Below are 54,645 nucleotides of genomic sequence, written 5' to 3' on the forward strand. Positions count from 1 at the left end.
TCGAGGCTCGCTCCGCTCGCGCCTCAACCAGCGGCTCGCGCACGGCTCCGACAGCGTCGCCGAGGCGCTACTTGGCCGGCAGCAGCCTCGCGAAGGCGGCGCCGCGCTCGACCCACTCGGCGAGCGTGGCGTCGTCGTCCAGCTGATCGGTGTCGACCCGCAGCCAGCCGCTCATCGGGCGCCCGCGCATCTCCACCGGGACCGCGGGCGTGGACCCGAGCAGTGCGGGCGCGGCGTCGCCGACCCGCACCATGAGTCCGCCCTGGCCGCTCGCGACCACGGCCATGTTGCCGTCCAGCAGGAACGCCAGCCCGCCGAACATCCTCTTCTCCGTCAGCCCGGGCGAGCCCTCCAGCATCTCGCGGATCCGGGTGGCCAGTGCCTCGTCGTACGCCATGGGTCGACGGTAGGTCCACGCACCGACAGGCCCGTCAGCGGAGCCGGTCGGGCAGCCAGCCCGGGTCGCGCCCGATGAAGCCGATCAGCCGGTCCACCGGTGCCGCGTCCTCGGGCACGGGAACCCGCGGGCCGTACTGGCCGCTCTGGCGCAGCATCTCGTCCAACGGCTCCATCCCGGCGAGCATCCCGCGGCACCGCTCGGGGTCGAGCCCGGGGTCCTGCCTCGTCGCCCGGGCGAGGTCCCAGGTGTGCAGGAAGACGTCGGAGGTGTAGAACTGCGCGATCGCTGCCGGCAGCGGCATCTCCGGGAGTCGTGGGTGTGCGAAGCCCAGTGCGGCCGAGTCCGGGTCGTCGAGCAGGTGCTGGACCGAGGTGGTGTGCTGCTCCCAGGCGCCGACCGGGTCGTCGTCGACGGCGGGCCCCGGAGCGAGCCGGATGCCGGCGCCGTCAGCCAGGAAGGCGGGGAACCACGCGACCAGGTGGCGCACCACGTCCCGCACCACCCACTCCTTCACCGGGGTGGGTGCGTCCCACCACGAGTCCGGGACACCGCGCACCCGCCGGGTGAACGTTCCCGCGACGACGCGGTGCTCCTCGGCCGGATCGGACGGGATCACGACGCGTCGCTCCCCAGCAGGGCGAGCAGGGCGTCGAGCTTCTCGTACCCGTCGTTGATGCCCGTCTCCATCCCGCTGGCGAGCATGCTCGCGCGGGACTCGAAGTCGTAGACGACCGAGAGGATCTCCAGCCGGGTCCGGCCCCCGGGGAGGTCGCTGAGCGCCAGCGTGTCCAGGCTGACCGCGTCGGGCATCTCGTCGAAGCCGAAGGTCTGGACGACCCTCTCGTTCTCGGTGACCCGGTGCACCGAGCCGTAGAAGTGCGCGATCTCCTCGCCGCCGCGCACCGCGGTGTAGCGGTACTCGCCGCCGGTGCGCATCTCCCATGTCTCGATCCGCATCTCGGTGTCCCGCGGCCCGAGCCACCGGGCGATCAGGTCGGGGTCGACGTGGGCCCGGTAGACGAGCTCGCGCGGTGCGTCGAACTCCCGCACGATCCTGACCGTGGGGACGGAGGGATCCGCCTCGATCCTGGTGCCTCGGGTGATGGTCATCCTGCTGCTCCTTCGCTGGGGTGCGCTGCCTCCGCGTCGTCGGCCCTGAGATCGGCCAGCACGTCGTCCAGGCGGCGGTAGCGTTCCTCGGCCTGCTGCCGGTAGCGCTCGATCCACTTCGTCATCAGGTCGAAGACCTCGGCGTCCAGGTGCACCGGCCGCCGCTGGGCGTCCCGGCTGCGCCGGACCACCCCGGCCTCCTCGAGCACCTTGACGTGCTTGGAGACCGCCTGCGTGGAGACGGCGTACGGCGCCGCGAGCTCTCCGACGGTGGCGTCCGCGGCCGTCAGCCGGGCGACGATGTCGCGCCGGGTCGGGTCCGCGAGCGCGGCGAAGACGCGGGTCAGCCGGTCCTCATCATCAACCATGCGGTTGATTACACGCCGCCGCCGGCCCCTTGTCAACCATGCGGTTGACGCCGTTCAGCCGCGGACCATCGGCGGCTGGATCAGCGAGGCGGGCCCGCGCTTGTAGAGCAGCGCCCGGCGGCCGCCGGAGCCGGACGACTCCCCGCGCGCGTCGGTCGGGACGACGAACCCCTCGGTCCCCAGCACCTTGCGGCGGAAGTTGCCCAGGTCCGGCGGCGTGCCCCAGACGGCCGCGTAGACCCGACGGAGCTCGGGCAACGTGAACGGCTCGGAGACGAACTCCGTGGCCAGTGTCGTGTACTCCAGCTTCGCGCGGACCCGCTCCAGCGCGTCCACGAGGATCTGGCCGTGGTCGAAGGCAAGCGTCGGCGCGTCGGTGCCCTCGCCCAGCAGGTCGTCGACGGCCCACCAGCGGGCGTTGGCGGCGTCGGATCCGGCGGTCGGGTCGGGCAGGTCCGGCGCGAGGGCCACGTGGGCCACCGACACCACCCGCATCCGCGGGTCCCGGTCGGGCGCGGAGTAGGTGCGCAGCTGCTCCAGGTGGCCGTCGAAGCGCTCGACGCCGGTCTCCTCGGCGAGCTCGCGCCAGGCTGCCTGCTCGGCGTCCTCGTCCGGCTCGACGAAGCCGCCGGGCAGTGCCCACGAGCCGGCGTACGGCTCGCCGCCGCGCTCCACCAGGAGCACCGCCAGCGCGCCCTCCCGGATCGTGAAGACCGCCAGGTCGACGGCGAGCGCGAACGGCGGGTGGTCGCTCATCCCAGCGTCACGCCCGCCGCGGCCATCTCCTCGAGCGCGGCGGCCGAGGAGTCGGGTGCGACGCCCGCGTGCAGGCCGTCGAGGAGGCGGACAGCGAAGCCGGCGCCGCGCGCGTCCAGCGCGGTCGCCCGGACGCAGTAGTCGGTGGCGATGCCGGTGATCTCGACCGAGGTGACACCGGCGGTGCGTAGCACGTCGGCGAGCCGTTCGCCGGTGTCGGTGACGCCCTCGAAGGCGGAGTACGCCGGCACCCCCATGCCCTTGACGACGTGGTGCGTCACGGCGTCGGTGACCAGCTCGGGCGCGTAGTCCGAGCCCGGTGCGCCGGAGACGCAGTGCACCGGCCAGGTGGTGACGAAGTCCGGCTGCTCGCCGGGCTCGGCGAAGTGCCCGCCGTTGGTGTCGCCGCCGTGGTGCCAGTCGCGGGACGCGGCGATCACCGCGTAGTCGCCGGCGTGGTCGGCGAGGTGCTTGCTGATCCGCGTGGCCACGGCGCGACCGCCGTCCACGCCGAGGGAGCCGCCCTCCACGAAGTCGTTCTGCACGTCGACCACGATCAGCGCGGTGCTGGCGGTGCCGTCGGTACTGCTGCTCATCTGCTGCTCCTCTCGAACGGTGAGGTACGGATCGCCGGCCGCGACGCCCCGGGCGCCGTGGGGGAGCGACGCGACCGCGGCGGCCGCGTGGGCCCGCGCCTGCTCGAGCGTTGGCGCCCCGACGGTGGCGCCGCCGCGGACCATCGGCACCTGGGCCGGGACCGCGCCGGCCGGGACGGCGTCCACCGACGCCGACGGGCCGGTGGTGAACCACTCCGCGGTGAGCGTGCCGCCGTCGTACCGGCGCCAGGCGCGCTTCGCGCCCCCGGCGGACGCCTTCGCCGCGGACCGCTTCGCCACCGGCCGCAGCGGCCCGCCCGGCTCGTCGCCGACGGCGACCAGCTTGTAGACCATGCCCGCGGTCGGGTGCCCCGAGCCGGTGACGACGCGGGTGCCGACGCCGTACCCGTCGATCGGGGCGTCGGCCAGGGCCGCCATCACGAACTCATCGAGATCGCTGGTCGCCACGATCCGGGTGTCCGTGGCGCCGAGGTCGTCGAGCAGCGCGCGGGCCCTGGCGGCCTCCTCGGCGAGGTCCCCGGAGTCGATCCGGACGGCGCCGAGGCCGGTGCCGGCGACGCGGATCGCGGTGCGGATGCCCTCGGCGGTGTCGTAGGTGTCGACCAGCAGCGTCGTGCCGGTGCCCATCGCGGCCACCTGGCTGCGGAACGCGGCCTCCTCGCTCTCGTGCGCGAGCGTGAACGCGTGGGCGGCGGTGCCGACGGTGGGGATCCCGAAGCGGCGTCCGGCGGCGAGGTTGCTGGTGGAGGCGAACCCGGCCAGGTACGCCGCCCGAGCGCTGGCCACCGCGGCCTCCTCGTGCGTACGCCGCCCGCCCATCTCGATGATCGGTCGGCCGCCCGCGGCGTCGACCATCCGGGCGGCCGCGCTGGCCACCGCTGAGTCGTGGTTGAGGACGCTGAGGAGCAGGGTCTCCAGCACGACGCACTCGCCGAGCGTGCCGGACACGGTGAGGACGGGGGAGCCGGGGAAGTAGAGGTCGCCCTCGGGGTAGCCGTCGATGTCACCGCGGAAGCGGAAGTCGCGCAGGTAGGCGGCGGTCTCGGGGCCGACCACGCCGTCGGCCCGGAGCCACTCGACCTCGTCGGCGTCGAAGGTGAACGCCTCGACGAGCGGCAGCAGTCGGCCCTGGCCGGCGACGATCCCGTAGCGCCTGCCTTCGGGCAGCCGACGGGCGAAGACCTCGAAGACGGCCGGGTGGTCGACGCTGCCGTCGCGGACCCAGGAGTCGAGCATCGTCAGCTCGTAGCGGTCCGTGAGCAGGCCGGTGCGCTCCATCCGCGTCCACCTCCGTGTTGTAGTCACTGTGACTCTAACAGGGTCGGTGCGACGCGCAAGCAAAGCGCCGGCCGGACCGGGGGACGATCGGTCCGGCCGGCTGGGCGGGCGGCTGGCGAGCCGAGGACCGGGACCCGGGTCGCGTGCCTGCCCTCCTGGTGGGGTACCTGCCATCGAACCTCCGTCGTCACGGCCAGCGCCACCGTTGCGGCGTGTTGCATCAGGGCGGGCTCGCGCATTTTCGGCAGTGACGGCGGTCACTCGCGGGCCTATGCTCGTGCTCTCACCTAGGAGTGCGATGAGCGGGAACCCGAGCCCTCGCCTCGGCGGCCACGCCGCGGTCGACCCCGGCACGGACCTGTCGGTCCGGGCGCGGGAGCTGCGGATCGTCCACGACGCGGTCCTCTCCGGTGTCCGCCCCGCCTCGCAGCCCCGCGCCCTGGTGGCGCGGTCCTGGCGACGGGTGATGGAGATGGGGCTGGACGCCGATGCCGCCGGTCCCCGCGACCCGCTGCCGGCCGCCGAGGTCGAGCGCCGCCGGGCCGGGTCCGCGCTGCACCTGGTGATCGACGAGCTGCGCCACGTCCTCACCTCCGTCGCCGAGGCCTCGGCGTTCCTGATGGTGGTCACCGACGCGGACGGCGTCGTGCTGTGGCGCGAGGGCTCGAGTCGGGTACGGCGACAGGCGGACGTCCTCGGGTTCGCCGAGGGCGCCACCTGGACCGAGAGCGCCGTCGGCACGAACGCGATCGGCACCGCCCTCGCCGAGTCCGCGCCGGTCGAGCTCTTCTCCGCCGAGCACTACGAGAACGCCCAGCACCCGTGGTACTGCAGCGCCTGGCCCATCCACGACCCCCGCACCGGCCGGCTGATCGGCGTCGTCGACGTCAGCGGTCCCGCCCTGACGCTGCACCCCGCGATCCGGATGCTGGTGGAGAGCGCCGTCCGGCTGGCCGAGGCGAAGCTGCTGCGGCTGCACGCCGACCACCTGGAGCTGCTGCGCCGCCATGCGGAGCCGCTGCTCGCCGGATCCAGCGGGCCCGCGCTGGTGGTCGACGACCTGGGCTGGGTGGCGCACCGCCGGGGTGTCGGTGGGCACGAGCGGACGGCGGCCCCGGTGCCGGGCCAGCCGTTGGCGATCCCGGGCATCGGGCTGTGCCTGCCCGAGCGGTTCGCCGACCGCGGCTGGCTGCTGAGGCCGGGGCACTCCGCGCGCCTGCTGCACGCCCGGCTCGACCTCGCCACCGGCATGCTGACCGTCGACGCCGACGCCGACGGCTGGCGCCGCCAGCTGACCCGGCGCCACGCCGAGCTGCTCCGGCTGGTGGCGGCTGCCGGGCCCGACGGGGTGACCGCCCGAACGCTCAGCACCGCTCTCTACGGCGACGCCGACCACGAGGTGACCATCCGCGCCGAGCTGTCGCGGCTGCGCAAGGCGGTCGGTGCGCTGGTGGACACCCAGCCGTACCGGGTCGCGGCGTCGGTCGAGCTCACGGTGTCAGCCGCACCTCCGGCTGGCTAGGCCCGTGCCGCCCGCCGACGTGCTCGACCGGCTCGCCGCGTCGGGGACGGAGCCCGGCGCGGCGGTGGCCGTCGTACGCGACGGGGTGGTGGAGGTCGACCACGCCGCCGGCACGCGGGACGGGACAGCGCCGTGGACCTCGGACACCCTGGTGATGACCTTCTCGGTCGCCAAGCCGTTCGCCGCGCTCGCCGTCCTCGACGCCGTGCGCGAGGGCACCCTCGGCCTGGACCAGCCGGTGGCGTCGGTGTGGCCGGCCTACGGTGCGGCCGGGAAGGCGGCGACCACCGTGCGCCACCTCCTCTCCCACCAGGCCGGGCTGCCGGCCTTCCCGGAGGCGGCGGCGGACGCCGAGTACGACGACCGCGAGATGCTGGTCGGCCTGCTCGCCGCTGCGTCGCCCGTCCACCGGCCGGGCGCCGCCGTGGCCGAGCACGCCCTCACGTACGGCCACCTGCTCGACGAGCTCCTGCGCCGCGCCACCGGGGAGGCGCTGGACGAGCGGTTCGCCCGGATCGCGCGAGCGGCGGGCTGGGACCTCCACCTGCGGGTGGGGCCGGCAGACCTCGGTCGCGTCGCGACGCTGGTCGAGGCGGAGCCGGGGTGGGCGTCGGCGTACCTCGCCGATCCGCGCTGGGGCCCTGCTCTGGGCCGCCCGCCCGGTCTGCTCGACGCGGACGTGCTCAACTCCGAGCGTTTCCGCCGCACGCCGTTCCCCGCCGTGGCGCTGCACGCCACGGCGCTCGCTCTCGCCACGTTCTACGACGACCTGGCCCGCCCCGACGGCGTCGTGGGCGAGCGCCTGGGCCCCGCGCTGTGGCGGGCGTACACGGAGCCCGCCGCCTCGGGGCACGACCTGGTGCTCGACCGGCCGGTGACCTGGACCCTCGGCCTCCAGGTCGACGAGGAGGACGGGCGCCCCGAGATCGGCATGGGTGGCGCCGGCGGCTGCTCCGCCTGGGCGGAGCCGGCGGCGAGGTACGGCGCCGCGTACGTGACGCGGGGGCTCGGCGGCCACGACCGCGGCGAGGCGGTGTGGGAGGCGGTTCGGCGCCGGTTCCGGCCGTGAGCGGTGCCGAGCGACGGAGGGCTCGACGGTGGAGCAGTCGGGGAGGGGGGTGACGGCGTGACGGGGTGGATCGATCTCTACTGGCTGCCGCTGGGCGCGGGCGGGCACTTCGTGCGGCTCAACGGTCGGATCTACGAGGGTTGGTCGGCCCGGCGCGAGCGCCGGGCGCCCCTCGACCTCTACCACGCGGGCCTGATGGTGCGGCTCGGCGAGGAGACCTACGCCGTCGAGATGGGTCCGGTGTGGAACGTCGCGGACGCCGACCGGGGGGTGGTGCGGGAGGGGCCGGTCGGGGCGGCCTGGCTGGGCCGCTTCCGGGCGTTCCGGTACGAGGTGCGCTGCTGGCCCGGTGGCCGGATCCCCGACCTCGCCGAGGCCGTCGACAGCCCCGTCCGCACCACGACGGACCCCCGCCGGGCGGCGGCCGTGCTCGCGGTGCTGCGCCAGGTTCCGGGGCTCGTGTGGGGGCGGGACCAGCTGGGCGCGGGGGAGATGTGGAACTCGAACTCCGTGGTGGCGTGGGCGCTCGCCCGTACCGGCCACGAGATGGGGGCCATCACCCCGCCGCGCGGCGGCCGCGCGCCGGGCTGGAGCGCCGGCCTGGACCTGGCGGCGCGCCAGGGTGGTGGCTGACGGGGCCGGACCCGCCCCGCGCGCTCGGGGGTTGCCTGATCGTCTCGGGCGGACCAGCATCGCCGGATGGCCGGACGCGTCGACGCGAAGGAGCACCGCTGACATGGCAGAGGTACTGCTCTACCACCACATCCAGGGCCTGACCGACGGCGTGCGGGCGTTCGCCGACGACCTCCGCCGGGCCGGCCACACGGTGCACACGCCCGACCTGTTCGGAGGGCGCACGTTCGACACCATCGAGGCCGGCTTCGGGGCCGCGCGGGACCTCGGGTTCGACACGCTCCGGGAGCGGGGTGCGGCCGCGGCGGACGAGCTCGGCCCGGACCTCGTCTATGCGGGGCTCTCGTTCGGGGTGACGATCGCTCAGCGGCTGGCGCAGACGCGTCCGGGCGCTCGCGGGGCGTTGCTCCTGTACTCCTGCCTCCCCGTGACCGAGTTCGGGCCGGCCTGGCCGGAGGGGGTGCCGGTGCAGATCCACGGCAAGGAGGGCGACGAGTTCTTCGACGAGGACCTGCCGGCCGCCCGCGAGCTCGCCGACGCCACGGCCTCCGCGGAGCTGTTCGTCTACCCCGGGGACGGGCACCTGTTCGCCGACTCCTCCCTGGCGGCGTACGACGCGGAGGCGACCGCGCTGCTGATGGAACGGGTGCGGTCGTTCCTCGACGCGGTGTGAAGGCCGCGCCGGGCGGGTCGGAGGTGGTCGCGCGCTCCCGGCAACTACGCTGCCGAGCCGTGGCGGTCGAGGGGGAGCAGGCACGAGAACGCGCGGAGGCCGCCGCGGCCGCCTACGAGGCGGCGTTGGGCGACGCCCGCGGCGACCGGCGCGCCCGGGGCGCGTTCTACACCCCGCCCGAGCTGGTCGATTGGATCCTCGACCGGGCCCTGACCTCGCCGTCCCACCGCGTGCTCGACCCGGCCTGCGGCACCGGTCACTTCCTGGTCGCGGCCGCGCGGCGCCTCGGCGACGTCCGCGCCGTCCACGGCTCCGACCTGGACGCCGAGGCGGTCCGGCTCGCCCGGGCCCGCCTGGCCGCGCTCGACCCGACCGTGCCCGCCGAGGAGATCGCCGCCCGGGTGCGGGTCGCCGACGGCCTGGAGGCCTGGTCGGGGGAGCGGTTCGACGCCGTGGTCGGCAACCCGCCGTTCCTCGGCCAGTTGCGGCGGCGTACGGCGGGCCGGACCGGCGGGCTCGGCGCCTACACCGACACCAGCGCCGCCTTCCTGCACCGCAGCCTGTCCCTGGTGGAGGCGGGTGGGGTGGTCGCCCTGGTGCAGCCGTTGTCCGTGCTGGCCGCCCGCGACGCCGGCCCGGTCCGCGCCGAGGTCGCCGAGCGCGGCGCGGTCGTCGACTTCTGGTGCCACGACCGGCCGGTCTTCGAGGGCACCCCGGTGCTCACCTGCGTGCCGGTGGTCCGGATCGGGGCGACCGGGGGCGTGGCGCCCGAGGGCTGGGGAGCGCTCGCCGCGCCAGCCTTCGGGATCCCTCCGGTCCAGCTGCCGGCCGACACCGGGGTGCTGGGCGACGTGGCCACCTGCACGGCGGACTTCCGCGACCAGTACTACGGGCTGCGGCCCTACGTCCGCGACGCGGGCCCCGGCGAGGTCGCCGTGCCGCCGGCCGGGCACGCCCCGCTGGTCACCAGCGGCCTGATCGACCCCGCCGAGTCCCGCTGGGGGAGCGTCCCGACCCGCTTCGCCCGCACCCCGTACGACGCCCCGCTGGTCGACCTCGACGCGCTCCGGGCGGGGGCGGACGAGACGGGTGCGGACGGGGCGTTGGCCCGCTGGGCGGACGCCCGACTCGTTCCGAAGGTGCTGGTCGCCGCCCAGGGCCGAGTGGTCGAGGCGGTCGCGGACGTCGAGGGCTGCTGGCTGCCGTCGGTGCCGGTGCTGACCGCCGTGCCGCGCGAACGGGACGCGGACGCGCTGTGGCGGCTGCTCGCCCTCACCCTGGCGCCGCCGGTGGTCGCCGACGCCGCGGCCCGCTACCTCGGCACGGGGCTCACCCCGGGGTCGATCAAGGTCAGCGCCCGCCAGCTCACGGCCTTCCCGCTGCCGTCCGACCGGCGGGCCTGGTCCGAGGCGGCGGGGCTGGCCCGCGCGGCCCAGGCCGCCGGGCCCGAGGAGCGTCCTGGCGCGCTCGCGGCCGTCGGCGCCGCGATGACCCGGGCCTACGGGCTCGACCCGCGCGGCGACGGCGAGGAGGTGCTGTCCTGGTGGCTCGGCCGGCTGGCCCGGGCGGACCGTCGGTCCACGGTTCGCGGGGACGGGTGATCGGGGTCCTTCGTGTCGGCGGCTGCTCCTAGGATCGATCGGGTGCAGCAACCCCGTCCCGCCTCGACCGCCGCCGCGCTGCCGGAGCCTGCTCCAGCGGGCTCGATGATCACTGCGCGCGGCCTGCGCAAGTCGTTCGGCGACTTCGAGGCGGTGCGCGGGATCGACCTCGACGTGCGGCGCGGCGAGGTCTTCGCCTTCCTCGGGCCGAACGGCGCCGGCAAGTCCTCCACGATGCGGATGATCGCCGCGGTCTCACCGGTCAGCGGCGGGCAGCTGCGGATCCTGGGTATGGACCCGGCCGTCGACGGGCCCGCGATCCGCGGCCGCCTGGGCGTCTGCCCGCAGGAGGACAACCTCGACATCGAGATCGACGTGGCCGACAACCTCTACGTGTACGGCCGGTACTTCGGTCTGCCCAAGGCGGTGATCCGGGAGCGGGTGGGGGAGCTGCTGGAGTTCGCGAAGCTGACCGACCGCGCGCACGCGATGGTCGAGGAGCTCTCCGGGGGCATGAAGCGGCGGCTCACCATCGCGCGGTCGCTGGTCAACCGCCCGGAGCTGCTGCTGCTCGACGAGCCGACCACCGGGCTGGACCCGCAGGCGCGACACCTGCTGTGGGACCAGCTCTACCGGCTGAAGCAGTCGGGGGTGACGCTGGTGCTCACCACCCACTACATGGACGAGGCCGAGCAGCTGGCCGATCGCCTGGTGGTGATGGACAAGGGCCTGATCGTCGCCCAGGGCGCCCCGCGGGACCTGATCCGCGAGCACTCCACCCGTGAGGTCGCCGAGCTCCGGTTCGGCGTCGGCGAGCACGAGGCGCACGCCCCCGTGGTGGAGGACCTGGGCGAGCGGGTCGAGGTGCTGCCTGACCGGCTGCTCGTCTACGCCCACGACGGCGAGGAGGTCGTCACGCGGGTCCACGAGCGGGGACTGCAGCCGCTCGCCACCCTGGTCCGGCGCTCCACGCTGGAGGACGTCTTCCTCCGGCTCACCGGCCGCACCCTGGTCGACTGAGGGGGCCGGACCGATGGACGGCACGCTCGAGCACCCGGTCACCGCGCCGCCGAGCGCTCTCGGCCTGTGGCAGGGGATCGGCCGGCAGGTCGACTACTGGGCGACGCTGTGGCGACGGACCTGGCGCGGGGTGCTGGTCTCCTCGTTCCTCTCGCCGTTCCTCTACGTGATCGCGATGGGTGTCCTGCTCGGGGGCTTCATCGAGGCCGACCCCGCCGAGCTGGAGGGCGCCACGTCGTACCTGGCGTTCGTGGTGCCCGGCCTGATCGCCGCCCACGCGATGCAGACCGCGGTCTTCGAGACGACCTACCCGGTGATGGGCATGATCAAGTGGCAGCGGGTCTACGAGTCGATGCTGGCGACGCCGCTCGAGCCGCGGCACGTGGTCGGCGCCCACCTGTCGTCGGTGGTGGTGCACCTCGTCGCCACCTGTGGCGTCTACACGCTCGTGATGGTGCCGTTCGGGGTGTTCGCGACCTGGTGGGGTCCGGTCCTGGCGTTCGGCGCGCAGGTGCTGTGCGGCACCGCGTTCGCCACGCTCGTCTACGGCTTCTCCACCCGGGTCACCAGCGACCAGGCGTTCGGTGTCCTGTTCCGGCTCGGGGTGTTCCCGATGTTCCTCTTCTCCGGCGCCTTCTTCCCGGTCTCCAACCTCGGTGAGGCCGGGGCGTGGGCGGCGCGCCTCACGCCGTTGTGGCACGGGGTCAACCTGTCCCGCATGTTCGCCCTCGACCACGTCACCTGGTGGGTGGCTGCGGTCAACGCCGGCGTGCTGGTCGCGCTCGCCGCCGTCGGCTGGCGGTGGTCGGTCACGGGCCTGACGAAGCGGATGATCACGTGAGCGCCGCGCTGGGGACGGGCGCCGGCGCGGGGGCCGCCGAGGCGCCGGGTCAGGTGGGCCCGTGGGCCGCGGTCCGGCTGCTCGTGCTGCGCAACCTCATCTCGTACCGCCGCGCGTGGAAGCTGTTCCTGTCCGGCTTCCTGGAGCCGGTCTTCTACCTGTTCTCGATCGGCATCGGCGTCGGAGCGCTGGTCGACGGCTTCACCGTCGGCGGCCGGGAGGTCTCCTACGCCGCGTTCGTCGCGCCCGGCATGCTCGCCGCCTCCGCGTTCAACGGGGCGCTGCTCGACTCGACGTACAACGTCTTCTTCAAGCTGAAGTACCTCAAGCTCTACGACCAGATCCTGGCGACGCCGATGACGACGCGCGACGTGGCGCGGGGCGAGATCGCCTGGGGACAGCTGCGGGGCAGCCTGTACGCCGTGGCGTTCCTGCTGGTGATGCTCGCGATGGGCCTGGTCGAGTCGTGGTGGGCGCTGCTGGCGCTGCCGGCCGCCGTGCTGATCGGGTTCGCGTTCAGCGCGGTCTGCATGGCCGCCACCACCTGGATGCGCAACTTCCAGGACTTCGACAAGATCACGCTGGTCCAGCTGCCGCTGTTCCTCTTCTCAGCGACCTTCTTCCCGGTGGACACCTTCGCCGCGCCGGTCCGCTGGCTCGTCGAGTGCACGCCGCTCTACCGCGGGGTCGTCCTGTGTCGTGAGCTCACCCTCGGCGCTCCGTCGGTCGCCTCGTTGGTCTCGGTGGTCTACCTGCTGGCGATGGGTGCGGTCGGCATGGTCGTCGTCCGCCGCCGGCTGGATCGTCTCCTCCTGACCTGAGCCTCAACCCGTGGTTGAGGGTTGAGGCGGGTGACGGGTCAGCCGTCGGCGATCGTCGTCCTGATCGGAGCGAGCAGTACGTCCTCGTCCACGCCTGTCACCACCTCCGACACCCCGGGTCCGCGGCGGCTGAGACGGCCCCGGTCCTCCGACACGTCGACCGACCAGGAGCCGCGGACGGTGCTCGCGGCCTTCGGGTCGGTCACCAGAGCTGCGGTGACGACGTCCCAGTGCACGGTTCCGGCAGCGTCGACGAGCGGAGCGAGCATGCCCATCCGGTCGGCCAGCGGCTCGAGGAGGTCGCGGGGGATCGCCTCGTCGGGCACCGCCGTCACCGGCACCGGGCCGGCCAGGATCCCGGCGAGGGCGTCGGGGTCGGCGGCGGCGTTCCACTCGGCGGCTCCCGGCGACTGGGACGGTCCCTCGTAGGCGCCGGTCATCGCCACGATCCGCGCGATCCTGCCGTAGCCGACCGGATCGCGCCGGAGAGCCGTGGCCAGCTCGGTGGCCGGTCCGAGTGCGACCACCTGGAGGCCTTCGTGCGCGCGGGCCAGGCGGAGCATGAGCGTCGCCGGGTCCGTCCCGGCGGCCCACACCGGTGGCCGAACGCCGGCGGGGACGGCAGCCAGGGGCGGGTTCTCCGCGGCCCGCACCCACTCGGCCGGCCACTCCAGGCCGTGTGGCACTCGGCTGCGTCGCCCGCAGGCGATCTGGACCGGGTCGGCGATCTCCACTGCCACCGCCAGCCTGGCGAGCAGGTCGCCCGCCCGTGGGCACGTGACCATCCCGGTGGCCGGCACGGTGACGGCGACCACCCGGACGCCGGGATGCCGCAGCAGGTAGGCGAGCGCGAGCAGGTCGTCGGGAGCGAAGTCGCTGTCCACCACGATCGGGAGCGCATCGGGGCGGCGTGCGGGTGCGGCGGCCAGCGCGCCCAGCTCACCGTCGTCGTCGGTGGCCGCGGTGCAGCCGGTGGTGGCGGCCGCGACCGCCAGTCCGAGCGCCGCCAGCCAGCGCACACCCCGGGTGGCGTTCACGGGTACACCGCGAGCTGGGCGACGTACCCGGCGACCGCGATCGCGGCTCCCGCGGCGAGGAGCAACCGGCGGTCCCGTCCCCGAGGGGCGGCGACCGCCAGCAGCAGCGCGGCGAGCCCGATCAGGTACACGTCGTGGCCCGCCGCCAGCGCGGGCGAGACCACCAGGCGCGCCCAGTGGTCCTGGTACTCGCCGGGACCTTCGAGGAGCCAGCCGGCCGGGAAGGACGCCGGGTCCGCGGCGGGCCCGCCGACCTCGACCGAGACGGGTTGGCTCTGCAGCAGGGCGAACGGAGCCGTGGCCGCCGCCTGGAACACCCAGTAGGCCCCGACCGCGGAGCTCCAGATCAGGATCAGGACGAGGGTCGCGGTGATCCGGTGCCGGAACCTGCGGCCGACCGCGGCCCCGATCCCGATCGCCACCACCGCAGCCAGCACGCCTTGGAGGTACTCCGGCGGTGTCGGTACCGCGGCGGCGGTGCGCCCGGGCTCGTAGCCCAACGACAGCCCGCCCTGCGCGGCGACCACGAGCGTCATGACCGCGGTGCCCGCGAGGACCGGGAGGATCAGGCCGGTGGCGGCCAGCAGCCGGGCGCGGAACCTCACCTGCTCGCCGGCGGGCGCCGCGGCCGCGACCTCGACGCGCTCGCGATGGAAGGCGCCGGCCGTGATCGCGCTGGTCGCGAGCAGCAGGCCACCCAGGGGAATGAACCAGGAGCCGTAACGCTCGCCGGACCACGACTCGGGCTGGGCCCACTCCCGGTAGGTGAGGGCGCTGATGACGGTGCCCACCACGAGCCACGGGTTGAGCAGCATCCGTCGGACCTCGGAGCGAGCCAGCGAGGTCACGACGTGGCGCGGCACCGCGCCCCGCTCCGAGGGGCGGGTCTGCGGTCCGGCGACGAGACTCATCGGTCCCTCCCCGCTGCGACCGCGCCGAGACCGACGGCGAGCACGATCCAGGGGTGCCGCAGAGCGACCTCGCCGGCCGACCAGCCGAGGGTGGTCGCCGCCCAGAGGGTCGTCGGCGGCAGCAGTACGGCGGCGGCGATGCCGAGCCGGCCGGGGAGCCAGGTCGCCGCGGCCCACCCCGCCCCCACGAGCGCCAGGACGGTCGGCCACACGGGATCGGCGGTGGTGGCGATCGACTCGACCGCGACGAGGAACGGTGCCGTCGCAGCGGCGGCCAGCGCGATCCGGAGGGCGCGTCTACGCCCCGGCCCGACCGGCAGCGGAGCGAGCAGCTCGCGGGCGGGGTCGTGCAGCGAGGCGAGCACGGCTGAGGCGAGGACGGAGGCGCCCGTCAGCGGAACGGTGGTGGGGCGGTCGGCCCCGAGCTCCGCCAGGGCCACGACTGCGACCACGACCGCACCGATCGCCAGGAGAGTGCGCCAGGCGAGCGTGGATGCCGTCGGCGATGCCGCCTGCCACCAGGCGGTGGCGAGGTCGCTCCCTGCCGCCGCGGTCATCGGATGCCCCGGACGGCCAGTAGGTAGCCGTCGTCGAGCGTCGGCGTCGCCGCCTCGGTCCCGACCGGGAGGGTGCCGAGGTGGCGGTAGGTGCCGGACGCGGTCATCCAGGAGCGCGCCGCCACGTGCTCCTGGACCTCGGACTCCCACACCCGTCCCTCGGCCAGCGCGGTCAGCTCGGCCGGCGTACCGGCGAAGACGACCGCGCCCTGGGTCATCACCACCACCGTGGTGCACAGTGCAGCCACCTCCGCGGTGTTGTGGGTCGAGAGGACCACGGTGCCGTGCGAAGCGGTCTCGGCGAGCAGGGAGCGGAGACCGAGCCGCTGCTCGGGGTCGAGCCCGGTGGCGGGCTCGTCAAGGACGAGCAGATCCGGCGTGCCCAGCAAGGACGCGGCCAGTGCGACCCTCTGCTGCATGCCGCCCGACAGCGTCCGGACCCTGCGGTGCATCAGGTCGGCGAGTCCGACGAGCTCCAGCACGCGCCGGCACTCGGCCGCCCGTCGGCGGCGGTCCGTGTGCTCCTTGAGGATGGCGACGTACTCGACGACCTCGAAGGCGGTGAAGGAGCGGTAGAGCTCGGGTCGCTGCGGCAGGTAGCCCAGGCGGCGTCTGATCTCCAGCCGCTCGGTGGGGCGCGCCGGGTCGAGGCCGAGCAGTCGGACCTGGCCCGCGTCCGGGGCGAGCACCGTGGCGAACGTCCGCAGCAACGTGGTCTTGCCGGCGCCGTTGGGGCCGAGCAGCCCGATCACGCCGCGCCCCAGTGCGAGGTCGAGGTGGTCGACGGCCACGGTCCGGCCGAACCGCTTGGTCACGCCTTCGGCGACGACGGCGGGGTGGTCGGCCTGTCCCGCTGCGGCGGGTCCGGTGGCGGTGGTGTGCGAGGTGTTCACAGGTGCCTCCGATAGGTGACGAGGTCGCGACGGCCGTAGGCCAGTAGGAGGGCCCCGACGGTCAGGGCCGTCGCAGCGAGCTGGAGCGGTGCGCCGGTCGCGAGGTCCTCCAGCCCCGCCACCCCGCCCCACCGAGCCACGGCGGCGACGGCGAGCGCCCATCCGCCGCCGGTGACGGCGGCAGCGGTCGCCGGATCCACCGGCAGCGTGCCGGCGGCCAGGACGACGGAGGAGAGGGCCAGCCCGGGCACCACCCAGGCGAGAGCGAGTGCGATCGGCACGCCGAGCAGCAGCGCGGTCACCACCCCGGCGGGCAGGGCCAGCGCGGAGACGAGCACGGCCCGCCGCAGCACCAGCCGCAGTCCGCCGACCGGTGCCGCGAGGCCCAGCTCGCGCACCGGGTCGGTCTCCGGTCGGAACCCGAGCAGCACGGCCAGCATGGGTGCGAGCGGCGCGGCCATCAGCAGCGCGGCGGGCAGCCGTGGGGGAGCGGACAGCAGGTCCACCAGGACGGGGAGGGCCACGACCAGGGCAAGGGCGAACCCGAGCGAGGCCAGCAGTGGTCCGGTCGCTGCGCCCAGTCGCAGCAGGGGGGACGTCGAGCCGGCATCCACCTCGGCGAGGAGCGCTGCCCATCGGCGCTCGGAGGCGTCGGCCGCTCCGCTGGCCGGCTCGACGGCGAGGGCTTCGCGGCAGGCGGCACACCGCAGCAGGTGTGTCTCGATCGAGTCCGCCAGCAGTGGCCCGGCGGTGCCGGACCGGTAGTCCCCGAGGTCCTCGGGGCGGACGTGCCAGGCGCTCACAGCAGCGCTCCTCTCAGCTCGGCTCGGGCGCGGCTCATACGGCTCTTCACCGTGCCCGCCGGAATGTTCAGCAGGGTGGCCGCCTCGCGGGTCGAGAGGCCGTCGAGGACCGTCGCCTGTACCACCGCGCGGAGCTCGGGTGACAGGCGTGCCAACGCCGCGCCGACGTCGCTGTGCTCCACACGGGAGAGCACCACCTCCTCGGCCGAGACCTGCGCCTCGGTGCGCAGCGTGACCAGCCGCGCGACGACGTTCTTGCGGGGGCGCAACTGGTGGAGGAGTGCTCGGATGGCGATTCCCCACAGCCAGGCGGCCACCTCGCCGTCCCCGCGCCACCCGTGGGGTCGCCGCCAGACGGCGAGGAAGGTCTCGTTGATCGCCTCGTCGACGACCGCAGGGTCGCCGCAGCGGTAGGCGAGACGCGCGCCGAGCCACGGCTCGTGCCGCAGGAACAGCGCATGCAGCGCGCCACGGTCGTGGTCGGCGATCGCTGCGAGCAACTCCGGGTCGGTGGCGTCGTGCACGCTCGCCCGCGGAGGATCGTGGTGTCTCATCACACCCCCTTGTGCCACCGAGTCGCCGGTTCGGTTCACCACCGTGCACATCGTCGCGCGCCGACCGGGCAGGATGGGTGCCGAACCGCGGAGGAGGCGACATGGCGCGACGTCGGGCGATCGCCTGGACGGTCGGTGCGACCGCCCTGCTGGTCCTGGTGGCGGGGCTCCTCCTGTTCCAGCCCTGGCTGCTGTTCATCGACGAGACGGTGGAGGAGGCCGACGAGGCCGGCGTCGTGGTCAGCACCGCGACGGGTGGGCTCGCCGACACGGCGGTGCCCACGCAGGGGGCGTCGAGCGGCGCGCCGCCGGCGTCCTCGGCGGCGCCGGTCCGCGTCGAGCTGGCCCGGGGCGCGTTCATCGACGCCGAGCACGGCACCTCCGGTACGGCGGTGGTCTACCGGCGCGGCGACGGCACCCGCTACCTGCGCCTGGAGGACCTCGACACGTCCAACGGGCCGGACCTGCACGTGTGGATCACCGACCAGCCCAGCGGCGGTGGCTGCGGCGGATGCCTGGGCTCGTGGGACATCTACGACGACGGCGACTACGTCCGACTCGGCGAGCTGAAGGGCAACCAGGGCTCCCAGAACTACGAGATCCCCGCCGGCGCCGACCTGTCCGGGCTGACGTCGGTGGTGATCTGGTGCGACCAGTTCAACGTGGCGTTCGGCACCGCGGACGTGAGCGGGATGGCCGCCTGAGGCGCGGGACCCGGCCGAGACTCGCTCAGCGAACGCGGGCGATGCCGCGCAACCGTGCCGTGATCGCCCGCGCGGTGCGGGTCACCGCCTCCGCGGTCTGCTCGGGGGGCGCGGCCCGCTCCGACGGCGTGGTGGCGGCGTCGTCGGGGTAGGTGACCGCGATGGCGGCCACCGGGTGCCCGTTGTGGTCGTGCACCGCCACCGCGACCGAGGCGAACCCCGGCGTGACCTCGCCGCTCTCGATCGCGTAGCCGCGGGCCCGGGTGTCGGTGAGCAGGCTGCGGAGCGCCCGCGGTCCGTCCGGGCCGAGCCCGTGCCGGTCGATGAAGGCGGACCGGTCCGGGTAGAGCGCCCGGACCTGGGCCGCGGGCAGGTCGGCCAGGATCGCGCGACCGCTGGCGGTCAGGTGTGCCGGCAGTCGTACGCCGACGTCGGTCACCAGCGGCGGGCGGCCGGGGGCCCGCTCCTCGATCACGTAGAGCACGTCGCGGCCGTGCGGCACCGCCAGGTGCGCGGACTGCCCGACCCGGTCCACCAGAGCGGCCAGCGGCCGCCGGGCGACGCGCTGCAGGGGTTCCTGGCGCACGTAGCCGGAGCCGACCTCGAACGCCGCGACGCCCACGCCGTACCGGCGCTCCTCGGGCAGGTGCACCACGAATCCCTCGTCGGCCATCGCGGTGAGCAGGTGGTACGTCGTCGAGCGGGGGATCCCGAGCTCGCGCGCGATCCGGTCGACCGGCACGGGCTCGGGCTGCGCCGCGAGGAAGCGCAGCACGCGCAGGGCTCGTGTGGCCGCCGGCACGTTGCTCATCGACCCTCCTCCCGGGGCGGCTCCGAATGTCTCGGATCCGAGACACCAGGGTGCCACACATGGCTGGTCGGACCCACCCGGTGGGCGTTTGATGGAGCCATGCAGCAGTTCATCGAGGTCGGCACCGGACCGGTGTCGTTCGCCGACGTGATCGCCGTGGCCCGCAACGGGGCCGGCGTGCGACTCACCGAGGAAGCACAGCAGGCCATCAAGCACGCTCGCGGCGTCGTCGAGGAGCTGGCGTCCGCCCCGACGCCGGCGTACGGCATCTCCACCGGGTTCGGCGCCCTGGCGACCCGGCACATCCCGAACGAGCTGCGGGCCCAGCTCCAGCGTTCGCTGGTCCGGTCCCACGCCGCCGGCTCCGGCCCCGAGGTCGAACGGGAGGTGACCCGCGCGCTGATGCTGCTGCGGCTCTCCACGCTGGCCACCGGTCACACCGGCGTGCGCCTCGAGACCGCCCGGCTGATGGCCGACCTGCTCACGCACGGGATCACCCCGGTGGTGCACGAGTACGGCTCGCTCGGCTGCTCCGGCGACCTCGCCCCGCTCTCGCACTGCGCGCTCGCGCTGCTCGGCGAGGGCGACGTGCGCGACGCCGCCGGCACCCTGATGCCCGCCGCCGACGCGCTCGCCGCCGCCGGCCTGACGCCGGTCGAGCTCGCCGCCAAGGAGGGCCTGGCCCTCATCAACGGCACCGACGGCATGCTCGGCATGCTGGTGATGGCGCTGGACGACCTCGACCGCCTGATGCGCACCGCCGACATCGCCGCCGCGATGAGCGTGGAGGGCCAGCTCGGCACCGACCGCGTCTTCGCCGCCGACCTGCAGGCGATCCGCCCGCACCCGGGCCAGGCCTCCTCGGCCGCCAACCTGGTCGCGCTGCTCGCCGACTCCGGCGTCGTCGCCTCCCACCGCGGTCCCGACTGCAACAGGGTCCAGGACGCCTACTCGCTGCGCTGCACCCCGCAGGTGCACGGCGCCGCCCGCGACACCATGGCGCACGCCGCCAGCGTGGCCCGCGTCGAGCTCTCCAGCGCCGTGGACAACCCGGTGGTGATCGGCGACCGCGTCGAGTCCAACGGCAACTTCCACGGCGCGCCCGTCGCCTACGTGCTGGACTTCCTCGCGATCGCCGCCGCCGACATCGCCAGCATCAGCGAGCGTCGTACCGACCGCTTCCTGGACAAGGCCCGCAACCACGGCCTGCCGCCGTTCCTGGCCGACGACCCCGGCGTCGACTCGGGCCACATGATCGCCCAGTACACCCAGGCGGCGATCGTCTCGGAGCTGAAGCGCCTCGCGGTCCCGGCCTCGGTCGACTCGATCCCCTCCAGCGCGATGCAGGAGGACCACGTGTCGATGGGCTGGTCGGCCGCACGCAAGCTGCGTCGCTCGATCGACGGCCTCACCCGGGTGCTCGCCGTCGAGGTGCTCACCGCCGCCCGCGCGCTCGACCTGCGCGCCCCGCTCGACCCGTCCCCGGCCACCGGCGCCGTCGTCTCCCTGCTCCGGGAGAACGGCATCCAGGGCCCGGGCACGGACCGCTTCCTGGCCCCCGAGATCGCCGCCTGCGTCGACCTCGTCCGCAACGGCGCGGTCCTGACGGCCGCCGAGAACGTGATCGGAGAACTCGCATGACCGACCTGACCGAGCCCAACAACCCGCGGCTGCCCATCCACGCCGCCACCGGCACCGAGCTGACCGCGAAGTCGTGGCAGACCGAGGCGCCGCTGCGGATGCTGATGAACAACCTCGACCCCGACAACGCGGAGAACCCCGCCGACCTCGTGGTCTACGGCGGCACCGGCCGCGCCGCGCGCTCCTGGGAGGCGTACGACGCCATCGTCCGCGCCCTGCGCGACCTCGAGGCCGACGAGACCCTGCTCGTGCAGAGCGGCAAGCCGGTCGGCGTGATGCGGACCAACGAGTGGGCCCCGCGCGTGCTGATCGCCAACTCCAACCTGGTCGGCGACTGGGCCAACTGGGAGGAGTTCCGCCGCCTCGAGGACCTCGGCCTGACCATGTACGGCCAGATGACCGCGGGCTCCTGGATCTACATCGGCACCCAGGGCATCCTCCAGGGCACCTACGAGACCTTCGCCGCCGTCGCCGACAAGCGCTTCGGCGGCACCCTGGCCGGCACCATCACCGTCACCGCCGGACTCGGCGGGATGGGCGGCGCCCAGCCGCTCGCGGTGACCATGAACGACGGCGTCGCGATCTGCATCGAGTGCGACCCGCACCGCATCCAGCGCCGCCTGGAGACCCGCTACCTCGACGTGCAGGCCGACTCGCTCGAGCACGCCCTCGAGCTGGCGGTCCAGGCCCGCGACGAGCGTCGCGGCCTCTCGATCGGCGTCCTCGGCAACGCCGCCGAGATCCTCCCGCAGCTGCTGGAGATGGAGGCGCCGATCGACATCGTCACCGACCAGACCTCCGCGCACGACCCGCTGTTCTACCTCCCGGTCGGCGTGCCGTTCGAGGAGTGGCAGGCCCGGCGCGAGGCCGACCCGGTCGGCTTCACCAAGGAGGCCCAGGCCTCGATGGCCGCGCACGTGGCCGCCATGGTCGGCTTCATGGACAAGGGCGCCGAGGTCTTCGACTACGGCAACTCGATCCGCGACGAGGCGCGCAAGGGCGGCTTCGACCGCGCCTTCGACTTCCCCGGCTTCGTCCCCGCCTACATCCGTCCGCTCTTCTGCGAGGGCAAGGGCCCGTTCCGCTGGGCCGCGCTCTCCGGCGACCCCGCCGACATCGCGGCCACCGACAAGGCGATCCTCGAGCTCTTCCCGGAGAACGAGAAGCTGCGCCGCTGGATCACCATGGCCCAGGAGCGCGTCGAGTTCCAGGGGCTGCCGGCCCGCATCTGCTGGCTCGGGTACGGCGAGCGCCACCTCGCCGGCCTGAGGTTCAACGAGATGGTCGCCAACGGCGAGCTCAAGGCGCCGGTCGTGATCGGTCGCGACCACCTCGACTGCGGCTCGGTCGCCTCGCCGTACCGGGAGACCGAGGCGATGGCCGACGGCTCCGACGCGATCGCCGACTGGCCGCTGCTCAACGCGCTGGTCAACACCGCCTCGGGCGCCACCTGGGTGTCGCTGCACCACGGTGGCGGCGTCGGCATCGGCCGCTCGATCCACGCCGGTCAGGTGATCGTCGCCGACGGCACCGAGCTGGCCGCGCAGAAGATCGAGCGCGTGCTCACCAACGACCCGGGGATGGGCGTGATCCGTCACGTCGACGCCGGTTACGAGCGGGCCGAGGAGGTCGCCGCCGAGCGCGGCGTGCGGGTTCCGCGATGACCTCCTCCGCCAGCAACGGGCCGGATTTCGAGCAGATGTGGTCCGCGCTGCTGCCGATCGGACGGTCGGCGGCCAGCGGGGGCTACTTCCGCCAGCCCTGGCACGGCGCCGAGGTCGAGCTGCGCGCCTGGTTCGTCGAGGAGGCGGACCGGCGCGGGCTCGAGGTCGAGCACGACGCGTTCGGCAACATGGTCGCCTGGTGGCGCCCGGACGGCGCCGCGGGGCCCGCGGTGCTCACCGGCAGCCACCTCGACTCCGTCCTCGACGGCGGCGCGTTCGACGGTCCGCTCGGCGTGGTCTCCGCGCTGGCGGCGTACGACCGGCTGGTCGAGTCCGGTGTGCGGCCGGACCGCCCGCTGGCGATCGGCGTCTTCGCCGAGGAGGAGGGGTCGCGGTTCGGGCGCGCCTGCCTCGGCTCGCGCCTCGCGGTCGGCGCGGCGTCCTGGGAGGACGCGCGCTCCCTGACCGATGCCGACGGCGTGCGGCTCGGCGACGTCGTCGAGGGTGGCGCACCCTCCTCGTGGCTCGCCGGGGTCGGCGCCTACGTCGAGCTCCACGTGGAGCAGGGGCGCGGGCTGGTCGACCTCGATGCCGCTGTGGGGGCGGCGTCGGGGATCTGGCCGCACGGCCGGTGGCGCTTCGACTTCACCGGTCGGGCCGACCACGCCGGCGCGGCGCGGATGGAGGACCGGGCCGACCCGATGCTCTCCTACGCGATGACCGCGCTGGCGGCGAACAAGCAGGCCCGGCTCGCGGGCCAGCGGGCGACGTTCGGCCGGGTCGAGGTCGCGCCCAACGGGACCAACGTCGTCCCCTCGCGGGTCTCGGCCTGGCTCGACGCGCGGGCCGACTCCCCGTCGGGGATGGCCGACCTCGTCGCCGAGATCGAGCGTCAGGCGGCGGCGCGTGCCGAACGTGACGGGACCTCGCTGAGCGTGACCGCGGAGTCGGTCACCGGCGCGGTCTCCTTCGACCCGGTACTGAGGGGGCGGGTCGACGGACTTCTGGGTGGCGCGGTGCCGGTGCTGCCCAGCATCGCCGGCCACGACGCCGGCGTGCTGCAGGAGGCGGGCATCCCGACGGCGATGCTCTTCGTGCGCAACCCCACCGGGGTCTCGCACGCGCCGGCCGAGTCGGCGGGGACGGACGACTGCCTGGCCGGCGTCGAGGCGCTGGCGACGGCGCTGACCGGGCTGCTGACCGGTCCGGGCGAGTGATGGACGAGTGGGGCGATTGATGGACGAGGAGGGCGCGGCGTGACGTCGTACCTGCTGGAGCGCGCGTGGGTCGACGGCGCGATGCGCGACGACGTGCTGGTGACGGTCGAGGACGGGGTGTTCACGTCCGTCACTCCGGCCACCTCCGCGGAGGTTTCCTCCGGCGTGACGGGCAGTGCGATGGCACTCACGCCCGGGAATCCCCGGTCGACCGGGGATTCCGAGGCCCGCATCCCCGGCCTCACCCTGCCCGGCTTCAAGAACACCCACAGCCACGCGTTCCACCGCGCCCTGCGCGGCCGGGTCCAGGTGGGCGAGGGCAGCTTCTGGACCTGGCGCGACCAGATGTACGACGTCGCCAACCGCCTCGACCCGGACTCGTACCACGATCTCGCCCGGGCCACGTACGCCGAGATGGTCGCCGCCGGCTTCACGTCGGTCTCCGAGTTCCACTACGTCCACCACCAGCCCGACGGCACCCCGTACGACGACCCGAACGCCCTGGGCCACGCCCTGGTCGCGGCGGCGGCCGACGCCGGGATCCGGATCCGGCTGATCGACACCTGCTACCTCGCCGGCGGCATCGGCCAGCCCTTGGGGCCCCTCCAGCGGCGCTTCGACGACGGCGACGCCGACCGGTGGGCGGCGCGGATGGCCGAGATCGAGCACGACCAGGTCGGCGGCGCGATCCACTCGGTGCGTGCGGTGCCGCGCGACCAGCTCGCCACGGTGGCCGACGCCACCCACGGCAGGGAGCTGCACGTCCACGTCTCCGAGCAGCCGGCCGAGAACGAGGCCTGCCTGGCGGCGTACGGGATCACGCCGATCGGGCTGCTCGCCGAGGCCGGCGCGCTGGGGCCGCGGACCACCGCGGTCCATGCGACGCACCTGACCGACCGCGACATCGAGCTGCTGGCCGAGACGGACACCGAGGTCAGCTTCTGCCCGACCACGGAGCGCGACCTCGGCGACGGCATCGGACCGGCGCGGGCGCTCTACGAGGCCGGCGTCCGGCTGAGCCTGGGCAGCGACAGCCAGGCGATCATCGACCCGTTCGACGAGATGCGCGCGCTGGAGGGGCACGAGCGGCTCGCCTCGATCCGGCGCGGCCGGTTCACCGCCGGCCAGCTCCTCGGCTTCGGTGCCGGGCGGATCGCCGTCGGGGAGCCGGCGGACCTGGTCACCGTCGATCCCGCCAGCCCGCGGACCGCGGGCACCGGCGGCGACGAGCACACCGCGGTCTACGCGGCACACCCGGCGGACGTGCGCCGGGTGATGGTGGGGGGACGGGTCGTCTTCGACGGCGACCACGCCCAGGTGGGCGCGGACCTGGACCGCGCGATCGGAGGACTGTGGAGATGACCGCTCGGACGAGCTCGACCCTGCTGACCGGCATCGGCGAGCTGGCCACCAACGACCCGGCGCTCGACGGGGTGGCGCCGGGTCCGTTGGGGGTGCTCACCGACGCCGCCGTCGTCTGGGAGGCCGGCCGCATCGCCTGGGTCGGCCGTGGAGCGGACGCGCCCGCCGCCGACACCCGGATCGACGCCGGCGGGCGGGCGGTGATCCCGGGGTTCGTGGACAGCCACAGCCACCTGGTCTTCGCCGGCGACCGCTCCGAGGAGTTCCGGGCGCGGATGGCGGGGGAGCAGTACGCCGCCGGCGGGATCCGCACCACGGTGGCCGCCACCCGCGGCGCGAGCGACGACGACCTGCGCGCCAACGTCGCCCGCCACGTCGCGGAGATGCGCCGCCAGGGCACCACGCACGTCGAGATCAAGTCCGGCTACGGACTCAGCGTCGAGGACGAGGCCCGCGGGCTGCGCGTCGCCGGCGAGTTCACCGACGACACGACCTTCCTCGGCGCCCACGTCGTGCCGGCCGAGTACGCCGAGGACCCGGCCGGCTACGTCGACCTGGTCACCGGACCGATGCTCGAGGCGGCGGCCCCGCACGCGCGCTGGATCGACGTGTTCTGCGAGCGGGGCGCGTTCGACGTCGACCAGGCCCGCCGGATCCTCGAGGCGGGCGCGGCCGCCGGGCTGCGCGGCCGGCTGCACGCCAACCAGCTCACCTACGGCGGGGGCGTCCGGCTGGCCGCCGAGCTCGGGCTGGCCGCCGTCGACCACTGCACCTTCCTCGCCGACGAGGACGTCGCCGCGCTCGCCGACTCCGGGACCGTGGCGACGCTGCTGCCCGGCGTGGAGTTCTCCACCCGGCAGCCGTACCCGGACGCACGCCGGCTGCTGGACGCCGGCGTCCGCGTCGCGCTGGCCAGCGACTGCAACCCCGGCTCGTGCTACACCAGCTCGGTGCCGTTCTGCATCGCGGTGGCGGTGCGGGACATGGGGATGACACCCGCCGAGGCGGTGCACGCCGCGACCGCGACGGGCGCCGCCGCGCTGGGCCGCGACGACCTGGGGCGGGTGGCGGTCGGCGCCCGCGCGGACCTCACGCTGCTGGACGCGCCGAGCCACGTGCACCTGGCCTACCGGCCGGGCGTGCCGCTGGTGACGCGGGTCTGGCAGGAAGGCGAGGATGCCTGACGGCCATGCGGTCGCGGGCCGCGGGACCGGTCGGGGATGATGGCCGCGTGAGGCACACCGAGTTCTGGGCGCGGATGGAGGAGCACCTGGGCGCGTCGTACGCCTCGGCCTGGGCCGACCAGGTCGTGATGGGCTCCCTGGAGCACCGTACGGCGCGGGAGGCGCTGGAGGCCGGTGTGTCGCCCAAGGAGGTGTGGCGCGCGGTCCACGAGACGCTCGGGCTCCCGGAGCGCGAGCGTTGAGGCACCACGACGACCGGAGCGTCGCCCAGCGGCGTACGGTCCGGGTGCTGGTGCTGACGCAGGCGGTCGGCGCGATCGGCATCACGATCGGCATCGCGACCGCCTCGCTGCTGGCCCGCGACCTCTCCGGCTCGGAGGCGCTCTCCGGCCTGGCGCAGACCTCCCAGGTGCTCGGCGCCGCGGTCATCTCGTTCCTGCTGGCCGGGCTGATGGCCCGGCGCGGTCGCCGGTTCGGCCTGTGCACCGGCTACCTGCTGGGCGCCTCCGGCGGCGGGCTGGTGGTGCTCGCCGGCGTGCTCGGCTCGATGGTCCTGCTGCTGGCCGGGGCGGTCCTGCTCGGCGCCGCGACGGCGGCGAACAGCGCCGCCAGGTACGCCGCCACGGACCTGGCCACGGACGAGAACCGTGCGCGATCGCTCTCGCTGGTGGTGTGGGCGACGACCGTCGGCGCCGTCGCGGGCCCGAACCTGTCCGGTCCGGCCGGCTCCTTCGCGCGCACCGTCGGCATCCCCGAGCTGGCCGGCCCGTTCGCCATCGCCGCGGTCGGGATGCTCGCCGCCGCGATCGTGGTCGGCGTCGGGCTCCGCCCGGATCCGCTCCTGCTCGCCCAGCGCCTCGGCGAGTCGGCGGTCCCGCACGCCGCCGTACCGGTCCGCCGCCAGTCGTCGTGGACCGCGGCCCGTGCCGCGATCGGCGATCGCCCGGTCCTCGGCTACGCGATCGGCGGCCTGGCCATGGCGCACGCCGCGATGGTCGGCGTGATGGTGATGACGCCGCTGCACATGGAGCACGGGGGAGCCGAGCTCGAGGTGATCGGGCTGGTGATCAGCGGCCACGTGCTGGGCATGTTCGCCTTCTCGCCACTGGTGGGCGTGCTCGCCGACCGGCTGGGCCGGCCGCCGGTGCTGGGACTGGGCGGGTTCGTCCTGGTCGCGGCGCTGCTGCTCTGCGCCTCCTCGCCGGACGGCATGTCGTGGCAGGTGTCGTCGGGGCTGTTCCTGCTGGGCGTCGGGTGGTCGCTGGCGATGGTCTCCGCCTCGACGCTGGTGGCCGAGCACGCGCCGCTGGCGGCGCGCACCGCGGTGCAGGGCACCTCCGACCTGGTGATGGGCATGACCGCTGCGGGTGCCGGCGCCGCGGCGGGTCTGGTGGTCGACCTGGCCGGCTACCCGACGCTCGCGCTGGTGACGCTGGCGCTCGCCCTGGGCGTCGTCGGCGCGGCGGTCCGGGCGCACGCGGAGGCGCCGCTGCCGGCCGCCGACGCGCCCGACGACGGCGATCCCGCGGCGACCGCCGGTACGGCGGCCGCGTCCGGCGACTGATCGTCGGCAGCCCGCCTCGCGACACGCCGGGCGACACGCGGGTCCGACACCTCCACTTCGAACACGTGTTCGGCTACTGTTGGCGGTGACCACCCACCCTGCGCACACCGTCCGCAGTGCCGAGCGGTCCGGGACGAACCGTGGCAGCGCAAGCACATCGGGCTCGACCCCGGTGCAGCAGGGCACGGACGGTTGTGTCGGAGGCCCCGACTAGCGTCAGCGGCGAGATGACACGCAAGAGCACGAAGACCTCGAAGACTTCCACGCAGCCCAGCCCAAGGAGAGCAGACATGGCCGCTGACGACCGCATGAAGGCGCTCGATGCCGCGCTTCTCAACATCGAGAAGTCGTACGGCAAGGGCTCGGTGATGCGTCTGGGCGACGACACCCGCCCGCCCCTGGACGTGATCCCCACCGGCGCGATCGCGCTGGACGTCGCCCTCGGCATCGGCGGCCTGCCCCGTGGCCGCGTGGTCGAGGTCTACGGCCCGGAATCCTCCGGCAAGACGACGGTCGCGCTGCACGCGGTCGCCAACGCGCAGCGCGCCGGCGGCATCGTCGCGTTCATCGACGCCGAGCACGCCCTCGACCCGGAGTACGCCAAGGCCCTCGGCGTCGACACCGACGCGCTGCTGGTCTCGCAGCCCGACTCGGGTGAGCAGGCGCTGGAGATCGCCGACATGCTGATCCGCTCCGGCGCGCTCGACCTGATCGTCATCGACTCGGTGGCCGCGCTGGTGCCGCGGGCCGAGATCGAGGGCGAGATGGGCGACAGCCACGTCGGTCTCCAGGCCCGCCTGATGAGCCAGGCGCTGCGGAAGATGACCGGCGCGCTGAACCAGTCGAAGACGACCGCGATCTTCATCAACCAGCTGCGCGAGAAGATCGGCGTGATGTTCGGCTCGCCGGAGACCACCACGGGTGGTCGCGCGCTCAAGTTCTACGCCTCGGTCCGCCTGGACGTCCGCCGGATCGAGACCCTGAAGGACGGCACCGACATGGTCGGCAACCGGACCCGGGTCAAGGTCGTGAAGAACAAGGTCGCGCCGCCGTTCAAGCAGGCGGAGTTCGACATCATGTACGGCCAGGGCATCAGCCGTGAGGGTGGCCTGATCGACGTGGGTGTCGAGGCGGGCCTCGTGCGCAAGGCCGGCGCTTGGTACACCTACGAGGGCGACCAGCTCGGCCAGGGCAAGGAGAACGCCCGGAACTTCCTCAAGGACAACCCGGACCTGGCCAACGAGCTGGAGAAGCGGATCCTGGAGAAGCTGGGCGTCACGCCGAGCGTCGAGGACGACCTCTCTGACGAGCCGATCGGCGTCGACAGCTTCTGATGCTCGACGCCGAGGAGTTCGCGCGGGCGCGGCTGGCCGTCGGGGGTGCGCCCGCGGCCGCCGCCCCGGCGTCGGAGGCGGCGGGACCCGCGCCCGACGCGGAGCAGGACCCGGAGGCCGACCACGAGGCGGTCGCCCGCAAGATCCTGCTGGACCAGCTGACCGGCCAGGCGCGCAGCCGCCACGAGCTCGCTGCCCGCCTGGCCCGGCGCAACGTCCCGGAGGAGATCGCCACCCCGTTGCTCGACCGGTTCACCGAGGTCGGCCTGATCGACGACGAGGCGTTCGCCCGGGAGTGGGTGGACAGCCGTCGCCGCACGCGTGGGCTGGCGCGACCAGCGCTCGCCCAGGAGCTGCGTCGCAAGGGCATCGCCGACGAGACCGTGCGTGAGGTGCTCGACGAGGTGGACCCGGCCGCGGAGTCGGAGTCGGCCCGCCTGCTGGTCCGGAAGAAGCTGCGCAGCATGCGGGCGCTCGACGAGACGGTGGCGCTCCGCCGGCTCACCGGGATGCTCGCGCGGAAGGGCTATTCGGCCGGTGTCGCCTTCGCGGTGGTGCGCGAGGAGCTCGGTGCCACAGAATGGGCCGATGAGCTCTGAGATGACCGAGTCCGCGCCGGAGCGGGAGGTTCTGACCTACGAGGCGTTCGGCGATGCCGTGCGCGACCTGGCCCGCCAGATCGTCGACGACGGCTTCGAGCCGGACATCGTCCTCGCGATCGCACGAGGCGGACTGGGGCTGGCCATGGGCCTTGCCTACGCCCTCGACGTGAAGAACCTGTCGGCCGTCAACGTCGAGTTCTACACCGGCATCGACCAGCGGCTCGACGTGCCGATGATGCTGCCCCCGACGCCGGCGGCGGTGGACCTGACCGGCATGAAGGTCCTGATCGCCGACGACGTCGCCGACAGCGGGCGCACGCTCGAGGCGGTGCAGAAGTTCTGCGCGGACCACGTGCTCGAGGCCCGCACCGCTGTCGTCTACGAGAAGCCGCGCTCGGTGATCAAGCCGGAGTACGCCTGGAAGTCGACCGACCTCTGGATCGACTTCCCGTGGTCCTCCGAGCCGCCGCTGGTCAACCGCCGCGGCGGGATGGCGCACTGACCGGCGCTCAGCCGCGGAGACCCGAGGCCAGCGGCAGGGTCGGCGGCACGTCCACCTAGAGTGTCCGCCGTGCTGTCGACCGTCGTCGTGAACCGCTACGTCACCCCGCTGCGCGAGGGTGGCAGCCTTCCCGGCATCGTGGAGGGCGACGACCTCGGCACCTACGTGTGCAAGTTCCGTGGAGCCGGTCAGGGGCTGCGCGTCCTGGTCGCCGAGGTGATCGTGGCCGGACTCGCCCGGCGGCTGGAGATCCCGACCCCGGATCAGGTGGTGCTGGACCTCGACCCGGCGATCGCGCGCTACGAGGCCGACGAGGAGGTCCAGGACCTGCTCAACGCCAGCACGGGGCTGAACCTCGGCATCGACTTCCTGCCCGGCGCGTTCGGCTTCGACTCCTCCGTCGAGCCGGCGCCGGAGGTGGCGGGCCGCGTGCTGTGGCTCGACGCGCTGACCGCGAACGTCGACCGCAGCTGGCGCAACCCCAACCTGCTGGTCTGGGGCGGCGTGCTGCACGCCATCGACCACGGCGCCTCGCTCTACTTCCACTACTCCTGGCCGGGCGGTCCAGGCGATCCCCAGCGGTTCGCCCGACAGCCGTTCGACGTCAGCGAGCACATCTTCGCCCGGTTCGCGGGGGCCGCCCGCGACCAGGACGAGGCCCTGGCCGCGCTGCTCGACCGCGAGGCGCTGTACGCGACCGTCGCCGAGGTCCCCGACGAGTGGCTGGAACCGGTGCCGGATGCGGAGACACCGGAGCTCGTCCGGGAGCGCTACGTCGACTTCCTCGCCGCTCGCGTCGCGGGCGAGCGCGGCTGGCTGCCCGAGGTGACCCGATGAGCACCACCACGCCCGCGCCCTACCAGTACGTCGCCCTCCGCTGCGTGCCGCGGGTGGAGCGCGAGGAGTTCATCAACGTGGGCGTCGTGCTCTACTGCCCCGACCGGTCCTTCCTGGGATCGCTGTCGCTGGTGGACGACGCCCGTCTCGCCGCGCTGGCGCCGGCCCTCGACGCGGCCGCGGTCCGCGCGGCGCTGGCCTCGGTCGAGGCGGTGTGCCGCGGCGAGGCGCACGCCGCCTTCGGGGTCGGTCAGCGCGCGACGGCGTACGGCACGCGGGAGGCGAAGGACGACCAGGGCACCCGGTTCGGGCTGCTCAAGGCGCCCCGCAGCACCGTGATCCAGCCCGGTCCGGTGCACGGCGGGCTCACCACGGACCCGGGGCGCACGCTGGAGCGCCTCCTCGAGAGCCTGGTCGGCTGAACCGGGCGGACACCACGTCCGCGCGTCGGCACCGGCCGTCAGCCGCTCGGGCCGTCGGCCGGTGCCGGTTGCGCTCAGACCGGGACCAGCTCGACGGCTCCCACGGCGTACCGCGCCAGGATGATGCGGGCCACCTCGGGGTGGGCGCCGAGCGGCTCCGACACGGCGACCGCGCCGGCCTCCAGCGCGAGCTCGGTCGCCCGGTCCAGCAGCGTGCCCGGCGCCAGGAACAGGGAGCCCACGGCGATGTGGCGACGGCCCTCGCCGCGAAACGCCCGGACGGCCTCGCCGGTCGCCGGCGGCGCGCTGGTCGCGTACGCCGCGGTGACGGGGAGCTTGTGGTGGGTACCCCACACGCGGGCCAGCCTGGCGACTGCCTGGTTGGCCAAGGGGTCCGAGGTGCCGGCGGCGGCCAGCACGAGCGCGTCGAGCTCGCGCACCCGAGCCTCCTTGAGAGCGACCCGGAGGCGCTGGTCGAGGACCTCGAGGAAGCAGGCCTCGAGACCGAGCACCGGGGTGGCCTGGATCTTCAGGCCGGGGTGGCGCTCGGTCGCCTCGGCGATCATCGCCGGGACGTCCACGCGGGCGTGGAACGCTTCGATGAGGAGCAGCGGTACGACGACGATCTCGTCGTACCCGGCCCGCACCAGCTTGTCGACGACGGTCTGGAAGCCGGGCTTGGAGCGCTCCAGGAACGCGCGCTCGATCCGGAGGTCGGGGCGCTGTGCCTTGGCTTCGTCGACAAGGGCAGTGATCGTGGCAGCGGAGCGCGGGTCACGACTGCCGTGGGCCAGAGCCACCAGGGCGGGAGCGGTCATCTTCTCGCTCCTCCTCTCATACATCAGCTACTTCATCGGTGCTTCGCGGTGCTGCTGGGCAGCTCTGCTGTTGTGCTGGGCTCGCGGCCGGCCGGGGCCGATCTCGCGCTGCGGGTCCGCTCAGGAGTGGATGCCGCACTCGGTCTTGTTCATGCCTGCCCACCGGCCACTGCGTGCGTCCTCGCCAGGCGCCACCCGCCGGGTGCAGGGTGCGCAGCCGATGGAGGGGTAGCCGTCGTAGACCAGCGGATTGACGAGCACGCCGTTCTCGACGATGTAGCGCTCGACCTGCTCGTCGCTCCACCGGGCGATGGGGGAGACCTTGACCTTGCCCTTCTTGGCATCCCAGCCGATCACCGGGGCGATCACCCTGTTGTGGGTCTCGGCGCGCCGCAACCCCGTCGCCCACGCGTCGTAGCCGGCCAGCGACTCCGCCAGCGGCTTGACCTTGCGCAGCGCGCAGCAGAGGTCGGGGTTGGTCCGGTAGAGGTCCTTGCCGAGCTCGGCGTCCTGCTCGGCCACGCTCTGGGTCGGCGTGATCGTGATCAGGTTGACGTCCATCGTCGCCGCGACGGCGTCGCGGGTGCCGATCGTCTCGACGAAGTGGTAGCCGGTGTCGAGGAAGACGACGTCGATCCCGGGCACCACCTTCGCGGCGAGATCGGCGAGGACGGCGTCACCCATCGAGGAGGTCACGCAGAAGCGCTCGCCGAAGGTGGCCGCGGCCCACTCGATGATCACCTCGGCGGGCGCCAGCTCGAGCTCGGCGCCCCAGTGGGAGACGATCTCGCGCAGCTCCTCCGGCGTGCGGCCGTCGGTGTGGGCGCCACGGAAGTCCCGCGCCTGGGCGGTGGTGCGCGCGCTCATCGGGAGCCGCCCGGGCGCACCATGCCCAGCATCGTGACGGTGAAGGCGCGCAGGCACGAGCGGCACTCCCAGCCGCGCTCGGCCGGGAACAGGTCGGTCTCGCCGCAGTAGGGGCAGTGGAACGGGACCGCCCGCTCGCCCGCGCCGCCCGCGCCGGCGCTCATGCGGTCGGCTCCAATGTCTTGTCCCCGCGCAGCAGGTCGTCCTCGGCGCGCGCGGCCCAGGAGGTGAAGGACTCACCCTCGGTGCGGTCGGCCAGGAAGTTGCTGACGACGCTGGTGACGTAGTCGTCGAGGCCCGCGCTGGTCACCTTGTGCGCGCGCAGCTTGCGCCCGAAGTTGGCGTGCAGCCCGGTGGCGCCGCCGAGATGGACCTGGAAGCCCTCGACCTGCTCGCCCTCGTGCATGACGAGCTGGCCCTTGAGGCCGATGTCCGCGACCTGGGTGCGGGCGCAGGCGTTCGGGCAGCCGTTCACGTTGACCGTGATCGGGACCTCGATGTCGGGGAACCGCCGCTCGAGCTCGGCGACGAGGTCGCGGGCCCGGTTCTTGGTGTCGACGATCGCGAGCTTGCAGAACTCGATGCCGGTGCAGGCCATCGTGTTGCGCCGCCACTGGGACGGGCGGCCGGAGAGGCCGATCTCGTCGAGGCGGTCGAGCAGGGACTCGACGCGATCGGGAGCCACACCGATCAGCACGATCTTCTGGTACGGCGTGAGGCGGGCGCCGGCGACGCCGTACTCGGCCATCAGGTCGGCGAGCTTGACCAGCAGGCTGCCGGAGACCCGGCCGACCGTCGGTGCCAGGCCGATGTAGACGTTGCCGTCCTTCTGGGCGTGGACCCCGATGTGGTCACGGTGCCCGACCGGCGTCTCGGGGGAGTCCAGGCGGACCAGCTGGCGGCCGAGGTACTCGTTCTCCAGCACCTCACGGAACTTCTCCACGCCCCAGTCGGCGACCAGGAACTTGAGTCGCGCGCGGGAGCGCAGCCGCCGGTAGCCGTAGTCGCGGAAGATGCTGGCGACGCCGGACCACACGTCCGGCACCTCGTCCAGCGGCACCCACACGCCCAGCTTCTGGGCGAGCATCGGGTTGGTGGAGAGGCCGCCGCCTACCCAGACGTCGAAGCCCGGGCCGTGCTCGGGGTGCACGCTGCCGACGAACGAGACGTCGTTGGTCTCGGGGGAGACGTCGTGGCTCGGGTGGCCGGTCAGGGCGGTCTTGAACTTCCGCGGGAAGTTCGAGAACTCCGGGTTGCCGATGTAGCGGCGCTCGATCTCCTCCAGTGCGGGCGTCCCGTCGATGATCTCGTCGGCGGCGACGCCGGCCACGGGGGAGCCGAGGAAGGGGCGCGGCGAGTCGCCGCAGGCCTCGAGCGAGTGCAGGCCGACCTGGTCCAGGCGGTCCCAGATCGCGGGCACGTCCTCGATCCGGATCCAGTGGTACTGGATGTTCTCGCGGTCGGTGACGTCCGCGGTGTCGCGGGCGTAGTCGACGCCGATCTGGCCCAGGGCACGCACCGCGTCGGCGCTGAGCAGCTTGCCGTCGGAGCGGACCCGGAGCATGAAGAACCGGTCGTCGAGCTCCTCCTCGGGCAGCGATCCGGTCTTGCCGCCGTCGATGCCGGGCTTGCGCTGGGTGTAGAGGCCCATCCAGCGGAACCGGCCGCGCAGGTCGGCGGGGTCGATCGAGTCGAAGCCTCGCTTGGAGTACACGTGGAGGATCCGGGCCCGCACGTTGAGCGGGTCGTCGTCCTTCTTGGACTGCTCGTTCTTGTTCAGCGGCTCGGTGTACCCGAGTGCCCACTGGCCCTCGGCGCGGCGCGGGCGGGGGATCTCGGTGTGCTGGGCCTTCTTGGCCTGGAAACGAGGGTCGGACATGGCGAGGTGAGGTCCTTCGGGTGGAGCGCGCCCGGGCGTCGGTGGCGTGGAGGCGCAGTGTGAGGGGGCCGGCTGGGGGGACTCAGCGGGGCCAACACATCGCGCTGCGGGTGCGCCCGAGGTCCACGTGGCGACGTACCACGAGGAAGGCGTGCGTTGCAGCGGTGACCATGGGGAAGAGTCTCACCCTGCGGACGCCCGGTTCACAACGTCGAATCTCATGTGGTGGACAGGAATCCCAGGATATGGAACATCGGCCGGCCGTCTTCCGCCTGAGCCCGCCGCCGGTGCGACGCATGTCACATGCGCCCGCCGGCCGCATTCCGCCACGCTCGCCCTTATCGAGGTGGCGCCTCCGCCGCCGATACGCTGTGCGGCATGAGCGACAACGCCGCCGTGCCCCCCGCTGATTCCGCCGCCCTGGTCTCGAGCGCCTACCAGCAGGCCCTCGAGGTGATCGCCGCCGTCGAGCCCCGCGTCGCGGACGCGACCCGCCAGGAGCTGGCCGACCAGCGGGCCTCGCTCAAGCTGATCGCCTCGGAGAACTACGCCTCGCCGGCGGTGCTGCTCACCATGGGCACCTGGTTCTCCGACAAGTACGCCGAGGGCACCGTCGGCCACCGGTTCTACGCCGGCTGCCAGAACGTCGACACCGTCGAGGCGCTCGCGGCCGAGCACGCCCGTGAGCTCTTCGGCGCCCCGTACGCCTACGCGCAGCCGCACTCGGGCATCGACGCGAACCTGGTGGCGTTCTGGTCGATCCTGGCCCACCGTGTCGAGGGGCCGTGGCTGGAGAAGTACGGCGCCAAGAACGTCAACGACCTCTCCGAGGCCGACTGGGAGGCGCTCCGCCACGAGCTGGGCAACCAGCGGCTGCTCGGCATGTCGCTGGACGCCGGCGGCCACCTGACCCACGGCTTCCGCCCGAACATCAGCGGCAAGATGTTCCACCAGCAGCAGTACGGCACCGACCCCGAGACCGGTCTGCTGGACTACGACGCGGTCCGCGCCAAGGCCAAGGAGTTCAAGCCGCTGGTGCTGGTCGCCGGCTACTCGGCGTACCCGCGGCGGGTGAACTTCGCGAAGATGCGTGAGATCGCCGACGAGGTCGGCGCCACGCTGATGGTCGACATGGCCCACTTCGCGGGCCTGGTCGCCGGCAAGGTGTTCACCGGCGAGGAGAACCCGGTCCCCTACGCCCACATCACCACCACGACGACCCACAAGTCCCTGCGTGGTCCCCGCGGCGGCCTCGTGCTCGCCCAGGAGGAGTACGCGTCGTCGGTGGACCGTGGCTGCCCGATGGTCCTCGGCGGCCCGCTCTCGCACGTGATGGCCGCCAAGGCGGTGGCGCTGGCCGAGGCCCGCCAGCCGGCGTTCGCCGACTACGCCCAGCGCGTCGCCGACAACGCGCAGTCGCTGGCCGACGGCTTCCTCAAGCGCGGTGCGCGGCTGGTCACCGGCGGCACCGACAACCACCTGGTGCTGCTCGACGTCTCCGGCTTCGGCCTGACCGGCCGGCAGGCGGAGTCGGCGCTGCTCGACGCCGGCGTGGTCACCAACCGCAACTCGATCCCGTCCGACCCGAACGGGGCCTGGTACACCTCCGGCATCCGCCTGGGCACGCCGGCGCTGACCACGCGCGGCTTCGGCCACGACGAGTTCGACCGGGTGGCAGAGCTGATCGTCGAGGTGCTCAACGGCACCGAGGCCGGCACCACCAAGGCCGGGACGCCGTCGAAGGCGTCGTACGCGATGGCGGACGGCATCGCGGACCGCACCCGCGCCGCCTCGGCGGAGCTGCTGGACAAGCACCCGCTCTACCCGGGCCTGGAGCTGGTCTGAGCGACCCCGACGCCACACCGGCCCCGGAGCCCGGCGCCTCGGACGATCGAGCGAACGGGCCGGTGTGGCGGCGAGCCCTGCACCAGCTGTGGCGGGTGGTCGTGGCCACAGTCGACTCGTGCCTGCGCTATCGGGTGACCGGTCTCGCGGCGGAGGGCGCCTTCTTCGCGGTGCTCTCCGTGCCGCCGCTGATCTTCGCGCTGGCGGGGTCGGTCGGCTACGTGTCCGACCGGTTCAGCGCCGACCAGGTCGAGGTCGTCCAGGCGTCGGTGATCGACCTCTTCTCGACGTTCCTCACCGACCGGGCCGTGCACCGCGTCATCGAGCCGACCATGGAGGACGTCCTCGGCAGTGGCCGGTTCGACGTCATCTCCGTGGGCTTCGTGCTCGCCCTCTGGTCGGGGTCGCGCGCACTCAACGTCTTCGTCGACACGATCACGATCATGCACGGGCTGGGTGGGCACCGCGGGATCGTGCGGACCCGCGCGCTGTCGTTCCTGCTCTACGTGCTGGCCCTCGTCACCGGCGCGATCACCATCCCGCTGGTGGTCGCCGGGCCGGCGCTGGTCCAGGAGGCGCTGCCCGACCGAGCCGACTTCCTGATGCACTTCTACTGGCCGGTCGTGGTCGTGGTGTGCATCTGCTTCCTCGCGACGCTCTACCACTTCTCGGTGCCGGTCCGGACCAGCTGGAGCTTCAACCTGCCCGGGGCCACCTTCTCGTTGCTGGCCTGGATCGCGGGCTCGACGATGCTGCGCTGGTTCCTGACCGTCACCGCCGCCGACTCCCGGTCCGTCTACGGGCCGCTGGCCGCGCCGATCGCCATCCTGCTCTGGCTCTACCTCGTGGCCCTCGCCGTGCTGATCGGCGCCGCGGTGAACGCTGCGTTCGACACGGTGTTCCCGCAGCAGGCCACGAGCAGGGCGCGCCGCGACCTGGTCAACCGCCTCCTCCGCCGTCCCGCGCCGCGGGTGGACTAGATTCGCCGCCGTGAGTGAGGTGTCGAGCGATCCGTCCATCGACGGCGCTGCCCTGGGCAGGGTGGTGCTGCCGGAGCGGTCGCGTTCGCCCTGGTGGGAGCTGGGGCGCCGGCTGCTCGCCGCAGCGGCGATCCTGGTCGGCACGGTGCTGGTCGTGTACCTCGACCGCGGCGGCTATCGGGATGCCGGAGACGCGACGCTGGTCAACCCGAACGGGACGGTCTCGGCGATCGACGCGCTGTACTACACCACGGTCACCCTGAGCACGACCGGGTACGGCGACATCGCTCCGGTCACCGACAACGCCCGGCTGATCAACGCGTTCGTGATCACCCCGGCCCGCATCGCGTTCCTGGTGCTGCTGATCGGCACCACGCTCGAGGTGCTCGCGCAGCGCGGTCGCGAACAGTTCCGGATCGGTCGATGGAGGAAGCAGATGGGACACCACGTCGTGGTGATCGGTTACGGGACCAAGGGGCGCAGCGCGATCGACACGCTGGTCAGCAACGGTCTGGACCGGGAGAAGGTGGTGGTCGTCGACCCCGACGCGACGGCGTTGGCGACGGCCAACGCGCAGGGGCTGGCCGTGATCAGCGGCGACGCGACCCGCCGTGAGGTGCTGAACCAGGCCGGGGTGGCCGAGGCGGACCAGATCATCATCACCACCGACGACGACGCCACGAACGTGCTGGCGGCGCTCACGGTGCGCCAGGCGAACCCGGAGGCCTGGATCGTGGCGTCGGTGCGGGAGCACCAGAACGCGCCGCTGATGAAGCAGTCCGGCGCCGACTCGGTGATCACGTCGTCGGATGCTGTCGGCCGCCTGCTCGGCCTGTCGACGCTGTCGCCGAAGCTGGGCTCGGTGATGGAGGACCTGCTCACCTACGGCGAGGGCCTCGAGGTCGCCGAGCGCGAGCTGCTGGTCTCCGAGGTGGGGCGTCCGCCCCAGTCGCTGCCCGACCAGGTGATCGCCGTCGTCCGCGACGAGAAGGTGTACCGGTACTTCGACCCGGTGGTGACGCTGCTCGCGCGTGGCGACCGGCTGATCGTGGTCCGGCCCGCCCGGGAGCTGCCGTGGGCGCCGCGGCCCGGCACCCACAACGAGGAGCTCGCCACCGAGGGCGAGTGATCGCGCCGCCCGGCCGCGCGCCTCGCGCCCCGGCGCCAGGCCTGGTCAGGCCTGGTCAGGCCTGGTCAGGCCTGGTTCTGCTCGGGCGCCTCGGCCATCGCCGCCTCGACGTCGAACTCGCGTACGGCGCTGATCACCTGCTCGAGGGCGGGCGCCGGCAGCGCGCCGGCCTGGGAGAAGACCAGGGCACCCTTCTTGAACGCCATCAGCGTCGGGATCGAGGTGATCCGGGCGGCGCCGGCGAGCTCCTGCTCGGCCTCGGTGTCGACCGAGCCGAAGACGACGTCGCCGTGCTGCTCGGCCGCGGCCTGGTAGATCGGCGCGAAGTTGCGACAGGGGCCACACCACGACGCCCAGAAGTCGACGAAGACGATCTCGTTGTCGAGGACGGTCTGCTCGAAGTTGGCGGCGGTGAGGTCAACAGTGCTCATGACTTCTTCAACGTGGCCCGCCTGGCAACCATTCCGCGGCGCGCCGAGGGATTTGTGACGTTCGCCGCACCCGGTTCCGGTGCTGCCCCGGAGCGGCGCACGGACGCGGAAGGTGTGGGCGACATGAGGCTGGGTAGGGGGCGGGGGACAGTGGATTCCGAGGAGGAGTGCCGATGCCCACGATCGACGTGAACGACGAGATGGAACAGCTGGCCGCGCAGATGGAGCACGTCGCCGAGGTGGTCTCGCCCCGGGTCGAAGCGGCCGCGCAGGTCCTGGCCGAGAAGAGCGCCGAGCTCGGGGAGGTCATCGCCGAGCGTGGCGGCGAGGTCGCGGACTCGGTGGTGGCCCACCTGCCGGAGAACGTCGCGGAGTACCTGCCCGAGGACGAGGGGAGTCGCCGGGGGGTGGTGGTGCTCGTGCTGGGCGCGCTGGTGGCCGCCGCGGTGGCCGCCGTGGTGCTCGCCCGCCGGTCCCGGACGTCCGGCTCCGGCCCCGCCCCGCAAGCGACCGGGATCGCCGGCGACCCGACGGCGGAGCCCGACGCGGGCGGTCCGCAGGGCTGAGCGCGCGGCCGAGGACACGCGCTGCGGGACGCGCCTGCTCGGTCAGCCGAGCAGGCGCGCCTTCGCGGCCGCGAACTCCTCCTCGCTGAGCAGGCCGTTGGCCCGCATGTCGGCGAGCTGGGAGAGCTTCGCCATCATGTCGTCGCCCGCACCGCCGGACGCAGGGGCCGCCGGGGCCGGCGCGGCCTGCTGGGGCGGGGCGGCGTACGCCTGCTGGGGAGGGGCCGCGTAGGCCTGCTGGGCCTGGTCGGCCGCCCGTCGCTGCTGTCGTCGGGCCACGTTGCCGGAGACCGCCTGCGCCGTGCCGGCGATCACCGCGGTCCGAGCCGCCGTGCCGATCAGCCCGGGTCGGCCGATGCGTCGCTGTCCGATCATGGTGTCGTCCTCTCCACTACTCGTCCTGCCGTCGCTGAGTCGTCGTCGCTGAGTCGTCGTTGCGCCGGTCAGGTGGTCGCCCGGAGCGCGTCCAGGACCTCCTCGACCGCCTCCGCCGGGATCCGGATGCTGGCCGTGAGCTCGCCGTCGGAGCCGACGACAGCGTCGCGGAGGGGCTTGACCCACGTGTGCTCGAAGGCGAGGAGCGCTGCCGAGCTGCCGGGCTCGAGGTGCTCGGTCAGCGAGGTCACGTCCTCGTCGGAGAACAGTGCCTCGACCTGCTCGAACAGATTGGCGAGGGGCGCCAGGTCGGCCGACGCCGCGTCGTCCTCGTCGAGCTCGACGACGGTCAGCTCGCCGTCGTCGGCGCGGTGGGCGAAGACCGCGTCGACGATCGTGATCGTCCCGGCCTCCTGGAGGCGCTCGAGCTCGGGGATGATCGCACCGTTGAACCGGCTCCCCGGGAAGGTGAGCACCACTACCTCGACGGGACCAATGGACATCGTTGCCTCCTCGGTGACGGGCGCTGGCCGTCCCGATCCTGGCACGGCGACGGATGCTCCGCCAGGGTCGAGGGCCGCTGCGTGGAGTCGGTCGGTGGGGTCGCTGGGCGGCGCCCGGCCCGGCGTCACCCCAGCAGCGGGTCAGCGCCCACGTCACCTCGCCCGACGGCGATCAGCGCGAGCGCGAGCAGCAGCCGGTCGCGCGCCGAGTGCAGGTCCCGACCGGTGAGCTGCTCGATCTGCTGCAGCCGGTAGAGCACCGTGTTGCGGTGGCAGTACAGCTCCTCGGCCGTGCGGGTGGGCGAGACGTTGCACCTGATCAGCGTGGCCAGGGTCGTCAACAGCACCTCGGACTGGTGGTCGCCGAGCCCGAGCAGCGGCCCGAGGGTCTCCTGGACCAGCAGTGCCGACACGTCGGGGCTCGCGCTCAGCATGAGCTCGGGCAGACGGTCGCTGACCAGCACGACCTCGGCCTGTCCGCGCGGAATGGTCTGGGCCGCCCGGGTCGCGAGCTGGTAGGCCGAGGCGAAACCGACGATCCCGTCGGTGGAGAGCGCGACCCCGACCCTGCCCACGGCCGGGCGGAGCAGTGTGACCAGCTCATCGGGGGTGAGGCTGCCCATCGGCACCATCCCGAAGTGCGTGCCGCGCCGAACGTGCCAGAACGACCCGCGCCCGGCGCGCTCGAGCCGGTCGTCGGCGGCCCGCAGGGGCTCGTCGAGGGAGTCGTCGAGCGGCGCCGCGATGCAGGCGACGGGCTCGCCGGGAGTCACGCCGAGCACCGCGGCCGCCTCGGCCGCGACGGCCGGATCGGCCCCGCCACCGTCCACCAGCCGGTCCAGCAGGCCCTGCTGGCGGTGGTGGTCGCGCCGCGCCAGCCGCACGCTCTCGCGGCGGTGCGCGTCGATGACCACCGCGTTCTGCACGTCCAGATCGCGCCAGATCCGCTGGCCCGCCATCACCAGGAGGCCGTCGTCGAGGCCGAGGTCGGGGTCGTCCAGCTCGAGGAGCGCCTGCCACAGCACGCGGGCGCCGAGCGTGTAGGCGTTGAGCGTCAGCTCCAGCGAGACGCCCTGGCGGGCGCGACGGCGACCGGCGTCGCGCCACACGTCCGCGGGCCGATGGTCCCCGTCGGGCCGGCCCGCCAGGGTCAGCAGGCCGTGGCGGACATGTTCGCGGATGCTGTGGTGCACGTCGGCGAGGAGCTCCGGCGGCGCCTGCTCGAACCACTCGGGGTCGTTGTGGCGCAGGCGCGCGTTGATCGTGTCGGCGATCTCGTCGGTGTACGGGATCAGGGCCTCCCAACCGCGGCGGAGGCGCTCCTCCGCGGCGTCTGCACGGGCGGCGCGGCCGAGCACGCGGTGGGGTGGGCCGTCGGCTCCTAGTGCGCGTGACATGCGCCACAGCGTTGCACTGGTTGCACATTCCTGCCACCCCGATTGACCGGATCGATGCGGATTGCCCGATGGATCTTGTGCGGTGCGTCCATATCGGGTCTTTGTGCACCTCGTCCAGAGTGATGCACGCCACAGCAGTCTGTCGATCGAGGAGCCACGGTGCCCACAGCAGGAACGGTGCCAGCAGCAACGGCCACGCCGGTGTTCGCCATGAGCGGGGTGACCGTCACCTTCGGAGGCCTCACCGCGCTGAGCGAGGTCGACCTCGAGGTCGCACCGGGCCAGGTCCTGGGGGTGATCGGCCCGAACGGCGCCGGCAAGACCACGCTCTTCAACGTCGCCTGCGGCTTCACCCGGCCCGACACCGGCACGCTCGCCTGGCAGGGTGCCGACGTGACGGGGGTCCGGCCGCACCGGCTGGCCGGTCTCGGCATCGCGCGCACGCTGCAGGGCCTGGGTCTCTTCAACGGGATGACCGTGCTGGACAACGTCGTGGTCGGACTGGACCGCGCCGCGCGGGCCGGGTTCTGGTCCGGGCTGCTCGCGCTGCCGCGCAGCTCCCGGGACGAGCGCCGACTCCGTGAGCGGGCGATGGCCACGCTCGACGAGCTCGGCATCGCCGAGCACGCCCGCCGCTACCCCGGAGCCCTGCCGTACGCGCTGCGCAAGCGGGTCGCGCTGGCCCGCGCCCTCGTCGCCGATCCCGATCTGCTGATGCTGGACGAGCCGGCCAGCGGCCTCTCCGAGGAGGAGATGGAATCCCTCGGCGCGCTCATCACGAGCCTGCGGGATCGGATGTCGGTGATGCTCGTGGAGCACCACATGGACCTGGTCATGAACGTCTGCGATCGGCTCGTCGTGCTCGACTTCGGGCGGGTGATCGCCCGTGGCGCCCCGGCCGAGGTGCGCGACGACCCGGCGGTGCTGGCGGCCTACCTGGGCGTCGACGCGCACGGGCACGACGCGGAGGGGGACCGATGAACGCGCTCACCGTCAGCGACCTCACGGTCGCCTACGGCCCGGTCCGGGCACTGGACGGGGTCTCCTTCGAGGTCGCCTCCGGCTGTGTCACCGCCGTGCTCGGCGCCAACGGCGCCGGCAAGACGACGCTGCTCCGGACGCTGTCCGGGCTCGTCCGCCCGAGCGCCGGTGTCGCGCACCTCAGCGATCGCGACCTGCTGCGCACCCCGGCGGAGGAGATGACCCGCACCGGCCTCGCCCACGTGCCCGAGGGGCGTGGCGTCATCGCCGAGCTGACGGTGCGCGAGAACCTGCGTCTCGGCGTGCTCGGCGCGCGTCGTACCGGCCGGCGCCGGGCCTTCGACGTGGACCGGATCTACGACCTCTTCCCGGTGCTCGGTGAACGGCGCGACCAGGTCGCGCACACGCTGTCGGGCGGGGAGCGCCAGATGCTCGTGATCGGGCGTGCGCTGCTCGCCGAGCCGCGGATCCTGCTGCTGGACGAGCCGTCCCTGGGCCTGGCGCCCCGGATCGTGGCCCAGATCTTCGCGCTGCTGCGGAACCTGGTCGACACCGAGGGCCTGACGGTGCTGCTGGCCGAGCAGAACGCCCGGAGCGCGCTGTCCATCGCCGACCGCGGGCTGGTGCTGGGCCTCGGACGCGTGGTCGCCGACGAGCCGGCGCACGTGCTGGCCGATGACGTCCGGGTCCGCGACGCCTACCTCGGCAACTGAGCACGGCTGCTTGCCGACAAGAGAGGACAGACGGTGCAACAGTTCCTGACCACGACGCTGAGCGGCCTGACGCTCGGCTTCGTGTACGCCGCCTTCGCGCTGGCGCTGGTGATGATCTGGCGGTCCACCCGGATCGTGAACTTCGCCCAGGCGCCGATGGCGATGCTGACGACCTACGTCGCGCTGACGGTCATCGACGCGGGCTACTCCTACTGGATCGGGTTCGGCTCGGCGCTCGTCGTGGGGTTCGTGCTGGGGGTCGCGGTCGAGTGGCTGGTGGTGCGCCGGGTGGACCACTCGGTCGAGCTGAACCCGGTGATCCTCACGCTCGGCCTCTTCATCGTCTTCCACTCGGTGGCGGCGCTCGTCTTCGGCTCGCAGTTCCGGTCGTTCCCCGCCCCGTTCGGGGTGCGCGGCTTCGAGGTGGGGGACACCACGATCGCGCTGACCGGTTTCGGCATCTTCACGATCCTCGCGGTGCTGGCCACCCTGGTCCTGCTGCTCCTGCTCTTCCGGTTCACCGACGTGGGCCTGCGGATGCGCGCGTCGGCGTTCAACGCCGAGGTCTCCCGCCTGCTGGGGGTGAAGGTCGGCCGGATGCTCAGCCTCGGCTGGGCGCTGGCCGCCGTGGTCGGCTCGCTGTCGGGCCTGTTGATCGCCGGTGGGGGCCTGGTGCATCCCTCCTACATGGACCCCGTGGTGGTCTACGGCTTCGTCGCCGCCGTGCTGGGCGGGTTGGACAGCCCGCTCGGCGCCGTCGCCGGCGGGCTGATGCTCGGCCTCTGCCTGAGCTTCGTCAGCGGGTACCTGGGCTCGGAGCTGGTCGCGATGGCCGCGCTGCTGGTGCTGGTCGCCGTGCTGCTGGTGCGGCCCGGCGGTCTCTTCGCCAGCACCGCGCAGAGGAGGGTCTGATGACGATGCGCATCGTCGGCGCCGCCCGGGAGTCCGTGCTGGCGCGTCACCTCGTCACCGGCCTGGTCGCGGCCGCCCTCGGGATCGTGGTGCTCAGCCTGGTCGGCGAGTTCCGCGCGACCCAGCTCGCTTCGATGGCCTACCTGGGGATCGCCGCCGCAGGCCTCACCGTGCTCACCGGCCTCAACGGCCAGCTCTCGCTGGGCCACGGCGCGTTCATGGCGATCGGCGCCTACACCGCGGCGCTGTGCCTGCAGGAGGCCGAGCCCGTGGCGCCGCTCCCGGTGATCCTGCTGGCCGCCACCGCGGCCGCGGTGATCGTGGGTGCGGTCGTCGGCGTCGCCGCCGCTCGGCTGCACGGTCCCTACCTCGCCGGCGCCACCCTGGCTCTGGCCGTGGCCGTGCCGGGACTGGCGATCTTCTGGGACGGCACCTTCGGTGGCGAGCAGGGGCTGACAGTACGGGTGCCGGACGCGCCCGCCTGGTTCGCCGACGCGGTCTTCTACCTGACGGCGACGGACCCGACCCGCGGCCGCTACACGGCGTACGTCGCCTGGCTGGCCCTGGTGGGCGTCGTCGTGCTGCTCGCGAACCTGTCCCGGTGCCGCGTGGGGCGGACCTGGCGGGCGGTGCGCGACGACGAGGTCGCCGCGGAGCTCGCCGGGATCAACCTGGCCCGCAGTCGCGTGCTCGCCTTCGTGGTCAGCGCCGCCTGCGCCGGCCTCGCCGGTGCGCTGATGGCGCTGGTGGTCCGGATCGCCGCGCCCAGTGGCTTCACCCTGACGCTGTCGCTGACGTTGGTCGCCGCGATCGTCCTCGGGGGTCTCGGCAGCCTGATCGGCGCGCTGGTCGGCGCCGCGCTGCTCACCTTCCTGCCGCAGCTGGTCACCCAGCTCGGCGGCGGCCTCGGCCTGGACGACGTGCAGTCGGCCGAGCTCGCCCCGCTCGTCTACGGCGTGGTCATGGTGCTGGTCATCCTGCTCGCGCCCAACGGCCTCGTCGGGTCGCTGCGCGGGTGGCGCCACCGCCGCGCGCTGCGCGCCGCGGCGAAGCACGACAGCGAACGAACGACAACACCCACCCACCACGCAACCGAGAGGGCACGAGCATGAACCGATCCACCACCACCCGACGATCCTGGCGGCCGGCCGCGGCAGCGGCCGCCGTCCTGGCGGCCAGCACCGCGATCTCCGCCTGCGGGGCCGGCACGGACCGGGAGAGCTCCGAGGAGTCGACCGGCAGCTCGGTCGGCGTCACCGACGACACGATCAAGATCGGCGGGCACTTCCCGCTGACCGGCGTGGCCGCCCCGGGCTACAGCGAGATCCCGGCCGGCGCCCAGGCCTACTACGACTTCGTCAACGCGAACGGCGGCGTCAACGGCCGCCAGATCGAGTTCCTGGTCAAGGACGACGCCTACGACCCCACCAAGACCAGCTCGGTCACCAACGAGCTCGTGCTCCAGGAGGAGGTCTTCGGCATCGTCGGCGGTCTCGGTACGCCGACCCACGGCGCCGTCGTGGACTTCCTCAACGACGAGGAGGTGCCGGACCTGTTCGTCTCCTCGGGCTCGCGCCAGTGGGGCGAGACGCCCGACCAGTACCCCTTCACCTTCGGCTGGCAGCCCGACTACGTGATCGAGGGCAAGGTCATCGGCCAGTACATCGCCGAGAACCTGCCGGACGCCAAGGTCGGCCTCTTCCTCCAGGGCGACGACCTGGGCGAGGACGGCGAGGCCGGGATCCGGCAGTACGCCGACGGCCAGATCGTCGAGACCGTGACCTACACGCCGGGCAACACCGACATCGCCCCGCAGATCGCGAAGCTCCAGGCCGCTGGCGCGGACCTCGTGGTCGGCTTCAACGTGCCGTCGTACACGGCCCTCTCCCAGCTGGTCTCGCTCAAGCTCGGCTTCCAGCCGCAGTGGATCTACAGCAACATCGGCTCCGACCCCGACCTGGTCGGGTCCCTGCTGGCGGACTTCTCCGAGGGCGCCGTCAAGGACGGCGCGGCGCTCCTGGGCGGCGTGATCACCACCGAGTACATGCCCGGGATCGGCGACGACGACGCGTGGATGCAGCTGTGGGAGAAGGTCTGGGACGAGCAGGGTGGCAAGGGCGACCTGACCAACTACAAGATCTACGGCATGGCGGAGGCCTACACCTTCGTCCAGGCGCTGCAGGCGGCCGGTGAGGACCTGACCCGCGAGGGCATCGTCTCGGCGATCGAAGAGGTCGGCTCCACCTTCGAGGGTCCCGGCTACGGCCCGTTCCGCTACTCCGCGGACTCCCATCTCGGCCTCTCCGGCATCCAGGTCGTCGAGATCGAGGGCAGCGGCGCCAGCAAGGCGCTGACCCCGGTGCTGGTCACGGACCTGGGCGACGCGCCGATCGAGGAGGACGACTCCGCTGCCGGCGACGCTCCGCCGGCGAGCGGCCTCCCCGAGGTCGAGCCCGCCAGCTGACCTGCCGACCGCGCCGGCTGCCGTCGCGAGCCGACCCGGCTCGCGACGGCAGCGGCGACACCCAGGGCGAACCAGAGGCGACCGAGAGGCGAACGAGAGGACTGCGATGGACCTGAACCTGACCGACGAGGAGCGCGAGATCCGCCAGTGGGTGCGTGCGTTCGTGACCAAGGAGATCCTGCCGCTGGAGCCGGAGGCTCTGGCCCGGGAGCGGAAGAACGAGCGCGGCGTCACCCCCGAGGAGATGCGCGACCTCCAGGACAAGGCCAAGCAGGCCGGCTTCTTCGGGGTGCAGACCCCGGAGGAGTACGGCGGGATGGGGCTCGGCGCGGTGATGACCGCGCTGATCGAGATCGAGCTCGGGCGCTCGTTCATCCCGTTCCGGTTCGCCGGCGAGGCGGACAACATCCTCTTCGACGCCAACGAGGAGCAGCGGGCGCGCTACCTCGTGCCGACGATCGAGGGCGACCGGCGCTCGTGCTTCGCGATCACCGAGCCCGGCGCCGGCTCCGACGCCCGGGCGATCCGGACCTCCGCCGTACGCGACGGGGACGAGTGGGTGATCAACGGTGAGAAGACCTTCATCACCGGCGGCAACGAGGCCGACTTCACGATGGTCTTCGCCGTGACGGACCCGGAGAAGCACCGGGCCGGGATGTCGGGTGAGTCGGTCACCTGCTTCCTGGTCGACCGGGACCAGGGCTGGCGCTCCGAGATGATCGACACCATGGGGGAGTGGGGACCGGCGTCGCTGGTCTTCGAGGACGTACGCGTGCCCCACTCGGCGATCCTCGGCGAGGAGGGGCGCGGGTTCGCGATGGCGATGCGCTGGATCGGCAAGGGGCGCTACCTCCTGCCGGCCCGCGCCCTGGGGGCCTGCGAGCGCCTGGTGGAGATGGCGATGGACCACGCCCGCAACCGCGTCACGTTCGGCAAGCCGATCGCGGAGCGGCAGGCGATCCAGTGGATGGTCGCGGACTCCGCGGTCGAGATCGAGGCGCTGCGCTGGCTCGTCCTCGGCGCTGCCTGGCAGGTCGACCAGGGCAACGACTCCCGCCAGGCGCAGTCCATGGCCAAGCTCTACGGCGGCACCCGGGCCAACGAGATCGTGGACCGGATGCTCCAGGTCCATGGCGGCATGGGCTACACCCGCGAGCTCCCGGTCGAGCGCTGGTACCGCGAGCTGCGGCTGCTGCGGATCTACGAGGGCACCGACGAGATCCAGCGGCGCACTATCGCCCGCAACCTGCTGCAGGGCTACGCCTCCGTGCGTGGTCACCTCGGCTGATCGGTGGGGTGCGCGCGATGAGGATCACGGGGGCCGTGCTGCGGCACGCGCCGGCCGAGGCGCCGTACGCCGAGAGCACGCCGCTCGAGGTGGGCTCCCTCGACCTGTCCGAGCCGGGGCCGGGTGAGCTGCTGGTACGCATCGAGGCGGCCGGCGTGTGTCACTCCGACCTCTCGGTGATCGACGGGAACCGGCTGCGGCCCACCCCGATGCTGCTCGGTCACGAGGCGGCCGGCGTGGTGGAGGTCGTCGGAGAAGGCGTCCGGGACGTCGCCGTCGGCGACCATGTGGTGCTGGTCTACGTGCCCAGCTGCGGGTCGTGCCGATTCTGCTCCTCGGGGCGCCCCGCGCTGTGCCCGGCGGCGGTGGTCGCCAACACCGCCGGCGACCTGGTCGGCGGCGGCTCGCGGCTGAGCCAGGAGGGCGAGGAGGTCCGCCACCACCTCGGCGTCTCCGCCTTCGCCTCGCACGCCGTCGTCGACCGTTCCTCGGCCGTGGTGGTGGACCGCGACGTGCCGCTGGGCACGGCGGCGCTCTTCGGGTGCGCCATGCTGACCGGCTACGGCGCGGTGACCCGCACCGCCGGTGTCGCGCCGGGGGAGTCGGTGGCGGTCTTCGGCCTCGGCGGCGTCGGTCTCGCTGCGGTCATGGGGGCCGCGGCGACCGGGGCCTGGCCGGTCGTCGCCGTCGACCCCGTGCCGGAGAAGCAGAAGCTGGCGCTGGAGGTCGGCGCCAGCCACGCCTGCGCGCCCGAGCAGCTGGACGCCCTCCTCGAGGAGATCGCCCCGGAGCGGTTCGACTGGGCCTTCGAGGCCGTCGGTTCTGCGCGGGTCTTCGAGGCGGCGTACGCCGTCACGGGGCGGGGCGGCGGCACGGTCTCGATGGGGCTGCCGCATCCGTCGGCGACCCTTCAGCTGCCGGCGCTGAGCATCGTCGCGGAGAACCGGCGGGTGCTCGGCTCCTACATGGGGTCCGCCCGCCCCGCCGTCGACATCCCCGCGATGATCGGGCTGTGGCGGGCAGGCCGGCTCCCGGTCGACCGGCTGATCTCGGACGAGCTCCCCCTGCGGGACGTCAACCGCGCCATGGACGAGCTCGCCACCGGGAGGGCCGTGCGGCAGGTGCTGCGTCCCCACGCGTGACGCCGCGCTGTCGCCGGCGTCCACCAGACACCCGCGGGCCGAGGAGGCACGCCCTCGGTCCGCGGGTCACCACCTCGGGGTCTCGCCCGGAGACGGCGTGCGGGCGCGATTTCCCCGAACTCGACCATGCACGCCGGCTCCCGATGTGGTGTTGTCGGGAGATGGTGGTGCCGAGGCGCCGCATCGTGGTGGCGCTCACCGTGCTGATCTTGCTACTGCTGGCGGCGGTGGTGCGCGACCCGGTGGCCGCGGAGGTCCCGGATCCACAGCCCGAGGCCGGGTGGGGGGTCAACGGCACGGTGCGGGCGACCGCCATCGCCGGCGACGTCGTGGTCGTGGGCGGCTCGTTCAGCGCCGCCGTCGCGCCCAACGGCGCCACCACCCCGCGCCAGAACCTCGCTGCGTTCGACCGCACCACGGGCGCCCTGCTGCCCTGGCGCGCCGATGCCAACTACACGGTGCGGGCGCTCACCACCGACGGCACCACGGTCTGGGTCGGTGGCGAGTTCACCCGCATCGGGGATGTCAGCGTGCAACGCGGCGCGCGCCTCGACCCGGTGACGGGGGAGGTCGACCGGTCGTTCGTGCTCGGGGCGGACCGGGTCGTGTACGCGCTCGACGTGCGTGGCTCGCAGCTCTTCGTCGGTGGTTCGTTCATCGCTCTGCGCGGCGCCCGGCACGTCCGGGTCGCTCAGGTCGACGCCGCCACGGGGGAGCCGTCGAGCCAGTTCCGGGGCATCGCCAACGCGCCGGTGCTCGGCGTCGCCGCGTCGCCGACCTCTGACGTGCTCTACCTCGCCGGCCAGTTCAGTCGCCTGAACGGCGTCGATCGGGCCGGGATCGGGGCGGTCTCGGCGACCACCGGCGCCACCACCGGGCCGTCGTTCAGCCGGTCGGTCCGACCTTCGCTCGGCGTCGACGTCAGTGACGACGGCAGCCGGATCTTCGGCGCCGGCGGGGGGCAGGCCAACTCGATCTCGGCCTGGACCACCGGTGACGGCGCACGGCGGTGGGCGATGACGGCGATGGGCGACGTGCAGGCGGTGCGCTACTACGACGGCGACGTCTACTTCGGGTTCCACGAGGGCTTCCGCAACGACACCAGCGTCAGGCTGCTCGTCGCGGACGCCGTCTCCGGGGCCCTGGACAACTCGTTCCGCCCGTCCTTCAACCAGTTCTGGGGCGTGCGGGCGATCGACGCGACCGCCGGCGGCGTGGTCGCGGGCGGCCAGTTCACCTGGGTCAGCGGCACCCGCGCGAACTACTACGTCCGGTTCATGCCCTGACGTCGATCGAAAAACGCTCGAGGGCCGCACGTCTCCGTGCGGCCCTCGGTCTGTGGGCGATACTGGGTTCGAACCAGTGACCTCTTCGGTGTGAACGAAGCGCGCTACCACTGCGCCAATCGCCCGTCATCGCTGTCGGTTTCCGACTGCGAAGAGGACTGTAGCCCATGGGCCGTCCACTCTTCACATCGGGGGGTCAGCGGTCGAGGCCGAGCAGCTCCTGCTCCCGCTCGCGCCAGCGCCGGGCCGCCGCCGCGGTGACCGGACCGGGTGCGGGCAGCTCGCGCTCGTCCCACCGTCGGACCGCCTGGACGTCGCGGGTGGTCGAGGCCAGGAAGATCTCGTCGGCGACGGACGCCACCTCGATCGGCTCGTCCACCTCGCGCGCCCCGAACCACTCGATCACCAGGTCGCGGGTGACGCCGGCGAGGCAGCCGCTGGCCAGGGTGGGCGTGCGCAGCTCGCCGTCCACGACGTAGAAGACGTTGCTGCCGGTCCCCTCGCACAGGTGGCCCTGGAGGTTGGTGAAGACCGCCTCGCTCGCGCCGTGCTCGGCCGCGCGGGCCAGCGCGACCACGTTCTCGGCGTACGAGGTGGTCTTGAGGCCGGCCAGGGCGCCACGCTCGTTGCGCGGCCAGGGGACGGTCACCACCGACGTGGTGGAGGGGGCGGGCTCCATCGCTGCGGCCACCACCACGACCGTGAGCGGGTCCGTGCCGCGGCCCGATCCCAGGGGGGCGTTGCCGCCGGTGACGGTGATCCGGAGGCGGCCGAGTGCGAGGTGCTCCTGGGCGAGGACCGCGACGACACCCGCGCGGACGTCGTCGACGTCGAGGCCCACCAGCCCGAGTCCGGCCGCCGAGCGCTCGAGGCGGGCGAGGTGGCGACCCAGGGCGAACGGCAGCCCGTCGACCACCTTGACCGCCTCGAAGACGCCGTCGCCGACGGTGAAGCCGTGGTCGGTGACCGGGACCGCCGGACCGGTCGCGTCGGGCAGGAGGTCTCCGTTGATCCACGCGTGCATGGGCTCAAGCCTAGGAGGGTCGGCGTGGGGCGCCGCCCGCGGTCCGGTGCCGCCGGCGACGCCCCGAGGGACCCCCCGTTTTTGCACGATCCTGGGGATCCGCTAATGTTCTCGACGCAGCAGCAAGCCGGCCGGAAACGGGCGGCGAACCGGTTGCGATGCGGACGTAGCTCAGTTGGTAGAGCGCAACCTTGCCAAGGTTGAGGTCGCGAGTTCGAGCCTCGTCGTCCGCTCGGAGAGGTCAGATCCACTGGCTGACCAGGGGTCAGCCTGGCTCCGGATGAGAATCCGGGTCCAGGGACTGGCATCTGCGCGGTGGGTTGGCCGAGAGGCGAGGCAACGGACTGCAAATCCGTGTACACGGGTTCAAATCCCGTACCCACCTCGAATAACTAAAGACTTGGGCGATTGGCGCAGCGGTAGCGCGCTTCCTTGACACGGAAGAGGTCACTGGTTCAAACCCAGTATCGCCCACCACTCTTCACGCGAGATCCCGCCCGGTTCCGGGCGGGGGACGCAGTCCAGGGGAGGGACCTGGAAGACGCTGGAACCGGTCGAGAGGCCGGCCACGGCAGTGCGGACGTAGCTCAGTTGGTAGAGCACCACCTTGCCAAGGTGGATGTCGCGAGTTCGAGTCTCGTCGTCCGCTCCAAGGCCCCGCTCGGAACGGCATGACCGATCCGGGCGGGGCTGGGTCAATTTCCTCCGGGGCCGTCGCTGAGCCGGCCGCTGGACGGGGGAGACCGTCCCGGGCGATTGGCGCAGCGGTAGCGCGCTTCCTTGACACGGAAGAGGTCACTGGTTCAAACCCAGTATCGCCCACCACCATCGGTCGACGATTGCGACGGCTGATTCCTTACGAGGCGCGAAACGGCGCCCCGAACGGCTCCCCAGACGAGGCATTTCTTGCCAGAGTCGCGGGGTGAGCACTCCCATCGCCGAGGTCGCGGTCATCGGCGGCACCGGCTTCTACCGGTTCCTGGACGAGGCGACCCACGTCGACGTCACGACGCCGTACGGCGCCCCGTCGGCGCCGGTCGCGATCGGCAGACTGGCCGGGCGCAGCGTCGCCTTCCTCCCACGCCACGGCGAGCACCACGACTTCCCGCCGCACGCGATCAACTACCGGGCCAACATCTGGGCGCTGGCGGCGCTCGGCGTACGGCAGGTGCTGGCGCCGTGCGCGGTGGGCGGCCTCGGCACGAGCGTGTCGCCGGGCGACCTGGTGGTCCCCGACCAGCTCGTGGACCGCACGTCGGGCCGGGTGCAGACCTACGTGACCTCCGGCGCCGTGCACCTGCCGTTCGCCGACCCCTACTGTCCCGGCGTCTCCGCGGCGCTGGCGGCCGACGGTGCCGTCACGGCCGGCGGCACGATGGTGGTGATCGAGGGACCCCGGTTCTCGACCCGGGCGGAGTCGCAGGGGTACGCCGCGGCCGGCTGGTCGCTGGTCAACATGACCGGCCATCCCGAGGCGGTGCTGGCCCGGGAGATGCGGCTCTGCTACGCCACGTTGGCCCTGGTCACCGACATGGACGCCGGGGAGTCGGTGGGCCAGGGCGTGGGTCAGGAGGAGGTCTTCGCCCTGTTCCGCGCGAATCTCGAGCGGCTCGGCGACCTGCTCGGCGGGGCCATCGGGCGGCTGCCGGACCCGACGGGGTGCAGCTGCTCCGCCTGGGCCGACGACATCGAGCTCACGTACGAGATCCCGAGCGAGATCCCCAGCGAGATCCCGTGAGGGTGCTGCTCACCGGCGCGGCCGGCTTCATCGGCGGCGCGGTCCGCGACGCCCTGCACGCGGCCGGCCACGAGGTGGTCGCGGTGGACCTGATGCTGCCGCAGGCGCACGGAGCCGCGGCGGCGCCGGCCGGCGTGCACCGCCTGGACGTGCGGGCCGCCGACGCGTGGACCGAGCTGCTCGGTGGGATCGACGTGGTCTGCCACCAGGCGGCGGTGGTCGGGGCGGGCACGACGGTCGCCGACCTGCCGCTCTACGCCTCGCACAACGATCTCGGCACCGCCGCGCTCCTCGCCGCCATGCACGCCGCCGGCGTGGACCGCCTGGTGCTCGCCTCGTCGATGGTCGTCTACGGCGAGGGTCGCTACGCCTGCGCCGATCATGGACGTCAGCGACCCGGTCCCCGACCGGTCGAGGCACTCCGCCGAGGAGAGTTCGACCCCACGTGCCCCGCCTGTGGACGTGCCCTGACGTGGGAGCTCGTGCCCGAGGACGCGCCGATGGACCCGCGCAGCTCCTACGCGGCGAGCAAGGTCGCGCAGGAGAACTACGCCGCTGCCTGGGCCCGCCAGGCGCCGGGCGCGGTCGTCTCGCTGCGCTACCACAACGTCTACGGGCCGGGCATGCCCCGGGACACGCCGTACGCCGGGGTCGCGGCGATCTTCCGCTCCGCGCTGGCGCGCGGCGAGGCACCGCGGGTCTTCGAGGACGGCGGGCAGGTGCGCGACTTCGTGCGGGTCGACGACGTGGCGGCGGCGAACCTCGCGGCCGTGGAGGCGGTGGCCACCGCGGCCCCGGGCTGGTGCGACGCCTTCAACGTCTGCTCCGGGCATCCCGTCACCATCGCCGAGGTCGCCCGCCTGCTCGCCGGTGACCGCGGGCCACGCCCGGAGGTCACCGGCGAGTTCCGGGCCGGCGACGTCCGGCATGTCGTGGCCTCCCCGGAACGGGCCGCTCGGGTGCTCGGGTTCACCGCGCGCACCGCTCCGGCCGTCGGCA

The 54,645-nt window shown here is 73.3% G+C and carries 57 protein-coding genes and 6 tRNA genes (1 of these 63 only partly in view); 40 read left to right on the top strand and 23 right to left on the bottom strand.

Annotation, left to right across the window (positions count from 1 at the left end; genetic code table 11):
- Positions 1 to 67 precede the first annotated feature (67 nt).
- Genes E8D34_RS18270 through E8D34_RS18290 form a run of 6 tightly spaced genes read right to left on the bottom strand, consistent with a single transcriptional unit; the run spans position 68 to position 4,529 of the window.
- Entirely contained in the window at positions 68 to 397 is a 330-nt protein-coding gene (locus tag E8D34_RS18270) for a TfoX/Sxy family protein (protein ID WP_136596103.1), read from the bottom strand.
- A 34-nt stretch (positions 398 to 431) separates the two neighbouring features.
- A complete protein-coding gene (locus tag E8D34_RS21155; RefSeq protein ID WP_206056794.1) occupies positions 432 to 1,016 on the bottom strand; it encodes a TIGR03086 family metal-binding protein in 585 nt (194 codons plus the stop codon).
- On the bottom strand, positions 1,013 to 1,510 hold the full coding sequence (locus E8D34_RS21160; RefSeq protein ID WP_206056795.1) for an SRPBCC family protein: 498 nt from the start codon (positions 1,508 to 1,510) through the stop codon (positions 1,013 to 1,015). The genes E8D34_RS21155 and E8D34_RS21160 overlap by 4 nt, the downstream gene beginning before the upstream one ends.
- Positions 1,507 to 1,878, bottom strand: a complete 372-nt coding sequence (locus E8D34_RS18280) for a metalloregulator ArsR/SmtB family transcription factor (protein WP_136596104.1) — start codon at positions 1,876 to 1,878, stop codon at positions 1,507 to 1,509. The genes E8D34_RS21160 and E8D34_RS18280 overlap by 4 nt, the downstream gene beginning before the upstream one ends.
- A 54-nt stretch (positions 1,879 to 1,932) precedes the next feature.
- The gene (locus E8D34_RS18285) at positions 1,933 to 2,634 is read right to left on the bottom strand and encodes an NUDIX hydrolase (protein WP_136596105.1); all 702 of its coding nucleotides are present in this window, start codon (positions 2,632 to 2,634) and stop codon (positions 1,933 to 1,935) included.
- Entirely contained in the window at positions 2,631 to 4,529 is a 1,899-nt protein-coding gene (locus E8D34_RS18290) for a nicotinate phosphoribosyltransferase (RefSeq protein ID WP_136596106.1), read from the bottom strand. The genes E8D34_RS18285 and E8D34_RS18290 overlap by 4 nt, the downstream gene beginning before the upstream one ends.
- Before the next feature lie 298 nt (positions 4,530 to 4,827).
- On the opposite strand from E8D34_RS18290, the gene E8D34_RS18295 reads away from it, so the two are divergent.
- The 8 genes from E8D34_RS18295 to E8D34_RS18330 all read left to right on the top strand — a co-directional run bounded on the left by E8D34_RS18295 (position 4,828) and on the right by E8D34_RS18330 (position 12,709).
- Positions 4,828 to 6,051 carry a GAF domain-containing protein gene (locus E8D34_RS18295; protein WP_136596107.1) on the top strand — a complete coding sequence of 408 codons (1,224 nt, stop codon included), beginning with the start codon at positions 4,828 to 4,830 and terminating at the stop codon, positions 6,049 to 6,051.
- 4 nt (positions 6,052 to 6,055) lie between these two features.
- The gene (locus tag E8D34_RS18300) at positions 6,056 to 7,120 is read left to right on the top strand and encodes a serine hydrolase domain-containing protein (RefSeq protein WP_168929522.1); all 1,065 of its coding nucleotides are present in this window, start codon (positions 6,056 to 6,058) and stop codon (positions 7,118 to 7,120) included.
- Between the two features lie 57 nt (positions 7,121 to 7,177).
- Positions 7,178 to 7,753: a hypothetical protein gene (locus E8D34_RS18305; RefSeq protein ID WP_240771447.1), complete on the top strand. Its 576-nt coding sequence runs from the start codon at positions 7,178 to 7,180 to the stop codon at positions 7,751 to 7,753.
- Between the two features lie 103 nt (positions 7,754 to 7,856).
- A complete protein-coding gene (locus E8D34_RS18310) occupies positions 7,857 to 8,426 on the top strand; it encodes a dienelactone hydrolase family protein (protein ID WP_136596109.1) in 570 nt (189 codons plus the stop codon).
- A 59-nt stretch (positions 8,427 to 8,485) separates the two neighbouring features.
- On the top strand, positions 8,486 to 10,027 hold the full coding sequence (locus E8D34_RS18315; RefSeq protein WP_168929523.1) for an N-6 DNA methylase: 1,542 nt from the start codon (positions 8,486 to 8,488) through the stop codon (positions 10,025 to 10,027).
- 105 nt (positions 10,028 to 10,132) lie between these two features.
- Complete coding sequence (locus E8D34_RS18320; protein ID WP_136596184.1) at positions 10,133 to 11,047, top strand: ABC transporter ATP-binding protein; 915 nt, start codon at positions 10,133 to 10,135, stop codon at positions 11,045 to 11,047.
- Between the two features lie 13 nt (positions 11,048 to 11,060).
- Complete coding sequence (locus E8D34_RS18325) at positions 11,061 to 11,888, top strand: ABC transporter permease (RefSeq protein ID WP_136596111.1); 828 nt, start codon at positions 11,061 to 11,063, stop codon at positions 11,886 to 11,888.
- A complete protein-coding gene (locus E8D34_RS18330) occupies positions 11,885 to 12,709 on the top strand; it encodes an ABC transporter permease (protein WP_240771448.1) in 825 nt (274 codons plus the stop codon). Before E8D34_RS18325 ends, E8D34_RS18330 begins: the two co-directional genes overlap by 4 nt.
- 38 nt (positions 12,710 to 12,747) lie before the next feature.
- Here the strand turns inward: E8D34_RS18330 and E8D34_RS20915 are convergent, their stop codons facing one another.
- Genes E8D34_RS20915 through E8D34_RS18345 form a run of 6 tightly spaced genes read right to left on the bottom strand, consistent with a single transcriptional unit; the run spans position 12,748 to position 17,464 of the window.
- Complete coding sequence (locus E8D34_RS20915; protein ID WP_168929524.1) at positions 12,748 to 13,746, bottom strand: nucleoside hydrolase; 999 nt, start codon at positions 13,744 to 13,746, stop codon at positions 12,748 to 12,750.
- Entirely contained in the window at positions 13,743 to 14,657 is a 915-nt protein-coding gene (locus E8D34_RS20920) for a hypothetical protein (protein ID WP_168929525.1), read from the bottom strand. Before E8D34_RS20920 ends, E8D34_RS20915 begins: the two co-directional genes overlap by 4 nt.
- Positions 14,654 to 15,214, bottom strand: coding sequence for a hypothetical protein (locus tag E8D34_RS20925; protein WP_168929526.1), 561 nt, complete (start codon positions 15,212 to 15,214; stop codon positions 14,654 to 14,656). The genes E8D34_RS20920 and E8D34_RS20925 overlap by 4 nt, the downstream gene beginning before the upstream one ends.
- Positions 15,211 to 16,107, bottom strand: coding sequence for an ATP-binding cassette domain-containing protein (locus E8D34_RS18340; RefSeq protein WP_206056796.1), 897 nt, complete (start codon positions 16,105 to 16,107; stop codon positions 15,211 to 15,213). The genes E8D34_RS20925 and E8D34_RS18340 overlap by 4 nt, the downstream gene beginning before the upstream one ends.
- Positions 16,104 to 16,910: a hypothetical protein gene (locus E8D34_RS21165; protein ID WP_206056797.1), complete on the bottom strand. Its 807-nt coding sequence runs from the start codon at positions 16,908 to 16,910 to the stop codon at positions 16,104 to 16,106. The genes E8D34_RS18340 and E8D34_RS21165 overlap by 4 nt, the downstream gene beginning before the upstream one ends.
- Entirely contained in the window at positions 16,907 to 17,464 is a 558-nt protein-coding gene (locus E8D34_RS18345; protein WP_136596186.1) for an RNA polymerase sigma factor, read from the bottom strand. Before E8D34_RS18345 ends, E8D34_RS21165 begins: the two co-directional genes overlap by 4 nt.
- 101 nt (positions 17,465 to 17,565) lie before the next feature.
- Here E8D34_RS18345 and E8D34_RS18350 point away from each other — a divergent pair, with 101 nt between their 5' ends.
- Positions 17,566 to 18,168, top strand: a complete 603-nt coding sequence (locus tag E8D34_RS18350; protein ID WP_136596114.1) for a DM13 domain-containing protein — start codon at positions 17,566 to 17,568, stop codon at positions 18,166 to 18,168.
- A gap of 25 nt (positions 18,169 to 18,193) precedes the next feature.
- On the opposite strand, the gene E8D34_RS18355 is transcribed toward E8D34_RS18350, so the two are convergent.
- Positions 18,194 to 18,979 (bottom strand): IclR family transcriptional regulator, encoded by a 786-nt coding sequence (locus E8D34_RS18355; protein ID WP_136596115.1) that lies wholly within the window; start codon positions 18,977 to 18,979, stop codon positions 18,194 to 18,196.
- A 99-nt stretch (positions 18,980 to 19,078) separates the two neighbouring features.
- On the opposite strand from E8D34_RS18355, the gene hutH reads away from it, so the two are divergent.
- The 12 genes from hutH to E8D34_RS18415 all read left to right on the top strand — a co-directional run bounded on the left by hutH (position 19,079) and on the right by E8D34_RS18415 (position 31,308).
- Positions 19,079 to 20,620: a histidine ammonia-lyase gene (gene hutH, locus E8D34_RS18360; protein WP_136596116.1), complete on the top strand. Its 1,542-nt coding sequence runs from the start codon at positions 19,079 to 19,081 to the stop codon at positions 20,618 to 20,620.
- Positions 20,617 to 22,284, top strand: a complete 1,668-nt coding sequence (gene hutU / locus E8D34_RS18365) for a urocanate hydratase (RefSeq protein WP_136596117.1) — start codon at positions 20,617 to 20,619, stop codon at positions 22,282 to 22,284. Before hutH ends, hutU begins: the two co-directional genes overlap by 4 nt.
- Complete coding sequence (locus E8D34_RS18370; RefSeq protein ID WP_240771450.1) at positions 22,281 to 23,501, top strand: allantoate amidohydrolase; 1,221 nt, start codon at positions 22,281 to 22,283, stop codon at positions 23,499 to 23,501. The genes hutU and E8D34_RS18370 overlap by 4 nt, the downstream gene beginning before the upstream one ends.
- Positions 23,502 to 23,540: 39 nt before the next feature.
- Positions 23,541 to 24,863, top strand: coding sequence for a formimidoylglutamate deiminase (locus E8D34_RS18375; protein ID WP_136596118.1), 1,323 nt, complete (start codon positions 23,541 to 23,543; stop codon positions 24,861 to 24,863).
- Positions 24,860 to 26,047: an imidazolonepropionase gene (hutI, locus tag E8D34_RS18380; RefSeq protein WP_136596119.1), complete on the top strand. Its 1,188-nt coding sequence runs from the start codon at positions 24,860 to 24,862 to the stop codon at positions 26,045 to 26,047. Before E8D34_RS18375 ends, hutI begins: the two co-directional genes overlap by 4 nt.
- A 47-nt stretch (positions 26,048 to 26,094) precedes the next feature.
- A complete protein-coding gene (locus E8D34_RS18385; RefSeq protein ID WP_136596120.1) occupies positions 26,095 to 26,289 on the top strand; it encodes a DUF3046 domain-containing protein in 195 nt (64 codons plus the stop codon).
- Entirely contained in the window at positions 26,286 to 27,611 is a 1,326-nt protein-coding gene (locus E8D34_RS18390; protein WP_136596121.1) for an MFS transporter, read from the top strand. Before E8D34_RS18385 ends, E8D34_RS18390 begins: the two co-directional genes overlap by 4 nt.
- Before the next feature lie 290 nt (positions 27,612 to 27,901).
- The gene (gene recA / locus E8D34_RS18395) at positions 27,902 to 28,945 is read left to right on the top strand and encodes a recombinase RecA (RefSeq protein ID WP_136596122.1); all 1,044 of its coding nucleotides are present in this window, start codon (positions 27,902 to 27,904) and stop codon (positions 28,943 to 28,945) included.
- A complete protein-coding gene (locus tag E8D34_RS18400; RefSeq protein ID WP_136596123.1) occupies positions 28,945 to 29,544 on the top strand; it encodes a regulatory protein RecX in 600 nt (199 codons plus the stop codon). Before recA ends, E8D34_RS18400 begins: the two co-directional genes overlap by 1 nt.
- Entirely contained in the window at positions 29,534 to 30,049 is a 516-nt protein-coding gene (locus E8D34_RS18405) for a phosphoribosyltransferase (protein WP_240771452.1), read from the top strand. The genes E8D34_RS18400 and E8D34_RS18405 overlap by 11 nt, the downstream gene beginning before the upstream one ends.
- Positions 30,050 to 30,118: 69 nt before the next feature.
- The gene (locus tag E8D34_RS18410; RefSeq protein WP_136596124.1) at positions 30,119 to 30,886 is read left to right on the top strand and encodes a HipA family kinase; all 768 of its coding nucleotides are present in this window, start codon (positions 30,119 to 30,121) and stop codon (positions 30,884 to 30,886) included.
- A complete protein-coding gene (locus E8D34_RS18415) occupies positions 30,883 to 31,308 on the top strand; it encodes a DUF3037 domain-containing protein (RefSeq protein WP_136596125.1) in 426 nt (141 codons plus the stop codon). The genes E8D34_RS18410 and E8D34_RS18415 overlap by 4 nt, the downstream gene beginning before the upstream one ends.
- A gap of 74 nt (positions 31,309 to 31,382) precedes the next feature.
- Here E8D34_RS18415 and E8D34_RS18420 read toward each other — a convergent pair whose 3' ends face one another.
- From E8D34_RS18420 to E8D34_RS18435, 4 genes are all read right to left on the bottom strand, one after another.
- Positions 31,383 to 32,126, bottom strand: a complete 744-nt coding sequence (locus tag E8D34_RS18420) for a sirohydrochlorin chelatase (RefSeq protein ID WP_136596126.1) — start codon at positions 32,124 to 32,126, stop codon at positions 31,383 to 31,385.
- A 120-nt stretch (positions 32,127 to 32,246) separates the two neighbouring features.
- Positions 32,247 to 32,993, bottom strand: coding sequence for a phosphoadenylyl-sulfate reductase (locus E8D34_RS18425; RefSeq protein ID WP_136596127.1), 747 nt, complete (start codon positions 32,991 to 32,993; stop codon positions 32,247 to 32,249).
- A complete protein-coding gene (locus E8D34_RS18430; protein ID WP_136596128.1) occupies positions 32,990 to 33,157 on the bottom strand; it encodes an Insertion element protein in 168 nt (55 codons plus the stop codon). The genes E8D34_RS18425 and E8D34_RS18430 overlap by 4 nt, the downstream gene beginning before the upstream one ends.
- Positions 33,154 to 34,872 carry a nitrite/sulfite reductase gene (locus tag E8D34_RS18435; RefSeq protein WP_136596129.1) on the bottom strand — a complete coding sequence of 573 codons (1,719 nt, stop codon included), beginning with the start codon at positions 34,870 to 34,872 and terminating at the stop codon, positions 33,154 to 33,156. Before E8D34_RS18435 ends, E8D34_RS18430 begins: the two co-directional genes overlap by 4 nt.
- Positions 34,873 to 35,250: 378 nt before the next feature.
- Between E8D34_RS18435 and E8D34_RS18440 the strand changes: the two genes are divergently transcribed.
- The 3 genes from E8D34_RS18440 to E8D34_RS18450 all read left to right on the top strand — a co-directional run bounded on the left by E8D34_RS18440 (position 35,251) and on the right by E8D34_RS18450 (position 38,826).
- A complete protein-coding gene (locus E8D34_RS18440; RefSeq protein WP_136596130.1) occupies positions 35,251 to 36,717 on the top strand; it encodes a glycine hydroxymethyltransferase in 1,467 nt (488 codons plus the stop codon).
- 101 nt (positions 36,718 to 36,818) lie between these two features.
- Entirely contained in the window at positions 36,819 to 37,697 is an 879-nt protein-coding gene (locus E8D34_RS18445; RefSeq protein WP_240771453.1) for a YihY/virulence factor BrkB family protein, read from the top strand.
- A 10-nt stretch (positions 37,698 to 37,707) separates the two neighbouring features.
- Positions 37,708 to 38,826 (top strand): potassium channel family protein, encoded by a 1,119-nt coding sequence (locus E8D34_RS18450; protein WP_136596131.1) that lies wholly within the window; start codon positions 37,708 to 37,710, stop codon positions 38,824 to 38,826.
- A gap of 65 nt (positions 38,827 to 38,891) precedes the next feature.
- On the opposite strand, the gene trxA is transcribed toward E8D34_RS18450, so the two are convergent.
- Positions 38,892 to 39,257 carry a thioredoxin gene (gene trxA / locus E8D34_RS18455; protein WP_136596132.1) on the bottom strand — a complete coding sequence of 122 codons (366 nt, stop codon included), beginning with the start codon at positions 39,255 to 39,257 and terminating at the stop codon, positions 38,892 to 38,894.
- 173 nt (positions 39,258 to 39,430) lie between these two features.
- On the opposite strand from trxA, the gene E8D34_RS18460 reads away from it, so the two are divergent.
- Positions 39,431 to 39,823: a hypothetical protein gene (locus E8D34_RS18460; protein ID WP_136596133.1), complete on the top strand. Its 393-nt coding sequence runs from the start codon at positions 39,431 to 39,433 to the stop codon at positions 39,821 to 39,823.
- A 42-nt stretch (positions 39,824 to 39,865) separates the two neighbouring features.
- On the opposite strand, the gene E8D34_RS18465 is transcribed toward E8D34_RS18460, so the two are convergent.
- The 3 genes from E8D34_RS18465 to E8D34_RS18475 all read right to left on the bottom strand — a co-directional run bounded on the left by E8D34_RS18465 (position 39,866) and on the right by E8D34_RS18475 (position 42,098).
- Complete coding sequence (locus tag E8D34_RS18465; protein ID WP_136596134.1) at positions 39,866 to 40,198, bottom strand: SHOCT domain-containing protein; 333 nt, start codon at positions 40,196 to 40,198, stop codon at positions 39,866 to 39,868.
- A 68-nt stretch (positions 40,199 to 40,266) separates the two neighbouring features.
- The gene (locus E8D34_RS18470; protein ID WP_136596135.1) at positions 40,267 to 40,701 is read right to left on the bottom strand and encodes a DUF6325 family protein; all 435 of its coding nucleotides are present in this window, start codon (positions 40,699 to 40,701) and stop codon (positions 40,267 to 40,269) included.
- 125 nt (positions 40,702 to 40,826) lie between these two features.
- Positions 40,827 to 42,098, bottom strand: coding sequence for a helix-turn-helix domain-containing protein (locus E8D34_RS18475; RefSeq protein ID WP_136596136.1), 1,272 nt, complete (start codon positions 42,096 to 42,098; stop codon positions 40,827 to 40,829).
- 159 nt (positions 42,099 to 42,257) lie between these two features.
- On the opposite strand from E8D34_RS18475, the gene E8D34_RS18480 reads away from it, so the two are divergent.
- From E8D34_RS18480 to E8D34_RS18515, 8 genes are all read left to right on the top strand, one after another.
- A complete protein-coding gene (locus E8D34_RS18480; RefSeq protein ID WP_240771455.1) occupies positions 42,258 to 43,079 on the top strand; it encodes an ABC transporter ATP-binding protein in 822 nt (273 codons plus the stop codon).
- Positions 43,076 to 43,792 carry an ABC transporter ATP-binding protein gene (locus E8D34_RS18485; protein WP_136596137.1) on the top strand — a complete coding sequence of 239 codons (717 nt, stop codon included), beginning with the start codon at positions 43,076 to 43,078 and terminating at the stop codon, positions 43,790 to 43,792. The genes E8D34_RS18480 and E8D34_RS18485 overlap by 4 nt, the downstream gene beginning before the upstream one ends.
- A 33-nt stretch (positions 43,793 to 43,825) precedes the next feature.
- A complete protein-coding gene (locus E8D34_RS18490; RefSeq protein WP_136596138.1) occupies positions 43,826 to 44,704 on the top strand; it encodes a branched-chain amino acid ABC transporter permease in 879 nt (292 codons plus the stop codon).
- On the top strand, positions 44,704 to 45,816 hold the full coding sequence (locus E8D34_RS18495) for a branched-chain amino acid ABC transporter permease (RefSeq protein ID WP_206056798.1): 1,113 nt from the start codon (positions 44,704 to 44,706) through the stop codon (positions 45,814 to 45,816). The genes E8D34_RS18490 and E8D34_RS18495 overlap by 1 nt, the downstream gene beginning before the upstream one ends.
- Positions 45,813 to 47,168 (top strand): ABC transporter substrate-binding protein, encoded by a 1,356-nt coding sequence (locus E8D34_RS18500; protein ID WP_136596139.1) that lies wholly within the window; start codon positions 45,813 to 45,815, stop codon positions 47,166 to 47,168. The genes E8D34_RS18495 and E8D34_RS18500 overlap by 4 nt, the downstream gene beginning before the upstream one ends.
- A gap of 106 nt (positions 47,169 to 47,274) precedes the next feature.
- Entirely contained in the window at positions 47,275 to 48,456 is a 1,182-nt protein-coding gene (locus E8D34_RS18505; RefSeq protein WP_136596140.1) for an acyl-CoA dehydrogenase family protein, read from the top strand.
- A 17-nt stretch (positions 48,457 to 48,473) separates the two neighbouring features.
- A complete protein-coding gene (locus tag E8D34_RS18510; protein WP_136596141.1) occupies positions 48,474 to 49,598 on the top strand; it encodes an alcohol dehydrogenase catalytic domain-containing protein in 1,125 nt (374 codons plus the stop codon).
- 161 nt (positions 49,599 to 49,759) lie between these two features.
- A complete protein-coding gene (locus tag E8D34_RS18515; RefSeq protein WP_136596142.1) occupies positions 49,760 to 50,884 on the top strand; it encodes a hypothetical protein in 1,125 nt (374 codons plus the stop codon).
- A 53-nt stretch (positions 50,885 to 50,937) separates the two neighbouring features.
- On the opposite strand, the gene E8D34_RS18520 is transcribed toward E8D34_RS18515, so the two are convergent.
- Positions 50,938 to 51,009, bottom strand: a tRNA-Val gene (locus E8D34_RS18520).
- A 71-nt stretch (positions 51,010 to 51,080) separates the two neighbouring features.
- The gene (locus E8D34_RS18525; RefSeq protein ID WP_136596143.1) at positions 51,081 to 51,908 is read right to left on the bottom strand and encodes an aminotransferase class IV; all 828 of its coding nucleotides are present in this window, start codon (positions 51,906 to 51,908) and stop codon (positions 51,081 to 51,083) included.
- Positions 51,909 to 52,068: 160 nt separating this feature from the next.
- Here E8D34_RS18525 and E8D34_RS18530 point away from each other — a divergent pair.
- The 7 genes from E8D34_RS18530 to E8D34_RS18560 form a co-directional block, all read left to right on the top strand.
- Positions 52,069 to 52,141, top strand: a tRNA-Gly gene (locus tag E8D34_RS18530).
- An 81-nt stretch (positions 52,142 to 52,222) separates the two neighbouring features.
- Positions 52,223 to 52,293: transfer RNA gene (locus E8D34_RS18535), tRNA-Cys, on the top strand.
- A 17-nt stretch (positions 52,294 to 52,310) separates the two neighbouring features.
- Positions 52,311 to 52,385 (top strand) — tRNA-Val (locus E8D34_RS18540).
- 99 nt (positions 52,386 to 52,484) lie between these two features.
- Positions 52,485 to 52,560, top strand: a tRNA-Gly gene (locus tag E8D34_RS18545).
- Between the two features lie 98 nt (positions 52,561 to 52,658).
- Positions 52,659 to 52,733 (top strand) — tRNA-Val (locus E8D34_RS18550).
- Positions 52,734 to 52,830: 97 nt separating this feature from the next.
- Complete coding sequence (locus tag E8D34_RS18555) at positions 52,831 to 53,646, top strand: S-methyl-5'-thioadenosine phosphorylase (protein WP_136596144.1); 816 nt, start codon at positions 52,831 to 52,833, stop codon at positions 53,644 to 53,646.
- On the top strand, positions 53,643 to 54,645 hold the 5' portion of the coding sequence (locus E8D34_RS18560; RefSeq protein ID WP_136596145.1) for an NAD-dependent epimerase/dehydratase family protein. 35 nt of this gene lie beyond the right edge of the window; 1,003 of the gene's 1,038 nt are visible here — the first part of the coding sequence; the start codon lies at positions 53,643 to 53,645; its stop codon lies off the right edge, out of view. The genes E8D34_RS18555 and E8D34_RS18560 overlap by 4 nt, the downstream gene beginning before the upstream one ends.

It is taken from the genome of Nocardioides sp. GY 10113, from assembly GCF_004919105.1.
Taxonomy (GTDB): Bacteria; Actinomycetota; Actinomycetes; order Propionibacteriales; family Nocardioidaceae; genus Nocardioides.

Bases quoted from the DNA above. Each gene is read 5' to 3' on its own strand.
- E8D34_RS18310 (WP_136596109.1), top strand. From the start codon at position 7,857: ATGGCAGAGGTACTGCTCTACCACCACATCCAGGGCCTGACCGACGGC.
- E8D34_RS18415 (WP_136596125.1), top strand. From the start codon at position 30,883: ATGAGCACCACCACGCCCGCGCCCTACCAGTACGTCGCCCTCCGCTGC.
- E8D34_RS18350 (WP_136596114.1), top strand. From the start codon at position 17,566: ATGGCGCGACGTCGGGCGATCGCCTGGACGGTCGGTGCGACCGCCCTG.
- E8D34_RS18280 (WP_136596104.1), bottom strand. From the start codon at position 1,878: ATGGTTGATGATGAGGACCGGCTGACCCGCGTCTTCGCCGCGCTCGCG.
- E8D34_RS18320 (WP_136596184.1), top strand. From the start codon at position 10,133: ATGATCACTGCGCGCGGCCTGCGCAAGTCGTTCGGCGACTTCGAGGCG.
- E8D34_RS18430 (WP_136596128.1), bottom strand. From the start codon at position 33,157: ATGAGCGCCGGCGCGGGCGGCGCGGGCGAGCGGGCGGTCCCGTTCCAC.
- E8D34_RS18325 (WP_136596111.1), top strand. From the start codon at position 11,061: ATGGACGGCACGCTCGAGCACCCGGTCACCGCGCCGCCGAGCGCTCTC.
- E8D34_RS18400 (WP_136596123.1), top strand. From the start codon at position 28,945: ATGCTCGACGCCGAGGAGTTCGCGCGGGCGCGGCTGGCCGTCGGGGGT.
- E8D34_RS18475 (WP_136596136.1), bottom strand. From the start codon at position 42,098: ATGTCACGCGCACTAGGAGCCGACGGCCCACCCCACCGCGTGCTCGGC.
- E8D34_RS18355 (WP_136596115.1), bottom strand. From the start codon at position 18,979: ATGAGCAACGTGCCGGCGGCCACACGAGCCCTGCGCGTGCTGCGCTTC.
- E8D34_RS18295 (WP_136596107.1), top strand. From the start codon at position 4,828: ATGAGCGGGAACCCGAGCCCTCGCCTCGGCGGCCACGCCGCGGTCGAC.
- E8D34_RS18425 (WP_136596127.1), bottom strand. From the start codon at position 32,993: ATGAGCGCGCGCACCACCGCCCAGGCGCGGGACTTCCGTGGCGCCCAC.
- E8D34_RS18370 (WP_240771450.1), top strand. From the start codon at position 22,281: ATGACCTCCTCCGCCAGCAACGGGCCGGATTTCGAGCAGATGTGGTCC.
- E8D34_RS18345 (WP_136596186.1), bottom strand. From the start codon at position 17,464: ATGAGACACCACGATCCTCCGCGGGCGAGCGTGCACGACGCCACCGAC.
- E8D34_RS18485 (WP_136596137.1), top strand. From the start codon at position 43,076: ATGAACGCGCTCACCGTCAGCGACCTCACGGTCGCCTACGGCCCGGTC.
- E8D34_RS18460 (WP_136596133.1), top strand. From the start codon at position 39,431: ATGCCCACGATCGACGTGAACGACGAGATGGAACAGCTGGCCGCGCAG.
- E8D34_RS18505 (WP_136596140.1), top strand. From the start codon at position 47,275: ATGGACCTGAACCTGACCGACGAGGAGCGCGAGATCCGCCAGTGGGTG.
- E8D34_RS20925 (WP_168929526.1), bottom strand. From the start codon at position 15,214: ATGACCGCGGCGGCAGGGAGCGACCTCGCCACCGCCTGGTGGCAGGCG.
- E8D34_RS18270 (WP_136596103.1), bottom strand. From the start codon at position 397: ATGGCGTACGACGAGGCACTGGCCACCCGGATCCGCGAGATGCTGGAG.
- E8D34_RS18405 (WP_240771452.1), top strand. From the start codon at position 29,534: ATGAGCTCTGAGATGACCGAGTCCGCGCCGGAGCGGGAGGTTCTGACC.
- E8D34_RS18510 (WP_136596141.1), top strand. From the start codon at position 48,474: ATGAGGATCACGGGGGCCGTGCTGCGGCACGCGCCGGCCGAGGCGCCG.
- E8D34_RS18515 (WP_136596142.1), top strand. From the start codon at position 49,760: ATGGTGGTGCCGAGGCGCCGCATCGTGGTGGCGCTCACCGTGCTGATC.
- E8D34_RS18500 (WP_136596139.1), top strand. From the start codon at position 45,813: ATGAACCGATCCACCACCACCCGACGATCCTGGCGGCCGGCCGCGGCA.
- E8D34_RS18285 (WP_136596105.1), bottom strand. From the start codon at position 2,634: ATGAGCGACCACCCGCCGTTCGCGCTCGCCGTCGACCTGGCGGTCTTC.
- E8D34_RS20920 (WP_168929525.1), bottom strand. From the start codon at position 14,657: ATGAGTCTCGTCGCCGGACCGCAGACCCGCCCCTCGGAGCGGGGCGCG.
- hutH (WP_136596116.1), top strand. From the start codon at position 19,079: ATGCAGCAGTTCATCGAGGTCGGCACCGGACCGGTGTCGTTCGCCGAC.
- E8D34_RS18440 (WP_136596130.1), top strand. From the start codon at position 35,251: ATGAGCGACAACGCCGCCGTGCCCCCCGCTGATTCCGCCGCCCTGGTC.
- E8D34_RS18470 (WP_136596135.1), bottom strand. From the start codon at position 40,701: ATGTCCATTGGTCCCGTCGAGGTAGTGGTGCTCACCTTCCCGGGGAGC.
- hutI (WP_136596119.1), top strand. From the start codon at position 24,860: ATGACCGCTCGGACGAGCTCGACCCTGCTGACCGGCATCGGCGAGCTG.
- E8D34_RS21160 (WP_206056795.1), bottom strand. From the start codon at position 1,510: ATGACCATCACCCGAGGCACCAGGATCGAGGCGGATCCCTCCGTCCCC.
- E8D34_RS18495 (WP_206056798.1), top strand. From the start codon at position 44,704: ATGACGATGCGCATCGTCGGCGCCGCCCGGGAGTCCGTGCTGGCGCGT.
- hutU (WP_136596117.1), top strand. From the start codon at position 20,617: ATGACCGACCTGACCGAGCCCAACAACCCGCGGCTGCCCATCCACGCC.
- E8D34_RS18420 (WP_136596126.1), bottom strand. From the start codon at position 32,126: ATGACCGCTCCCGCCCTGGTGGCTCTGGCCCACGGCAGTCGTGACCCG.
- E8D34_RS18525 (WP_136596143.1), bottom strand. From the start codon at position 51,908: ATGCACGCGTGGATCAACGGAGACCTCCTGCCCGACGCGACCGGTCCG.
- trxA (WP_136596132.1), bottom strand. From the start codon at position 39,257: ATGAGCACTGTTGACCTCACCGCCGCCAACTTCGAGCAGACCGTCCTC.
- E8D34_RS18290 (WP_136596106.1), bottom strand. From the start codon at position 4,529: ATGGAGCGCACCGGCCTGCTCACGGACCGCTACGAGCTGACGATGCTC.
- E8D34_RS18435 (WP_136596129.1), bottom strand. From the start codon at position 34,872: ATGTCCGACCCTCGTTTCCAGGCCAAGAAGGCCCAGCACACCGAGATC.
- E8D34_RS18465 (WP_136596134.1), bottom strand. From the start codon at position 40,198: ATGATCGGACAGCGACGCATCGGCCGACCCGGGCTGATCGGCACGGCG.
- recA (WP_136596122.1), top strand. From the start codon at position 27,902: ATGGCCGCTGACGACCGCATGAAGGCGCTCGATGCCGCGCTTCTCAAC.